At 68.0% G+C, this 56,940-nt stretch carries 55 protein-coding genes and 1 pseudogene (2 of these 56 running past the window's edge); 22 read left to right on the plus strand and 34 right to left on the minus strand.

The annotated features are described in order from the left end of the window. The 4 genes in view from IEY07_RS20265 to IEY07_RS20280 are tightly spaced (at most 9 nt apart) and all read right to left on the minus strand, a layout consistent with a single transcriptional unit that may run on beyond the window. Positions 1–518, minus strand: the 5' portion of a protein-coding gene (locus tag IEY07_RS20265; protein ID WP_188897279.1) for an aldehyde dehydrogenase family protein. It extends 367 nt beyond the left edge of the window; only the first 518 of its 885 coding nucleotides appear in the window; the start codon lies at positions 516–518; its stop codon lies off the left edge, out of view. Continuing rightward, positions 515–1,981 (minus strand): aldehyde dehydrogenase family protein, encoded by a 1,467-nt coding sequence (locus IEY07_RS20270; protein WP_229670402.1) that lies wholly within the window; start codon positions 1,979–1,981, stop codon positions 515–517. The genes IEY07_RS20265 and IEY07_RS20270 overlap by 4 nt, the downstream gene beginning before the upstream one ends. Before the next feature lie 4 nt (positions 1,982–1,985). Continuing rightward, complete coding sequence (deoC, locus tag IEY07_RS20275; RefSeq protein ID WP_188897283.1) at positions 1,986–2,963, minus strand: deoxyribose-phosphate aldolase; 978 nt, start codon at positions 2,961–2,963, stop codon at positions 1,986–1,988. A 9-nt stretch (positions 2,964–2,972) separates the two neighbouring features. Next, positions 2,973–3,956 carry an N-acetylmuramoyl-L-alanine amidase family protein gene (locus IEY07_RS20280; protein WP_188897285.1) on the minus strand — a complete coding sequence of 328 codons (984 nt, stop codon included), beginning with the start codon at positions 3,954–3,956 and terminating at the stop codon, positions 2,973–2,975. Here IEY07_RS20280 and IEY07_RS20285 point away from each other — a divergent pair. Continuing rightward, complete coding sequence (locus IEY07_RS20285) at positions 3,955–4,671, plus strand: endonuclease/exonuclease/phosphatase family protein (protein WP_188897287.1); 717 nt, start codon at positions 3,955–3,957, stop codon at positions 4,669–4,671. The two genes, IEY07_RS20280 and IEY07_RS20285, sit on opposite strands and share 2 nt — an antisense overlap. Here IEY07_RS20285 and IEY07_RS20290 read toward each other — a convergent pair. The 6 genes from IEY07_RS20290 to lat form a co-directional block, all read right to left on the minus strand. After that, positions 4,653–5,642, minus strand: coding sequence for an alpha/beta hydrolase (locus tag IEY07_RS20290; protein WP_188897289.1), 990 nt, complete (start codon positions 5,640–5,642; stop codon positions 4,653–4,655). The two genes, IEY07_RS20285 and IEY07_RS20290, sit on opposite strands and share 19 nt — an antisense overlap. A 103-nt stretch (positions 5,643–5,745) precedes the next feature. Beyond that, positions 5,746–6,756 carry an NADP-dependent oxidoreductase gene (locus IEY07_RS20295; protein WP_188897291.1) on the minus strand — a complete coding sequence of 337 codons (1,011 nt, stop codon included), beginning with the start codon at positions 6,754–6,756 and terminating at the stop codon, positions 5,746–5,748. A gap of 33 nt (positions 6,757–6,789) precedes the next feature. After that, a complete protein-coding gene (locus IEY07_RS20300; RefSeq protein ID WP_188897292.1) occupies positions 6,790–7,983 on the minus strand; it encodes an acyl-CoA dehydrogenase family protein in 1,194 nt (397 codons plus the stop codon). A gap of 29 nt (positions 7,984–8,012) precedes the next feature. Then, a complete protein-coding gene (locus IEY07_RS20305; RefSeq protein WP_188897294.1) occupies positions 8,013–10,226 on the minus strand; it encodes a thiamine pyrophosphate-dependent enzyme in 2,214 nt (737 codons plus the stop codon). A 24-nt stretch (positions 10,227–10,250) separates the two neighbouring features. Beyond that, positions 10,251–11,804, minus strand: coding sequence for an aldehyde dehydrogenase family protein (locus IEY07_RS20310; RefSeq protein WP_188897296.1), 1,554 nt, complete (start codon positions 11,802–11,804; stop codon positions 10,251–10,253). Then, complete coding sequence (gene lat / locus IEY07_RS20315; protein ID WP_188897297.1) at positions 11,801–13,144, minus strand: L-lysine 6-transaminase; 1,344 nt, start codon at positions 13,142–13,144, stop codon at positions 11,801–11,803. The genes IEY07_RS20310 and lat overlap by 4 nt, the downstream gene beginning before the upstream one ends. A gap of 206 nt (positions 13,145–13,350) precedes the next feature. Here lat and IEY07_RS20320 point away from each other — a divergent pair, with 206 nt between their 5' ends. The 5 genes from IEY07_RS20320 to IEY07_RS20340 are packed head-to-tail and all read left to right on the plus strand — an operon-like array spanning position 13,351 to position 17,913. Next, positions 13,351–14,346 (plus strand): ABC transporter substrate-binding protein, encoded by a 996-nt coding sequence (locus IEY07_RS20320; RefSeq protein WP_188897299.1) that lies wholly within the window; start codon positions 13,351–13,353, stop codon positions 14,344–14,346. Further along, positions 14,343–15,227: an ABC transporter permease gene (locus tag IEY07_RS20325; RefSeq protein ID WP_188897302.1), complete on the plus strand. Its 885-nt coding sequence runs from the start codon at positions 14,343–14,345 to the stop codon at positions 15,225–15,227. Before IEY07_RS20320 ends, IEY07_RS20325 begins: the two co-directional genes overlap by 4 nt. A gap of 3 nt (positions 15,228–15,230) precedes the next feature. After that, a complete protein-coding gene (locus tag IEY07_RS20330; RefSeq protein WP_188897304.1) occupies positions 15,231–15,965 on the plus strand; it encodes an ABC transporter ATP-binding protein in 735 nt (244 codons plus the stop codon). Next, positions 15,962–17,539, plus strand: coding sequence for an FAD-binding protein (locus IEY07_RS20335; protein ID WP_188897306.1), 1,578 nt, complete (start codon positions 15,962–15,964; stop codon positions 17,537–17,539). Before IEY07_RS20330 ends, IEY07_RS20335 begins: the two co-directional genes overlap by 4 nt. Further along, positions 17,536–17,913 carry a 4Fe-4S dicluster domain-containing protein gene (locus tag IEY07_RS20340; protein WP_188897308.1) on the plus strand — a complete coding sequence of 126 codons (378 nt, stop codon included), beginning with the start codon at positions 17,536–17,538 and terminating at the stop codon, positions 17,911–17,913. The genes IEY07_RS20335 and IEY07_RS20340 overlap by 4 nt, the downstream gene beginning before the upstream one ends. Positions 17,914–17,925: 12 nt before the next feature. Here the strand turns inward: IEY07_RS20340 and IEY07_RS20345 are convergent, their stop codons facing one another. Genes IEY07_RS20345 through IEY07_RS20360 form a run of 4 tightly spaced genes read right to left on the minus strand, consistent with a single transcriptional unit; the run spans position 17,926 to position 22,528 of the window. Further along, positions 17,926–19,584, minus strand: coding sequence for a phospho-sugar mutase (locus IEY07_RS20345; RefSeq protein WP_188897310.1), 1,659 nt, complete (start codon positions 19,582–19,584; stop codon positions 17,926–17,928). Positions 19,585–19,593: 9 nt separating this feature from the next. Next, positions 19,594–20,409 (minus strand): purine-nucleoside phosphorylase, encoded by an 816-nt coding sequence (locus IEY07_RS20350; RefSeq protein WP_188897422.1) that lies wholly within the window; start codon positions 20,407–20,409, stop codon positions 19,594–19,596. Positions 20,410–20,448: 39 nt separating this feature from the next. Beyond that, on the minus strand, positions 20,449–21,075 hold the full coding sequence (locus IEY07_RS20355) for a universal stress protein (protein ID WP_188897312.1): 627 nt from the start codon (positions 21,073–21,075) through the stop codon (positions 20,449–20,451). 7 nt (positions 21,076–21,082) lie between these two features. Then, entirely contained in the window at positions 21,083–22,528 is a 1,446-nt protein-coding gene (locus tag IEY07_RS20360) for an MFS transporter (RefSeq protein ID WP_373288899.1), read from the minus strand. A gap of 90 nt (positions 22,529–22,618) precedes the next feature. Between IEY07_RS20360 and IEY07_RS20365 the strand changes: the two genes are divergently transcribed. Further along, on the plus strand, positions 22,619–23,677 hold the full coding sequence (locus tag IEY07_RS20365; protein WP_188897314.1) for a carbohydrate kinase family protein: 1,059 nt from the start codon (positions 22,619–22,621) through the stop codon (positions 23,675–23,677). Here IEY07_RS20365 and IEY07_RS20370 read toward each other — a convergent pair. Next, positions 23,631–24,632, minus strand: coding sequence for a DUF2891 family protein (locus IEY07_RS20370; protein ID WP_188897316.1), 1,002 nt, complete (start codon positions 24,630–24,632; stop codon positions 23,631–23,633). The two genes, IEY07_RS20365 and IEY07_RS20370, sit on opposite strands and share 47 nt — an antisense overlap. A gap of 47 nt (positions 24,633–24,679) precedes the next feature. Between IEY07_RS20370 and IEY07_RS20375 the strand changes: the two genes are divergently transcribed. Further along, positions 24,680–26,071 carry an NAD(P)H-quinone dehydrogenase gene (locus tag IEY07_RS20375; protein ID WP_188897318.1) on the plus strand — a complete coding sequence of 464 codons (1,392 nt, stop codon included), beginning with the start codon at positions 24,680–24,682 and terminating at the stop codon, positions 26,069–26,071. Next, positions 26,068–26,970 carry an NAD-dependent protein deacetylase gene (locus IEY07_RS20380; RefSeq protein ID WP_229670404.1) on the plus strand — a complete coding sequence of 301 codons (903 nt, stop codon included), beginning with the start codon at positions 26,068–26,070 and terminating at the stop codon, positions 26,968–26,970. Before IEY07_RS20375 ends, IEY07_RS20380 begins: the two co-directional genes overlap by 4 nt. On the opposite strand, the pseudogene IEY07_RS24865 reads toward IEY07_RS20380, so the two are convergent. The 3 genes and pseudogenes from IEY07_RS24865 to IEY07_RS20395 all read right to left on the minus strand — a co-directional run. Next, a pseudogene (locus tag IEY07_RS24865) lies at positions 26,971–27,330 on the minus strand (nucleotidyl transferase AbiEii/AbiGii toxin family protein); the annotation flags it as partial. Positions 27,331–27,495: 165 nt separating this feature from the next. Next, positions 27,496–27,981: a type IV toxin-antitoxin system AbiEi family antitoxin gene (locus tag IEY07_RS20390; RefSeq protein WP_188897320.1), complete on the minus strand. Its 486-nt coding sequence runs from the start codon at positions 27,979–27,981 to the stop codon at positions 27,496–27,498. A 194-nt stretch (positions 27,982–28,175) separates the two neighbouring features. Then, positions 28,176–29,006, minus strand: coding sequence for a hypothetical protein (locus IEY07_RS20395; protein ID WP_188897322.1), 831 nt, complete (start codon positions 29,004–29,006; stop codon positions 28,176–28,178). A gap of 106 nt (positions 29,007–29,112) precedes the next feature. On the opposite strand from IEY07_RS20395, the gene IEY07_RS24525 reads away from it, so the two are divergent. Then, positions 29,113–29,238 (plus strand): hypothetical protein, encoded by a 126-nt coding sequence (locus IEY07_RS24525; protein ID WP_268239249.1) that lies wholly within the window; start codon positions 29,113–29,115, stop codon positions 29,236–29,238. 234 nt (positions 29,239–29,472) lie between these two features. On the opposite strand, the gene IEY07_RS20400 is transcribed toward IEY07_RS24525, so the two are convergent. From IEY07_RS20400 to IEY07_RS20425, 6 genes are all read right to left on the minus strand, one after another. Further along, positions 29,473–31,236, minus strand: a complete 1,764-nt coding sequence (locus IEY07_RS20400; RefSeq protein WP_229670406.1) for an acetyl/propionyl/methylcrotonyl-CoA carboxylase subunit alpha — start codon at positions 31,234–31,236, stop codon at positions 29,473–29,475. Positions 31,237–31,283: 47 nt separating this feature from the next. Continuing rightward, the gene (locus IEY07_RS20405; RefSeq protein WP_268239250.1) at positions 31,284–31,832 is read right to left on the minus strand and encodes a GNAT family N-acetyltransferase; all 549 of its coding nucleotides are present in this window, start codon (positions 31,830–31,832) and stop codon (positions 31,284–31,286) included. Positions 31,833–31,882: 50 nt separating this feature from the next. Next, positions 31,883–33,199, minus strand: a complete 1,317-nt coding sequence (locus tag IEY07_RS20410) for a serpin family protein (protein ID WP_188897325.1) — start codon at positions 33,197–33,199, stop codon at positions 31,883–31,885. A gap of 66 nt (positions 33,200–33,265) precedes the next feature. Beyond that, complete coding sequence (locus IEY07_RS20415) at positions 33,266–34,120, minus strand: 5-oxoprolinase subunit C family protein (RefSeq protein ID WP_188897327.1); 855 nt, start codon at positions 34,118–34,120, stop codon at positions 33,266–33,268. Continuing rightward, on the minus strand, positions 34,117–34,749 hold the full coding sequence (locus IEY07_RS20420; RefSeq protein ID WP_188897329.1) for a 5-oxoprolinase subunit B family protein: 633 nt from the start codon (positions 34,747–34,749) through the stop codon (positions 34,117–34,119). The genes IEY07_RS20415 and IEY07_RS20420 overlap by 4 nt, the downstream gene beginning before the upstream one ends. A gap of 7 nt (positions 34,750–34,756) precedes the next feature. Continuing rightward, complete coding sequence (locus tag IEY07_RS20425; RefSeq protein ID WP_188897331.1) at positions 34,757–35,479, minus strand: LamB/YcsF family protein; 723 nt, start codon at positions 35,477–35,479, stop codon at positions 34,757–34,759. 379 nt (positions 35,480–35,858) lie between these two features. Here IEY07_RS20425 and IEY07_RS20430 point away from each other — a divergent pair, with 379 nt between their 5' ends. From IEY07_RS20430 to IEY07_RS20455, 6 genes are read left to right on the plus strand one after another with little or no spacing between them, the layout of a single operon-like run. Then, positions 35,859–36,428, plus strand: coding sequence for a DinB family protein (locus IEY07_RS20430; protein ID WP_188897333.1), 570 nt, complete (start codon positions 35,859–35,861; stop codon positions 36,426–36,428). Position 36,429: 1 nt separating this feature from the next. Then, positions 36,430–37,617: an acyl-CoA dehydrogenase family protein gene (locus IEY07_RS20435; protein WP_188897334.1), complete on the plus strand. Its 1,188-nt coding sequence runs from the start codon at positions 36,430–36,432 to the stop codon at positions 37,615–37,617. Next, on the plus strand, positions 37,614–39,155 hold the full coding sequence (locus tag IEY07_RS20440) for an acyl-CoA carboxylase subunit beta (protein ID WP_188897337.1): 1,542 nt from the start codon (positions 37,614–37,616) through the stop codon (positions 39,153–39,155). Before IEY07_RS20435 ends, IEY07_RS20440 begins: the two co-directional genes overlap by 4 nt. Before the next feature lie 39 nt (positions 39,156–39,194). Then, positions 39,195–39,650 carry a hypothetical protein gene (locus IEY07_RS20445; RefSeq protein WP_188897339.1) on the plus strand — a complete coding sequence of 152 codons (456 nt, stop codon included), beginning with the start codon at positions 39,195–39,197 and terminating at the stop codon, positions 39,648–39,650. 27 nt (positions 39,651–39,677) lie between these two features. Beyond that, on the plus strand, positions 39,678–40,550 hold the full coding sequence (locus IEY07_RS20450) for an aminoglycoside phosphotransferase family protein (protein WP_188897341.1): 873 nt from the start codon (positions 39,678–39,680) through the stop codon (positions 40,548–40,550). Between the two features lie 7 nt (positions 40,551–40,557). Beyond that, positions 40,558–40,920: a VOC family protein gene (locus IEY07_RS20455; RefSeq protein ID WP_188897343.1), complete on the plus strand. Its 363-nt coding sequence runs from the start codon at positions 40,558–40,560 to the stop codon at positions 40,918–40,920. Here IEY07_RS20455 and dprE2 read toward each other — a convergent pair whose 3' ends face one another. The 3 genes from dprE2 to IEY07_RS20470 form a co-directional block, all read right to left on the minus strand. Then, positions 40,921–41,679 carry a decaprenylphospho-beta-D-erythro-pentofuranosid-2-ulose 2-reductase gene (dprE2, locus tag IEY07_RS20460; protein ID WP_188897345.1) on the minus strand — a complete coding sequence of 253 codons (759 nt, stop codon included), beginning with the start codon at positions 41,677–41,679 and terminating at the stop codon, positions 40,921–40,923. Between the two features lie 62 nt (positions 41,680–41,741). Then, positions 41,742–42,644 carry a decaprenyl-phosphate phosphoribosyltransferase gene (locus tag IEY07_RS20465; protein WP_188897347.1) on the minus strand — a complete coding sequence of 301 codons (903 nt, stop codon included), beginning with the start codon at positions 42,642–42,644 and terminating at the stop codon, positions 41,742–41,744. Positions 42,645–42,697: 53 nt separating this feature from the next. Further along, entirely contained in the window at positions 42,698–43,498 is an 801-nt protein-coding gene (locus IEY07_RS20470) for a hypothetical protein (RefSeq protein WP_188897348.1), read from the minus strand. 83 nt (positions 43,499–43,581) lie between these two features. Here IEY07_RS20470 and IEY07_RS20475 point away from each other — a divergent pair, with 83 nt between their 5' ends. Both IEY07_RS20475 and IEY07_RS20480 read left to right on the plus strand, forming a co-directional pair. Then, entirely contained in the window at positions 43,582–45,615 is a 2,034-nt protein-coding gene (locus IEY07_RS20475) for a GMC family oxidoreductase (protein WP_229670408.1), read from the plus strand. Continuing rightward, positions 45,612–46,850, plus strand: coding sequence for an Nramp family divalent metal transporter (locus IEY07_RS20480; RefSeq protein WP_188897350.1), 1,239 nt, complete (start codon positions 45,612–45,614; stop codon positions 46,848–46,850). Before IEY07_RS20475 ends, IEY07_RS20480 begins: the two co-directional genes overlap by 4 nt. Here the strand turns inward: IEY07_RS20480 and IEY07_RS20485 are convergent. After that, a complete protein-coding gene (locus tag IEY07_RS20485; protein ID WP_229670410.1) occupies positions 46,843–47,784 on the minus strand; it encodes a GNAT family N-acetyltransferase in 942 nt (313 codons plus the stop codon). The two genes, IEY07_RS20480 and IEY07_RS20485, sit on opposite strands and share 8 nt — an antisense overlap. Before the next feature lie 73 nt (positions 47,785–47,857). Here IEY07_RS20485 and IEY07_RS20490 point away from each other — a divergent pair, with 73 nt between their 5' ends. Further along, positions 47,858–49,450, plus strand: coding sequence for a 13E12 repeat family protein (locus IEY07_RS20490; RefSeq protein ID WP_188897351.1), 1,593 nt, complete (start codon positions 47,858–47,860; stop codon positions 49,448–49,450). Here IEY07_RS20490 and IEY07_RS20495 read toward each other — a convergent pair. The 5 genes from IEY07_RS20495 to IEY07_RS20515 are packed head-to-tail and all read right to left on the minus strand — an operon-like array spanning position 49,435 to position 54,771. After that, complete coding sequence (locus IEY07_RS20495) at positions 49,435–50,061, minus strand: Maf family protein (RefSeq protein ID WP_188897353.1); 627 nt, start codon at positions 50,059–50,061, stop codon at positions 49,435–49,437. The genes IEY07_RS20490 and IEY07_RS20495 overlap by 16 nt on opposite strands. Positions 50,062–50,074: 13 nt before the next feature. Then, the gene (locus IEY07_RS20500) at positions 50,075–51,754 is read right to left on the minus strand and encodes a DUF885 domain-containing protein (RefSeq protein ID WP_188897355.1); all 1,680 of its coding nucleotides are present in this window, start codon (positions 51,752–51,754) and stop codon (positions 50,075–50,077) included. Between the two features lie 10 nt (positions 51,755–51,764). Next, positions 51,765–52,958, minus strand: coding sequence for an MFS transporter (locus IEY07_RS20505; RefSeq protein ID WP_188897357.1), 1,194 nt, complete (start codon positions 52,956–52,958; stop codon positions 51,765–51,767). Positions 52,959–52,999: 41 nt separating this feature from the next. After that, positions 53,000–53,206: an acyl-CoA carboxylase subunit epsilon gene (locus IEY07_RS20510; protein WP_188897359.1), complete on the minus strand. Its 207-nt coding sequence runs from the start codon at positions 53,204–53,206 to the stop codon at positions 53,000–53,002. Next, on the minus strand, positions 53,203–54,771 hold the full coding sequence (locus tag IEY07_RS20515; RefSeq protein ID WP_229670412.1) for an acyl-CoA carboxylase subunit beta: 1,569 nt from the start codon (positions 54,769–54,771) through the stop codon (positions 53,203–53,205). Before IEY07_RS20515 ends, IEY07_RS20510 begins: the two co-directional genes overlap by 4 nt. A gap of 40 nt (positions 54,772–54,811) precedes the next feature. On the opposite strand from IEY07_RS20515, the gene IEY07_RS20520 reads away from it, so the two are divergent. Genes IEY07_RS20520 through IEY07_RS20530 form a run of 3 tightly spaced genes read left to right on the plus strand, consistent with a single transcriptional unit; the run spans position 54,812 to position 56,903 of the window. Then, positions 54,812–55,621: a biotin--[acetyl-CoA-carboxylase] ligase gene (locus IEY07_RS20520; RefSeq protein WP_229670414.1), complete on the plus strand. Its 810-nt coding sequence runs from the start codon at positions 54,812–54,814 to the stop codon at positions 55,619–55,621. Between the two features lie 21 nt (positions 55,622–55,642). After that, positions 55,643–56,158 (plus strand): PH domain-containing protein, encoded by a 516-nt coding sequence (locus IEY07_RS20525; RefSeq protein WP_188897363.1) that lies wholly within the window; start codon positions 55,643–55,645, stop codon positions 56,156–56,158. Continuing rightward, complete coding sequence (locus IEY07_RS20530) at positions 56,130–56,903, plus strand: enoyl-CoA hydratase/isomerase family protein (RefSeq protein WP_188897365.1); 774 nt, start codon at positions 56,130–56,132, stop codon at positions 56,901–56,903. The genes IEY07_RS20525 and IEY07_RS20530 overlap by 29 nt, the downstream gene beginning before the upstream one ends. A gap of 3 nt (positions 56,904–56,906) precedes the next feature. Here the strand turns inward: IEY07_RS20530 and IEY07_RS20535 are convergent, their stop codons facing one another. After that, a protein-coding gene (locus IEY07_RS20535) for a sugar phosphate isomerase/epimerase family protein (protein ID WP_188897367.1) crosses the window boundary here: on the minus strand, positions 56,907–56,940 show its 3' end. Its footprint extends 821 nt past the window's final position; 34 of the gene's 855 nt are visible here — the last part of the coding sequence; the start codon falls outside the window, past its right edge; it ends in the stop codon at positions 56,907–56,909.

Consider the following 56,940-nt stretch of genomic DNA (forward strand, 5'->3'; position numbering starts at 1 on the left):
CCGCCGGTGATCACTGGCGCCAGCACCGACACCAACCCCAACAGGGGAGCGTCGGTCGGGGCGATGATCGCCACCACGCCGGTCGGCTCGGGTGCGGAGTAGCTGAAGTACGGCGCCGAGACCGGATTCGCCGACCCGAACACCGCTGCCAGCTTGTCGGTCCAGCCGGCATAGTGCACCAGCCGGTCGATCGCCGCGTCCACCTCGGCCACCGCGGCAGCATGATCGACTCCGCGGCTGGTGATCAACAGCTCGATGAATTCCGGTGCTCGGGACTGCAGCATCTCGGCGATCCGATAGATCACCTGGCCGCGGTTGTACGGCGTCGCCTTCGACCAGCTGCTGAATCCCTTGCGCGCCGCTGCTACCGCATCGCGGGCATCCTTGCGGGAGGCCAATACGGCGTTGGCCAGGAAGCTCCCGCCGGCGTCGGCGACCTGATACGTACGCCCCGACTCGGAGCGCGGGAAGGATCCGCCGACGTACAACTTGTAGGTCTTGGCCACGGCGATGCTCATCCGATCAGTGCCTCGTCGTCGGTGTCGAGATAGGCAGCCAGGCCCGAGGGGCCGCCCTCACGGCCGAAGCCGGATTCCTGGTAGCCCCCGAACGGTGCAGCTGGATCGAATCGGTTCCAAGTGTTGTCCCAGATCACTCCGGCTCGCAGCCGCGCGGCCATCGCCATCGCCCGCGATCCCTTCTCGGTCCAGACGCCGGCGGACAGCCCGTACGGTGAGTTGTTCGCCTTCGCGAGCGCCTCGTCCGGAGTCCGGAAGGTGATCACCGACAGCACCGGACCGAAGATCTCCTCCCGAGCGATCCGCATCGTCTGGGTCGCGTCGGTGAAGATCGTCGGCGCGACGAAGAATCCCTTGTCGGGAAGGGGACAGGAAGACTGCCACAGCTCGGCGCCCTCGTCGACGCCGGCCCGGGTCAACTCGGTGATCTTGTCCCATTGGGATCGGGAGTTGATCGCCCCGACATCGGTGTTCTTGTCCAGTGGATCGCCGACTCGCAGCGTGTCGACCCGCTCCCGCAGCCGGGTGAGCAACTCCTCAGCGATCGACTCCTGAACCAGTAACCGGGATCCGGCACAACAGACCTGACCTGCGTTGAAGAAGATCGCGTTGACGATGCCCTCGACCGCCTGGTCGATCGCCGCATCACTGAAGACGATGGTCGCGCCCTTGCCGCCGAGCTCGAGGGTGAGCTTGCGACCGGTGCCGGCCAGCGTCTGCTGGATCTGTTTGCCGACCGTGGTCGACCCGGTGAAAGCGACCTTGTCCAGGCCGGGATGTCGCACCAGTGCGGCGCCCACATCACCGGCGCCGGGAACGATGTTGACCACGCCGGGCGGAAGATCGGCGTCGGCGATGATCTCGGCCAGCACCAGCGCCGACAACGGCGTCGTCTCTGCCGGCTTGATCACCACGGTGTTGCCGGCCGCCAGTGCGGGCGCGATCTTCCAGGCCGCCATCAGCAGCGGAAAATTCCATGGGACCACCTGGCCGGCAACGCCGAGCGGCTTCGGGTCGGGGCCGTGGCCGAGATGCTGCAGTTTGTCCGCCCAGCCCGCGTGGTAGAAGAAATGCTGTGCCGCGGTGGGGACATCGAAGTCCCGGGTCTCCTTGATCGGCTTCCCGTTGTCGAGGGCCTCGAGCACCGCAAGCTCGCGGGAGCGCTCGGCGATGCCACGAGCGATTCGGAAGAGATACTTGCCCCGCTCGGCGCCGGACAGCCGCGACCAGGGACCCTCGTAGGCCTGCCGGGCGGCGTGCACGGCGGTGTCGAGGTCAGCCTCGCTGACCGTCGACACGGTGCTCAGCGGCTCGTCGCGACCCGGGTTGACACTGACGAGATCATCTCCACTGCCTTCGACGAATTTGCCGTCGATGAAGGGCAGGTAGCGCTCCTTCACCCGGCCGATCGCCTCCGACTCCGGTGCCGGTGCATAGTCCCACTCGGTCGGATCGGTCGCCACGGATTCAGTCGAGCGAGACATAGTCGCCTCCCCAGTAGTGGCCCTCGAGCTGGGTCCGTCGTTGCATGATCAGATCGTTGAGCACCGATGAAGCGCCGAACCGGAACCAGTGCGGATGCAGCCATTCCGGACCCGCGACCTCGCGGACCGCAACCAGGTAACGGATCGCGTCCTTGGCCGTACGGATCCCCCCGGCCGGTTTGACCGCTCGCTGTTCGCCGGTGGCCCGCTTCCAGTCGTGGACCGCCTGCAACATCACGTGGGTGACCGGGAGCGTCGCAGCCGGGCTGACCTTGCCGGTCGAGGTCTTGATGAAGTCGCCGCCGGCCAGCAGCGCGAGCCAGGATGCTTTGCGGACGTTGTCGTAGGTGGCGAGCTCCCCGGTCTCGAGGATCACCTTGAGCCGGGCCGCTCCGGCGGCCTGTTTGACCGCGACGATCTCGTCGTAGACCTTGCCGTAGTGGCCTGCCAGGAAGGCACCGCGATCGATCACCATGTCGATCTCGTCGGCACCGGCCGCGACGGCCGACTCGACGTCGGCGATCTTGACCGGCAGCGCCGCCCTGCCGGACGGGAAGGCGGTCGCGACCGAGGCGATGTTGATCTTCGTCCCGGTATTCTCGCTGCCCGCCAGGGCACCTGCGGCGACCGGGACAAGATCGGGATAGATGCAGATCGCGGCCACCCGCGGTGTGTCCGGCCGCTCCGGGTCCGGCTGCAGGCCCTTGCGGACCAGGTTGCGCACCTTGCCGGCAGTGTCGGCGCCCTCGAGCGTTGTCAGGTCGACCATCGAGATCGCCAGATCGATCGCGGTCAGTTTGGACTGCTTCTTGATCGACCGAGTCGCCAGGGCGGTGGCCCGCTGCTCGAGCGCGACCGGGTCGACCCCCGGCAGTCCGTCGAGGAAGCGGCGCAACCGGACCTCGTCGGCGACCACGTCGGCGAACGCCGCTGGCACGACTCCGGTGGCGGTCTCAGACATACCGCGACCCTACCCGTTCCGGTGCCTCGCGATGCAGCGCCGGAGCGCGACCGTCGACTCGGGCCGGGCGCCCTTGACCGGCACCGCGGCGACGATGCCGTCCAGGATGCCCTTCGCGTACAGCGTCTCGTCGTGGGTGGTGATCCGCCGGGTGGTCGAGCCGCCGGTCCTGGCACCGGACTCGCTGTAGACCCAGGGGACCCTTGTCAGCAGCTGGACCAGCGCCAGGTTGCCCGGTTCAAGGCCGGACCTGCCGGTGAAATTCTCCTCGGTGATGGCGACCGGCCGGTGCTGGTCCCGACGGCGCGCGGCGGCGATGAGCCTGGCGTAGTGCGCGCTCTTCCTGGCCACGCCGGGATGGTTGAACACCGTCCGGTCCGCGCCGTCGCCGCGCCACATGGCGTGATAGCGACCATGATGCTTGACACCCCGCTGGCTGTAGACCGCCTGGAAACTGTCGGTCTGGGTGTGGTCGTCGTGCACGCTGATCGCCAGGTCCGCATGGACCGTGTCGGCGATCTGTGCCCGGCGGGTCAGGCTGACCGTGCTGGTCGCCTTCTTCTTGGTCAGGACCACCCGGTAACCGATCTTCCGCAGATCCGCCGCGACACACAGGCTGATGCCGAAGACCTCGGTCATCTCCGGCTCGTTCGGGTAGTCGAAATCGGTCAGTCCGGTAGCCGCATTCCGGCTGCGGATCGAGCGGCCGCTGTGGCCGGGATCGATCACGATCACCGGCGCATGGGCCGGCGTGCTCTTCGGGGTCGCGGCAGGCGTTGCGATAGGCGTTGGGGTAGGCGCCGGATCGGATGCCGAGGCCGCGGCTGTCGGCGACGGGTCGGAGCCCGGCTGCCCGGTGCCGGACGGGGACCGGCCGGCGGTCGCGCGGGGCGGCGTACGAGCGGTCGGCTGGTTCGCGCAGCCGGCGAACAGCAGCAGGCAGGAGGCTACGATCGCCCCAACCGTCCGCCGGCCGAACCGAGGTCCGCTCATGGCAGTCAACCTAGCCCCGATCCGATTGCTGACCTACAACGTTCATCGCTGGGGCGACGACCGGTCGGCGGTCACCGAGGTGATCACCCGCTGCGCCCCGGATGTCGCGCTGATCCAGGAGGCGCCGACCTGGTGGGGCACCCGATGGCGGCGTAGGGCCTTCGCCCGCAGCGTCGGGATGCACTACGTCGCCGGGGCCGCCCGGACCATCGCCCTGGTTGCCGACCCGATCCGCTGGTCGGTCGCCCGGCGGCGGATCCGGCGGCCGTTGATCCGGCGATGGAAGCGGTTCTGGACCCTGCAGCTGCCCGGCGGCGCGGTGGCGGTGCGGGGCGGCGAGCCGCCGATCACGCTGATCGGTTGTCATCTCGGCCTGGCCAACGCGGCCCGGCCGGCGGAACTGCAGCAGGCGCTCCGGCTGTCGCAGCCCGGCGAGCCGCTGATGGTCGTCGGCGACGTCAACGAACGTCCCGGCGGGCCGGTATGGCAGCTCGCGGCAACCCGCGGCCTGGCCGACGTCACCGCCGCTGACGGTCCGACCTTCCCGGCGTCGCACCCGCAGGCAAGGATCGATGCCGTCTGGGTCTCACCCGGATTGTCGGTGTCCCGGATCGACCTGGCCCCGTTGGGGCTCGGCCACGACGTTCTGGTCCGGGCCTCCGATCACCTGCCGGTTCTGGTGGGGATCAGCAGCTCTCAGGCATCGGTCCGGTAGGCCCCGCGGAGGACGTCGCGGACATGCGCCTGCCAGTCCCGGGACCGGGCTGAGGTGGCGGTCAGGACACTGGAGCCGTGCAGGTGCCCGGGCTCGCGGATCAGGTCGACCGCATTGCCCGCCTCCCGCAGCCGGTTGGCGTAGCGCTCGGTCGAATCCCGCAACGGGTCGAATTCGGAACTGATCACCAGAGTCGGCGGCAGACCAGAAAGATCCTCGATCTCCATCGGCAAGGCGTACGCGTCCCGTACCGCGGGTGGCAGGAAGCTGACGATCACCTCACCCAGAAAGGACAGGTCGGCATCCGAGGCGAAGCTCTCGCTCGGATCACCCGAGGTTTCGAAGGCGAGCATCGGCGATTCGAGGGCGACGTGTATCGGCTGGGGCCCGCCGCGGTCGCGGATCCGCACCGAGGCGACGGCCGCCACATAGCCGCCGGAGGAGATCCCGCCGATCCCCAGCCGGGAGCTGTCGACGTCGAGGTCAGGATCCTGCAATGCGGTGTCGTAGGCCAGCAAGAGATCCTCGACACTTGCCGGATAGGGATCCTCGGGGGCCAGCCGGTAGCCGACCGAGAGGATCTGCAGGCCGGTCGCCTCGGCCCGGGCGGCGCAGATCCGGTCGTTGACGATCTCATCGACGCTGCCGAGCAGGAAGCCGCCGCCGTGACACCACACCTGGGTCGGATACGGCGAGGTCAGGTCGGCGGGCAGATACCGCCGCAGCCACAGCCGGCCCTGGGTCCCATGGTCCGTCTCCGGCCGGTCGATGCACCGGTTGCTGATCAACACCGAGGACGGTGACGGGGCGGTGAATTCGACGGCCAGCCGATCGGAGAGTTCCTTGAGCGCCCTCCGACGGACCGTGGTGTCGGGGTCCCGCAGGCCAGGCAACGTGGCGCCGTGCTCGGCGATCCGGGTCAACCACACCGTCACGGGGTCGTTGAGGTCGAGCTGGATCGGTTCCGTCACAGGGCCCTTCCTCGGATATGTCCGAAATCCCTGGCACGATAGCGTGCCGGAGTCCGGCACCGAGGCCGATCCGGCGCGCAGCGTGAAAATCCTGCGCGGACGCTCAGTCGAGCTTGATGATCATCTTGCCGGTGTTGTCGCCCTTGAGCATTCCGATGAATGCCGCGGGGGTGTTCTCCAACCCGTGTACGACGGTCTCCCGCGCGACGAGTTGCCCGGAGGCGTACCAGCCGCCGACGGTGCGGGTGAACTCGTCGGCGATGTCGGAGTGGTCTCCGACCAGGAATCCGGTCATCGTCAGTCGGCTGCTGATGAACAGCCCGAGATTGCGCGGTCCCGGTTCCGGCTGCTCCTTGTTGTAGTTGGAGATCGACCCGCAGATGGCGATCCGGCCGTGCAGATTCATCCGGCCGATCGCGGCCTCGAGCTGTTCGCCGCCGACGTTGTCGAAGAACACGTCGACACCGTCCGGCGCCGCTTGCGCCAGCAGTTCCGCGGCCGGACCGTCGTGGTAGTCGAAGACGCTGTCGAAGCCGAGAACGTCTCGCAGATAGTCGATCTTGGCGGGGCTGCCGGCGCTGCCGATCACCTGCCGGGCGCCGGAAAGCTTCGCGAACTGGCCGACCATGCTGCCGACCGCTCCCGCCGCGCCGGAGACGAAGACGATGTCGCCGGGCTTGAACGAGGCGATCCGCAAGAGACCGACGTAGGCGGTCCGCCCGGTCATACCGAGAGCGCCGAGATACAGCGTGGGGGACACACCGTCCTGACGCGGCACGACGGCCGCCTGGTCGGCCGGCAGCACGGCATAGTCCCGCCAGCCGAGGTTGTGCACGACCAGGCTTCCGACCGGCACCTGATCACTGCCGGAGGCGATCACCTCGCCGACCGCGCCGCCCTGGGCAGGTTGGTCCAGCTGCCACGGTGCTGCGTACGACGCAGCGTCGCGCATCCGTCCGCGCATGTAGGGGTCGACGGAGATGGCCAGATTGCGCACGGCGATCTCACCGGGTCCCGGGTCGGGCAGGGTGCTGGTGACCAACCGGAAGTTGTCCTCGCTCGGTTCACCCTGCGGCCGGGAGACCAGGTGGAATGCGCGGGCCGTGATCGTCATGTCAACTCCTTGTCCTGATGCTCATCCGTACCGTCAGCCGAAGGCATTCTCGCCAGTCAGGGCCTGGCCGATCACCAGTTGGTGCACCTCGCTGGTGCCCTCGTAGGTGAGCACCGACTCGAGATTGTTGGCGTGCCTCATGATCGGATACTCACCGGTGATGCCGTTGGCGCCGAGGATGGTCCGGCAGGTCCGGGCGATCGTGAGCGCCTCGCGGACGTTGTTGAGCTTGCCGAGACTGACCTGGCGGGGATCCAGCTGATGATCATCTTTGAGCCGTCCGAGATGCAGCGCCAGCAGGAAACCCTTCTGCAGCTCCAATGCCATATCGGCCAGTTTGGCCTGGGTGAGTTGGAAACCGGCCAGCGGACGGTCGAAGACCTCGCGTTCGGCGGCGTAGCGGATCGCAGTGTCCAGACAATCACGGGCAGCGCCGAGGGCGCCGAAGACGATCCCGAAGCGGGCCTCGTCGAGACATGACAGCGGGCCGCGCAGACCGGTCACTTCCGGCAGGACTGCGTCGGCCGGAAGCCGTACGTCCTGCAGCACCAACTCGGAGGTGACCGAGGCGCGCAGCGACAGCTTCCTGGTGATCTTGGGAGCGCTGAAACCCGGGGCGTTCGTCGGCACCACGAAGCCGCGGACGCCCGCGCCCGGCCTGGAGGACTGCGACTCGTCCGGATCGGTCTGGGCCCAGACCACGGCGACGTCGGCGACCGAGCCGTTGGTGATCCACATCTTCGTTCCGTTCAGCACCCAGCCATCGCCGTCCCTGCGGGCGACGGTGCGCATCCCGGCCGGGTTGGAACCGAAGTCCGGTTCGGTCAGACCGAAACAGCCGATCGCCTCGCCGGCCGCCATCGCCGGCAGCCATCTCTGTTTCTGGTCTTCACTGCCGAATTTCCAGATCGCGAACATCGCCAGCGAACCCTGGACCGACACCAGGCTGCGCAGGCCGGAGTCGCCGGCCTCGAGTTCCAGACAGGCCAGCCCGTACGAGACTGCGTTCGTCCCTGCGCACCCGTAGCCGGTCAGATGCATGCCGAGCAGGCCGAGTGCACCGGCTTCCTTGATCAGGCCGAGGTCGATCTCGCCGCGTTCGTACCAGTCGGCGATGTTCGGGCGAACCCGGTCGTCGACCCAGTCCCGCACCGTAGCAGCGATGTCCTGCTCGTCGTCGGTGAGCAGGTGGTCGATCTTCAGCAGGTCCAACGGCGACGTCGGCATCTGTCTCCTTGTTGTGTCAGGTTCTTCTTTCAGCGGGCCCGTCGGGCGGCAGCCCGGTTGATGCCGACCAACTCGTGGGCGGCCTTCTCGATCTCGTCCGGGCCGAGCAGCACGTGATCACTGGCACTGCCCAGCGGGATGAAGCTGTCCTGACTGGCCACCCGCTCGATCATCTGGTCAAAACCGTGCTCGACCAGGGCGGTGATCACACCCTCACCGACGCCGCCGCTGTGCCGGGTCTCGTCCACCACCAGCACGTGCCCGGTGCGGGCTGCGGCTGCCACGATGTCGTCGATTGGCAGCGGCTTCAGCCAGCGCAGGTCGAGCACCGTCGTCTCGATCCCGTCGACCGCCAACCGGTCGGCGACCAACAGGCTCATCGGCACCCCGTTACCGAAGGTGATCATCGTCAGATCGTCGCCCTCGCGACGGACCCTCGCGGAGCCGATCGGGACCTGACCACCCTGGTCGGCACTCAGCCAGCCGTCGTCACCGGGCTCGGCCAGATCCCGCCGGTGGTAGAGCGCGATCGGCTCCAGGAACACCGAGACCGTGCCGTCGACCAACCCGGCGGCAACCAGGGTGCGCAACATGGCGGCCGCGTCGTCGCCCTGACTGGGACAACCGACCACCAGGCCGGGGATGTCCCGCAGCGACGCGATCGCGTTGTCGTTGTGGAAATGGCCGCCGAATCCCTTCTGGTAGGACAATCCCGGGAGCCGGAGCACCAGAGGGTTGCGGAACTGATCGGTGGAGAAGAACTGCTGGGTCGCTGCCTCGCCGCGGAGTTGGTCGATGGCGTTGTGCAGATAGGCCAGATACTGGATCTCGGGAATCGGCAGCAACCCGGCCAGCCCGCTCCCGAGGGCCAGCCCGAGGATCGACTGCTCGTCCAGGACCGAGTCGAAGACCCGCGCCGCACCGTGTCGGCGGGCCAGGCCGCGGGTGACGCCGTAGACGCCGCCCTTGACGCCGACATCCTCGCCGAAGACGATCGCCCGGGCCTCGTTGGTGAGGATGTCGTCCAGGGTCTTGTTGATCGACTCTGCCAGGGTCGCTCCGGTCCCCGGGCTTGCCGATGTGTTCCCTGAGCCCATCGAAGGGCGCTTCGACAATCCCAGTGCGCGATCGGCCACCTGGTCCGGATGCCGGGGCGCCAGTGGACCCATCACCTCTTCGGCCGATCCGAGCCGCGGCCGGCCGAGCAGGGTCTGCACCTGATGATCAAGATCGGCGCGCCGGGCGTCGTAGCGGTCGAGCACCTCCGCAGGCCTGACTCCGAGATCGACCAGCCCCTGGGCGGTGCCGAGCAATGGATCGCGGTCGTAGTCGGCCTCGATCTGGCGCTGGCTGCGGTAGGAGATCTCGGCGTCGCTGCCGGCGTGGGCGAGAAACCGTGCGCAGCGCAGGTGCAGGAAGGCCGGACGGCGGCGCTCCCGGACCACGCGGGCCGCTGCTGTTGCGGCGGCGTACACCGCCTCGGGATCGGTGCCGTCGCAGGCGAAGTAGTCCAGGCCAGGCCGCGAGCCGTAAGCGGTCTCGATCCAGCCCTTGGGGGTCGGTACCGAGATCCCGTAGCCGTTGTCCTCACAGATGAAGAGCACCGGCACCGGCAGACCACGGTAGGCGGTGTTCAGGGCGGTGTTGATCGCCCCGACTGCGGTCGAGTGGTTGGCCGATGCATCGCCGAAGGAGCAGACCACGACCGCATCCGCCGGCCACCGGGGCGCAGCGGTGTCCGGGGCGATGCGGTAAGCACGGGGCAGCGAGATGGCCAGACCGACCGCGCGCGGCAGATGTGAGGCGATCGTCGAGGTCTGCGGGATGATGTGCAACTCGCGGTTCCCGAAGACCTTGTGCCGCCCGCCCGCGATCGGCTCCTCGGCCAGCGTCATCAGACCTTGCAGGATGTCGCGGCTGCCGTCCGGACCGGACCTGAAGAGGTAGAAGGCGCCGGATCGGTAGTGCAGCAAGGCGGGATCGTCGGGCCGCAGTGCTGCGGCGATCACGGCATTGCTCTCGTGTCCGGCCGAGCCGATCGTGTAGAAGCCCTGGCCGCCGGCCTGCAACTCGCGCGCCACGATATCGACGTGTCGACTGCCGGCCTGGGCGTCGAAGATCAACTCCAACTCCGCCCGGCTCAGGCGGTGCTCGATGCCACGGCGCGGAATCAGGTTCTGGACCGCGCCGCGCAGGTGTGCGTCCAGAGCGCCGCCGGGTGGTGTGGGAGAGGTACCGGCCATGCCTGATTATCGCAACGATTCGATCTAGGCGAGCGTGAACCCCGGGTTACCGCTCAATTCCGCTGTGTCCATCTGGGCCTTCTGCAAGCGTCCCGAATAGTCCCAGTTGACCGACTGCCAGTGAGTGAATTGATCAAGCACCCAGATCCCCGACTGCCGGGATCCGTTCCCCGACTTGCCGTTGCCGCCGAAAGGCAGGTGCGCCTCGGCGCCGGAGGTGGAGTTGTTGACGCTCACCATGCCGGCCGAGATCTGGTCGCGGAAGGCGAATGCTTCGCGGGCATCGTTGGTGTAGATGGCCGAGGACAATCCGTAACCGGGCGCGTTGGCCAACTCGATCGCCTCGGTGAAGTCCCGGTAGCTGGTCACGCCGACCAGCGGCCCGAAGGTCTCCTCGTCGAAGATCTGATCACCGGGCCGGACGCCGTCGACGACGACCGGGTGGTAGAAGAGGCCCGCTGCCGGTTCGCCGACGAAACCCCGCCGCGGATTGTCGGCAGTGATCCGCCCCTGCTCGGCCTGCACGCGGTGATGCGGTTGCAGGAGGCCGAGGAACTCCTCGTAACGCTGGGCGAACTTGGCGTCCATCAGCGGCCCCATCACGACGGCCTGTGTCGGATCGCCGACCGACGCCGCGGCGACCGTCGCATTGAAACGGGACAGGAAATCGTCGTGCACCAACTCGTGGACGATCACGGTGCCGAGTGAGGTACACCGCTGTCCGGCGGTGCCGAAGCCCGCGAAGAGCGCACCCTCGACGGCAAGATCAAGATCGGCGGCCGGCGTGACGACCATCGGGTTCTTACCGCCGAGTTCCAGGCAGGCGGTCTGCAGGTGGCGACCGGCCAAGCCCCCGACCTCCCGGCCGACGGCCGAGGATCCGGTGAAGCCGATCTTGTCGATCAGGCCCTGGTCGAGGCTCTGCTCCAGGCCGGCGAAGGTGTCCGGTCCGCCGGCGTGCACGATGTTGAACACGCCGTCGGGCAGGCCGCCGCCGGCGACGAAGATCTCGTGGAATGCCGCGGAGGCGGCGGGGGAGTACTCGGCAGGTTTCCAGACGATGGTGTTGCCCGCCAGCAGGGCCGGCACGATGTACCAGGACGGCACCGCGACCGGGAAGTTGCCGGCGGTGATCACCGCGGCGGAGCCGACCGGGCGGCGGAAGGTGAAGAGCTGCTTGTCACCCATCTCGCTGGGCACGGTCTGGCCGTAGAGCCGTCGGCCTTCGCCGAGGAAGAAGTCGCAGGTGTCGATGATCTCCTGCACCTCGCCGAGCGCTTCGGCGTACGGCTTGCCGATCTCGGCGGTGACGAGCCGGGCCAACGCCTCCTTGTTGTGCTCGACGGCCCGGCCGATCTGGGCGATCGCCCGGCCTCGGACAGGTGCCGGGATCGCCGCCCATCCGGGCTGCGACTTCTTGGCCGATCCGGCAGCAGCCACGAACGTCGCGGCGTCGCCGAACGACACTTCGGCGATCACCTCGTCCAGCTCGCTCGGGTTGGTGCTGGTGGCCGTGGTGCCACCGGGGACCGCCCGGCCGTCGATGATCGACGAGACCTGTGCTTGACGACGGGTCACTTGCTTCCTCCTAGGACCTGATCCAGCGCCCGGTCCAGCGCATCGGTGGCTTCGTCGATCTCGGCTTCGGTCACCGAGAGTGCCGGCCGGAACCGGATCGCCCGTTCGCCGCTGGGCAGCGCCAGCACGTGCTCATGATCACGAAGCCACCCCAGCACGCTATCGCGGGTCGACGTGTCGGCAAGATCGACGGCGACCATCAGCCCGCGGCCGCGGACGTTGGACAGTACCTCTGCCGGATACTGCTCGGACACCTTGTGCAGACGATCGACGAAGTGCCGGCCCTTGGGCCCGGCCGCCTCGATCAGGCCCGCGGTCCGGATGTGCTCCAGGATCCTGGTGGAGCGAACCATGTCGACCAGCCCGCCGCCCCAGGTGGAGTTGATCCGGCCGGAGACCGAGAAGACGTTGTCGGTGACCTCGTCGACCCGGCGACCGGCCATGATGCCACCGACCTGGACCTTCTTGGAGAAGGCGACGACGTCCGGCTGCAGCCCGAGCTGCTGGTAGGCCCACGGTGTGCCGGTGGTGCCCATGCCGGTCTGGACCTCGTCCACGATGAACAGTGCATCGTGATCATGGGCCAGTCGCTGCATCGCCTGCAGGAAGTCCGGGCGCAGGTGGTTGTCGCCGCCCTCGCCCTGGATCGGCTCGCAGATGAAGGCCGCGATGTCGTGGGGATGCTGTTCGTACGCCTTCCGGGCCTGGTCGAGCGCATGCTCCTCGGCGGCGATCACCTCGGCCAGATGATCTTGGAGCGGGAAGGTGATGGCCGGGACGTCGATCCGTGGCCAGTCGAATTTCGGGAACCGTGCCACTTTGTTGGGCTCGGTGTTGGTCAACGACATGGTGTAGCCGCTGCGACCGTGGAACGCGCGGGTCAGATGCATGATCCGAGAGCCGAGCCCGGGAGAGCGGCCGGCTGCCTCATTGAGCCGGGACTTCCAGTCGAAGGCGACTTTCAGCGCATTCTCGACCGCGAGCGCTCCGCCCTCGACGAAGAACAGGTGCGGCAGCGCCGGGTCGCCGAGCACCCGGGCGAATGTCTCGACGAATTCGGCGTACTGGGGGCTGTAGATGTCGGAGTTGGCCGGCTTGTTGGCCGCGACCCGGGCCAGTCGTTCCAGGAAGGCCGCGTCGTCGGTGACGCAGGCCGGATTCAGTCCCAGCGGAGCGCTGGCGAAGAACGTGTAGAAGTCCAGATAGGTCTCACCGGTGCGGGCATCCACGAGGCGACTGCCTCGGCTCGCCTCGAGATCGGCAACCAGTTTGAAGCCGTCGGTGAGCACGTGGCGCGCCAGGACGTCGTGGACGTCCGTTGGTCGAACTTCGTGTGACATCGGTCCTCCTGCGCAAGATTGCCGTCGATCACCACAATATGCCGCAATTTATCGTGGCGACAGCGCTAACGGCACGAAAGTCTCGGGTCCCAACCAGATGGCCCGCGGGTGGCAGAGTTGTCCACGGAATGAAACCCTATTAAAAAGGGCGGGAAACCGGGTAATACTCGGTCGGGTTGTCGGTACCGATGAGGGGAATGCTGTCCATGAAGAAACTCGCGCGCGCCGTGGCGGTGCTGCTGGCCACCACGGGCATGGCGGTCCTGGCTGCCTGCAGCGGCGGCGGGTCGTCTGCCCAGTCGTCGGGGGCCGAGGGCTACACGCTGCGGATCGGTACGACTTCGACGACCGGGACCCCGGCCGGCAACATCGGCTGGGGGGACAAGAAGGGGATCCTCAAGTCCGATCTTGCGGCGGCCGGCGTGACCAACATCAAGTACTCCTACTTCCAGTCCGGCGCCGACATCGTCTCGGCCCTGCTGGCCGGCGCGGTTGACGTGGCCGCCGTGGGGGACACACCGGGTCTGTCGTCCAAGGGCAACGGCGGCGATGTGACGTTGTTGTCGCTGGACTCCTACAACGAGGACATGTGGCTGGTCGGAGCCAAGGGCGGCCCGACCACGATCCAGGGGCTGGCAGGCAAGTCGGTGGCAGCGGCGACCGGGACGCAACGGGACCGGTCGATCCGGCAGCTGCTCGATCTGGCCGGGCTGACGACGAGGGTCACCGTCAGCAATCTCGGCACGCCGCAGGCCTTGGCCGCGCTGAAGTCCGGCAAGATCGCCGGGACGGTGCTCGGCGGTGCGGACGCGTACACGCTGACCCAGCAGGGCTATCCCGTCCTGGACCGGTTGTCCAAGCACAAGGGCCTCGGTGGCGTCGGCACCGATGTCGCACTGAAATCCTTCGTCAGCAAGCATCCGGGCTTCGAGAAGGCGTGGCAGAACGCCATCGTCAGCATCAACAGAGACATCCTGGGGCATTTCGACGACTACCTGACTTGGGTCTCCCAGCTGGACGGCATCTCGGTCGCTCTCGAGCGCAAGGGCACAGACCGCAAGACCTTCAACACCGAGCCGTATCCGGCCGCCGGGATCGCCGAACTGCAGACGTCGCTGGACTTCCTGGAGAAACAGGGCGACATCAAGAAGCCCTACAAGGTCGCCGACTGGGTGGCCGAGAGCTCAGGTGATCAGTCATGACGACCGTCGCATCGGCCGGTGCCCGGACGGTCGCCGGCACCCGACCCGATCCGGCAACTCCGTCGGCAACAGCCGGTCTGGTGGAGCTCACCGCAGCGTCCAATCGCGCGCGCCGGCGGCTGGTGCCCCGGTGGCTGCGGCGGCTGGCCGGCCCGGTGATCCTGTTGCTGGCCTGGGCGGTCGCTTCGGGCAGCGGTCTGCTGGATGCGCAGCTCTTCCCGGGCCCGGTCCAGGTCGCCCGGGCTGCCTGGAACCTGATCGAGACCGGTCAGCTGCAGGCCAATGTCGGCCGGTCGTTGATCCGCGTCCTCGAAGGCACCGTGCTGGGCATCGTGATCGGGGTGATCATCGCGCTGGCCGCCGGCCTGACCCGGATCGGTGAGGACCTTCTCGATCCGGTGATGCAGTTGTTCAAGGCGGTGCCGAGCTTCGCCCTCACCCCGCTGTTGATCATCTGGATGGGTATCGACGAGGCGCCCAAGATCACCCTGATCACGATCGGTGTTGCGATCCACATCTACATCAACACCTACAGCGGAATCCGCGGCGTGGACAGCCAGCTGGTCGAGGTGGCCCGTACGCTGCGGGCCTCCCGCCGGCAGTTGATCAGCCAGGTGATCTTGCCCGGCGCGATGCCGAACTTTCTGGTCGGTCTGCGGGTCGGGCTGAGCAGTGCGTGGCTGAGCCTGATCTTCGCCGAGAGCATCAACGCCACCCAGGGCATCGGCTTCCTGATGCAGCGCGCGCAGACCATGCTGCAGTTCGACGTATCGCTGTTGATCATCTTCATCTACGCGGCCGTCGGGCTGCTCAGCTATGCGCTGGTCCGCTTCCTGGAGCGGCAGCTCCTCGGCTGGCGCAACGGATTCCAAGGAGTGTGACCGGTGCCTGACCAGGATCGCAGGACCGATCTGGCGGTCGAGATCAGCGATCTCAACCGTACCTTCGGCGATCAAGAGGTGCTGCGCGGGGTCGATCTGTCGATCGGGCGCGGCGAGTTCGTCGCCATGCTCGGCCACAGCGGCTCGGGCAAGAGCACGCTGTTGCGGGTGTTGGCCGGCCTGGACACCGAGGTCGGCGGCGTAGTGCTGGCGCCGGCCGAGCGTGCGGTGGTCTTCCAGAATCCGCGGCTGCTGCCGTGGCGAAGGACCCTGGACAACGTGGTGTTCGCGCTGCGTGGTCCGGATGCGGTCGTACGGGCCCGGGACGCGTTGGCCGAGGTCGGCCTGGCGGCCAAGGAGAAGTCCTGGCCGCTGACCTTGTCGGGCGGCGAGGCCCAGCGAGTCTCGCTGGCCCGTGCCCTGGTCCGTGAACCGCAGCTGTTGTTGCTGGACGAGCCGTTCGGTGCGCTGGACGCGCTGACCCGGATCAAGATGTATCAACTGCTGCGCGACCTGTGGGGCCGGCACCGCCCGGCAGTCCTGCACGTCACCCACGACGTGGACGAGGCGATCCTGCTGGCCGATCGGATCGTCGTGCTCTCCGACGGTGTGCTGTCACTGGAGATCGGGGTCGACATCCCGGTGCCCCGCTCGCGCAACGCCGCGGGCTTCGCAGCGTTGCGGGAGCGGCTGCTGGCCGAACTCGGAGTCACCGAGGAGATCGGGAGCGCCGCATGATGCAGACCGACGTGCTGGTGGTCGGCGGCGGCCCGGCGGCGACCTGGGCCGCCGAGTCCGCGGTCACCGCCGGAGCCCGGGTGATCCTTGTCGACAAGGGCTACTGCGGTGCCAGCGGTGCGGCGGCAGCCAGCGGCAACAATCTCTGGTACGTCCCGCCCGGGCCCAAGCGGGAAGCATCGATCCGCAAGAAGGCCGACCAGGCCCAGGGCTTGGTCGACCAGGAATGGATGGAACGGGTCGTGTCCACCACCTGGGACCGGCTGTTCGATCTTTCCGACTGGGGATATCCGTTCCCGGTCGACGACGACGGGATCCAGCGGCGCAGCAGCCTGCAGGGTCCGGAGTACCTGCGGCGGATGCGTCGGCGGATCCACCGTGCCGGGGTGCAGATCCTTGATCATCATCCGGCGCTGGAGTTGTTGATCGACGCCGACGGCGTGGTCGCCGGGGCGGCCGGCATCGCCCGCCAGGACGGCGGCCGCCGCTGGGAGATCGCGGCCGGAGCCGTGGTGCTGGCGACCGGCGGGTGCGCATTCCTGTCCGGGACCTTCGGCACCAACCCCGACACCGGGGACGGCCATCTGATGGCCGCGGAGGCAGGTGCGGAGCTGTCCGGGATGGAGTTCTCCACCCACTACGGGCCGTCGGCTGCCTGGGGCGTCCACACCAAGGGCCGGATGCTGCAGTTCGCCACCTTGTACGAGGCCGACGGGGCCAGGATCGACATTCCGCCGGGCGGCTCGGTGCGGGGGATCGCGATGGCGCGGGAGATCGCCGGCCAGCAGGTCTTCGCCAGCCTCGAAGGGGTTCCCGAGAATCTTCGGGACATGATGCGCTACAGCCAGCCGAACTACTTCGTCCCGCTGGAGAAGGCGGGCATCGACGTCTTCCGGGACCGGTATCCGCTGCGAATGGTCTACGAGGGCACCATCCGCGGTACCGGTGGTCTCCGGGTCGCCGGCCCGGAATGCCAGACGACGGTGCCGGGACTCTTCGCGGCCGGCGATGTCGCCACCCGGGAGTTGATCACCGGCGGGATCAGTGGCGGTGGCGCGTACAACGGCTCGTGGGCGATCTCGTCGGGCACCTTCGCCGGGCGCGGCGCAGCCCGCTTCGCCGCCGCGCGCGGGCTGCGGACCGCCGAACTGCGGCCGGACGGCCGGGTCGGGCTGCGGCCGGAACGATCCGGTACGGCCGAGCCTGAGCTCGCCGACGAGTTGATCACCGCCACCCAGGACCGGATCCTGCCACCCGCGCTGACCGTACGACGCACCGGTGAGGAGCTGTTGATCACCGAGAAGATCACCGACGGGTTGTGGCAGACGGCTCGAGCGGAGCTCGGCGGACGAACCGATGGCCGGGACGCGCTCCGCGACCGCCAGGCGGCGGCGATGATCGCGCACCTGCGCTGGATCACCGCCTCAGCCCTGTATCGGCGCGAATCCCGGTCGATGCACCGCAGGCTGGACTATCCCGAGCTCGGCGACCAGAACTACCGGATCGTCGTCGGCGGTCTGGACGAGATCTGGAACCGCCCGGAGACCGGGGCTGACGAACGGCTGGCTTCATGATCGAGATCGTCAGCAAGGACCGCTGCGTCAGCTGCGACGTGTGCATCAGGGTCTGCCCGATGAACGTCTTCGATCGCGGTGCCGACGGGATCCCGGTGATCAGCCGGCAGGTCGACTGCCAGAGCTGCTTCCTCTGCGAGGCGTACTGCCCGACCGATGCGCTGTACGTCGCGCCGTTCGACCATCCTGTCCCGGCCGGCAGCGACCAGGCCGATGAGCAGGCCCAGATCGCCGCCGGCGCTCTCGGCTCTTACCGGGCCGTACTGGGGTGGGGGCGCGGGCGCCGCAACGGCAGCAGGCTTGACCAGAATCACCTGTTCGGTGTCAACGGGGTCGGTGGTGCCGGCGGACCCGGCAGCGGCGTCCGACCGTGACCGGGGAGCCGGTCAGTCGACGCCCAGCGCAGCGCTCATCTGCCGGCGGAGACCCGTGAGCAGCTCGGCTGCTCTGCGGCGTGCCTCATCGAGGGACCGATCGTCGGTCGGCACCCGGGCCTCGAGATAGCACTTGAGCTTGGGTTCGGTGCCCGAGGGTCGGGCCACGACCTTGATCGACTCCCCGGTAAACAGAATGCCGTCTGTCGGTGGCAGGACGCCGTCCGGTCCAAGATCGATTCCCTGGTCCAGATCGCGGACGACGACCGGCTGCCCGACCAGCGTCATCGGTGGATCGGTACGTAGCCGGCCCATCATCCGGGTGATGACAGCGGGATCATCGACCCGGACCGTGAGTTGGTCGGTCTCGTGCACCCCGTACCGCAGAGCAAGATCATCCAGCCGGTCCGAGAGCGTACGACCGTCGGCCTTCAGTGTCGCGGCGAGTGCCAGCACTCGAAGCAGGGCAGTGATCCCGTCCTTGTCCGGGACGGTGGTCGGGTCCACGCAGTAGCCGATCGCCTCCTCGTAACCGAAGACCAGATCGGGCACCCGCCCGATCCACTTGAAACCGGTCAGGGTGGAGCGGAACGGCTGATCATGGTCGGTGGCCAGGGTGCGCAGCAGCGAGCCGGAGACGATCGAGCAGGCGTACGTTCCCGGCGCACCGCGCCGCAGCGTATCGTCGGCCAGTAGCACTCCGAGCTCATCGCCGCGCAGCATCCGCCAGCCCGCCGGACCGGGAACCGCCACCGCGCAGCGATCGGCGTCGGGATCGTTGGCGATCACCAGCTCCGCGTCGGCCCGCTCGGCGGCGGCGATCGCAAGATCAAGAGCACCGGGCTCCTCCGGATTGGGGAACGGCACGGTCCCGAAGTCGGGATCGGGCTCGGCCTGCTCCCGGACGACGATCGGCGGGCTGAAGCCGGTACGGCTGATCAACTCGTCGACGATCGGCTTGCCGACGCCATGCATGGGGGTGAAGACCCACCTCAGCTCGCGCGGCGTGTCCGGCATGATCAACCCGACTGCCCGGTCCAGGTAGCCGCCGACCAGTTCGGGACCGACCAGCTGGTAATCCCGCGCGCGGGGCACCTCCGACAGTGGCGTGGCGGCGATCTCGTCGATCCGCGCGGCGATCTCCCCATCGGTGGGCGGCACGATCTGCGAGCCGTCCCCGAGATAGACCTTGTAGCCGTTGTCCTGACCTGGATTGTGAGATGCGGTGACGACGACGCCGGCGACGCAGCCGAAATGCTTGATGCCGAAGGCGACCACCGGCGTGGGCGTCGGTCTGTCGGTGAGCAGCGGCCGGAATCCCGCCGCCGTAAGGATCTCAGCGCTGTCGGTGGCGAACAACGATGACTTGTGCCGGGCGTCGTAGCCGATGATCACCCGGCCGCCCGTCAGTCCTTGGTCGGCGAGGTAGCGGGCCAGTCCAGCTGCGGCCTGGCTGACGGTGACCCGGTTCATCCGGTTCGGCCCAGGGCCCATCGCTCCGCGTAGCCCGGCAGTGCCGAACCGCAGCCGGCCCGAGAACGCGTCGGTCAGCTCGTCCCGGGCGTCCTGGTCGCCGGCGTCAGAACGCCGTACCAGGTCGTCGAGTTCGGCGACGGTCGACGGGTCGGGATCCTGATCACGCCAGGCCCGCACCCGATCAGTGTCGATCACGCCCGACCCTCACAGCACGCCCGCGAGCCGGGACAACAGATCGCGCAGGCGGGGCCCGGCGTCGAGTCCGGCCTGCACCACCTCGGCGTGGCTGAGCGGCTGGGGGGAGATGCCGGCAGCCAGGTTGGTGATCAACGAGATGCCCAGCACCTCCAGTCCCGCCTCGCGGGCGGCGATCGTCTCCAGCGCCGTCGACATGCCGACCAGGTCCGCGCCCAGAGCGCCCGCCATCCGCACCTCGGCCGGGGTCTCGTACTGCGGTCCGCGGAACTGGGCGTAGACGCCTTCGGTGAGCTCCGGGGCGACCGAACGGGCAAGATCACGAAGCCGCTTCGGATAGGCCTGTGTCATATCGATGAAGGTGGCGCCCCGCAGCGGCGACTGGCCGGTCAGGTTGAGATGGTCGCCGATCAGCACCGGGGTGCCGGGTCCACGCGTCGGATCCAGGCCGCCGCAGCCGTTGGTCAGCACCAGCACCGTCCCGCCGAGCGCTGCAAGCGTCCGGACGCCGTGCACGACCGCCTCGACGCCGCGTCCCTCGTAGAAGTGCGTCCGGCCGGTGAACAGCAGGGCCCGTTTGCCGGCCGGAGTCCGGACCAGGCGCAACATCCCACCGTGACCGGCAACGACAGGCCGGCTGAAGCCGGGCAATTCGGCCAGCGGCGCCTCGGCGAGCGTCTCGCCGATCGCGTCCACACCGGCACTCCAGCCGGAACCGAGCACAAAGCCGAGATCGACGGCATCGGTGCCGAGCCGGTCGCGTACGGCTTCGGCGGCCTCGGCGGCGGCGCGCAACGGGTCCCTGCTGACATCGCCCGTGGTCAGGTCAGTCACGCGCCACAGACTAGATCACGTCGGGTGCCGCTACTCGTCACTGCCAGGAGCGTCACTTCGGTGCAGGTCACTGACCGGCACGTCGCGTCCCTGCGCCGGTGGCCGGATGCCCGGCCTGCCGGCGATCGCGGCCGACTCCATGATCCCGCGGGCCAGCCACTTCCCGGCGGCGACCAGCGGGCTGTCCGGCGACTGGGAGATCCGCGGCGGCATCACCACGACCGGGCAGACGGCCTGGTAGACGAGCCGGTTCGCGAGCCCCGGCGAGTTACCGAAATCGGTCCGCCGAGGCGCGTCGATCACCAGCAGATCCGCCGCCTGCGACAGTGCGATCAGCACCGCCGACGGCGTGCCTTCGCGGATCTCGCAGTGGGCCCGATGGCCGGGGCCGAGGGTCTGGCTGACATCGTCGGCCAGGGCGGCCTCTGCATGGGTGCGTTCGGCGTCCACGTCGCGGGAGACCGCCGGCGGCCGGCCGGGCGCCGCCGGTGGACGAGACGGGCGCCAGGCGCGGACGGCCAGCAGATCCGCGTCGTATCGCTCGGCGGCGTCGGCCGCCCAGCGCAGTGCCACCGGCGAATGACTGGTCCGGCTGACGCCGACCACGATCAGCCGGCGGTCCTGTTCTGCACCTTGTTCCTCTGGTTGTGACGTCATGATCGCCTCACGCAGCGTTCGGCAGTGTGACCTTGGACAACGGGTCGGCCACGTCCTCCAGTGACTGGCCTTCGGCGTTGATTCCCAGCGCCAGCGCGACCACACCGCCGATGATCATCACGGCGGCGCCGATCAGGTAGCCGATCGTCAGCGGACCGCGGCTGCTGAAGTCGCCCATCAGCGCACCGTAGATGACCGGCGCGGTGGCGCCTGCCGCCTGGCCGATGCAGAAGAAGTACGAGATCGCCTGGCCGCGTACCTCCAGCGGGAAGATCTCGCTGACGGTCAGATACGCCGACGAGGCTCCTGCTGACGCGAAGAAGAACGACACGCACCAGAAGATCGTCTGGGTGGTCGCGTTCAGGAGCCCGGCCTGGAACAGGAACGCCGATACGGCCAGCACCAAACCGGAGATCAGATAGGTGGCGAAGATCATCTTTCTTCGGCCGATGGTGTCGAACAGATGGCCCAGCACCAGTGGTCCGGCCAGGTTGCCGATCGCGAAGGGGAAGAAGAAGTAGCCGACATTGGCCTCGCTGATGCCGTAGAAGCCCTTGAGCACATTGCCCTGCGAGAAGAAGATCGCGTTGTAGAGGAAGGACTGGGTGATCATCATCGTCAGGCCCAGGATGGTACGCCGGGGATACTGGCGGACGAAGATGTGCACCAGCTGGCCCAACGGCACCCGCGGGTAATCGATGACCGCCATCGCCTTCTCCTGCGGCACTGGCGGCAGTTGGACACCTCGACTTCGGACCCGGGCCTCGATCTCGTCGACCGTCCGGTCAGCTTCAGCCGCCCGGCCGTGGGTCAGCAGCCACCGCGGGCTCTCCGGGATCGAACGCCGCAAGTAGATGATGATCAGGCCGAGCACCGGGCCGATGAAGAAGCCGATCCGCCAGGCCCAGTTGGTGCTGAAGAGATTCTGGGTGGCGATCGTCGCCACCGCGCCGATGGCGGCGCCACCCCAGTAGGTGCCGTTGACGGCGATGTCGACGCGACCGCGATAGCGCGACGGGATCAACTCGTCGATCGCGGAGTTGATCGCCGTGTACTCGCCGCCGATGCCCATTCCGGCGATGAAGCGGAAGAGCCACAACATGGTGATGTTGAACGAGAATCCGGCCAAGCCGCTGCCGGCCAGGTAGATCGCCAGGGTCAGGATGAACAGGCGCTTCCGGCCGATCGAGTCGGTCATCCGGCCGAAGATCAAGGCTCCGAGCACCTGGCCGATCAGGTAGACGGTCGCGGTGAAGCCGACCTGCGACGCGCTCATGTGGAACGTGGTCGCGAAGCCGCCGGCGGAGACCAGCTGGATCTCCAGGCCGTCGAGGATCCAGCTCACCCCGAGGCCCATCACCACCGACCAATGGAATCTGGTCCAGGGCAGCCGGTCCATGCGGGCCGGCACCAGGCTGATGACCGGCGCCTGTTCCTGCGCACTTGCTGTCACGAACTGCCTCCCTCGGGTCGAACAAACCTCCAGGGCCCGGCGGCGGGTACTCCGTCGTCGCAGCACACCTTCTGGCAGCATATAGCGACTGTGAGCGACCAGGACCCTGTGACGCCGCCGGTGATCGACCTGTTGTTCACCGGCGCGATCTTCTGCGACCTGGTCTTCGCGGGCGTCACCAATCCCGAGGCGGGCACCGAAGTGTATGCCGACGGCTTCGCGATCTCACCCGGCGGCGCCGCCAATCCTGCCGTGGCGGCCGCCCGGCTGCGGCGGCGTACGGCGCTGTTGTCCGAGCTCGGCGACGACCTGCTCGGCAGCACCATCCGTGGATCCCTTGCCCGGGAGGACAATCTCGACCTCGGCTGGATCGCCGAACGGCACGGCTACCAGACGCCGGTCACTGCTGCTATGACCGGGCCGCATGATCGCCGGTTCGTCACCTATGCCGAGGACGAGTGCAACCTCGACTGGCCGGTCGGCGCGCCGACGGTCGGCGCGGCGCACGTCAGTGTGGACGGCAACCTGCGGCCCTGGGTCCGCCGGCTGCGCGATCAGGGGACGATGATCTACGGCGGGGTCGGCTGGGACGAGTCCGGACTGTGGAGCTCGGGGATCCTTGATCGACTCGAGCAGGTCGACGTGTTCGTACCCAATGATCTCGAGGCGATGAACTACACCCGCTGCGGCACGGCGGCCGATGCCGCCCGCAAGCTGGGCGAGTACGTGGAGCTTGCTGTGGTGACCCGGGGCCGCGACGGCGTGATCGCCTACCGACGTAGCACTGATGATCTTGTCGAGGTGCCGGCCGTCCCGACCCGGGCCGCCGATCCCACCGGCGCCGGCGACGTTTTCGTTGCGGCGTTGATGGCCAGCTACGACTACAACTGGGAATTGGACCAGCGGCTGCGGCTGGCCAATCTCTGTGCCGCGCTGTCGGTGCAGTCCCTGGGCGGCGCCCGCAGCGCGCCGACCCTGGAAGACCTGCGCCGTTACCTCGGCAGCAGCACCATCGCCGACCAGGGACTATTGGCCGATGGGCTGCCCGAGGGCGACGAGTTCATCCGTGTGGATTGGACGCCCGGGCCGGAGTGGCAGCCGATCATCGAGTGGCTGGATCAGCAGATTCCGCGAGCAGGGCGAAGCTGACCAGCCAGTGGGTCGACATGAAGTCGCCGCCGGAGATCTGTGAACCGGCGGCCGCCACCAGCCGGTCGGCAGCGACCCGCATCCGGTTGCCGCGCTCCGCGTCGACGAAGCGTGACAGCGAGCGGAGCAGCCAGGCCCGGGACAGGGCCAGACCGAACAGGTGGACCGATTGCCCGTCCTCGCGGTCGAGCACGACCGGAGTGTGCAGCAGGATGTCGCGAGGTGCGCCGAGTCCGGGCAGGAATCCGGCCAACCACGGACGGAAGTCTTCGTCGGGCAGCACCCGGCTCATCAGCTCCGCCTCGCAGAGCGCCGGGGACAGGAAGTCACTGCCGCTCGGCTCCCACCGGCTCGGGTAGTCGCGGTCGGCTCCGAACCAGGTCGTCGCGCGCTCGGTGATCAGCTCGGTGACGTCGGACCGGTCCAGGATCTCGTACGCATTCAGCGCCAGGGTGAGCGCGAAGGCGGTGTTGGAATGCACGCCGTGCCGGACCGGATAACTGAGCTTCGGCAGCCAGCCGACCAGGTTGGTCGCGATCACGTCGGCGATGGCCGCGGTCGCCGGCTGCCAGCGGACGGCCTCGGGGGTCCGGGAGGTTTCTACCGCTGCGGCCAGCATCGCCACCCAGGCCCAGCCGTACGGGCGCTCGTAACCCGGTCGGCTCCGCAGGTAGGCCGCCTCGACCTCCCCGTTCTCGGGTGTCAGTCGACCGCCGAGTTCGGCGACGAGCTGCTCGCGCAGGGCGGGATCGAGATCGTCCCGGGTCAGCAGGTTCACCGCCGACCACTGCATGTGGGCCGAGGAGTGCCAGTCGAAACTGCCGTGGAAGACCGGATGCAGCCGATCCGGGCGGACGTCGACATCCTCGGCCGAGCGCGAGGCGTGGCCGGTGGCGTACGGGTAGCGGGTGCCCAGGACCTGCAGGATCGTTCGGGCCCAGGAATCTGTGGTCACCCGCGTGAGTCTGCCGCACGGCCACTGACGTGGAACAATCGAGTGACGTGACGCATGTGGTGATCATCGGCGGCGGTCCGGGCGGCTACGAGGCAGCGCTGGTCGGCGCTCAACTGGGCGGCCGGGTGACGCTGATCGACAGCGAGGGCATCGGTGGTGCCAGCGTGCTCACCGACTGCGTACCGTCCAAGACACTGATCGCCACGGCCGAGGTGATGACCGAGGTCAAGGAGTCGGCCGAGCTGGGGATCCGGTTCGGTCCGGACAAGATCAGTGCCGATCTCGGCGCGGTCAACAAGCGGGTGCTGGCGCTGGCCTGTCAGCAGTCCGCCGACATCGCCGACCGGCTCCGGACCGCGGGCGTCGACCTCGTCGTGGGCTCCGGCCGGATGGACGGGCCCGAGCGGGTGATCGCCGAGACCGCCGACGGATTCCGCAGCTTCGACGCGGATGTGGTGCTGATCTCGACCGGCGCGCATCCGCGGGTGCTGCCCGATGCCGTACCGGACGGGGAGCGGATCCTCAGCTGGACCCAGTTGTACGAGTTGCCGGAGCTGCCGCAGCGGCTGATCGTGATCGGCTCGGGTGTCACCGGTGCGGAATTCGCCAGTGCCTATCACGCCCTCGGTGCCGAGGTCGTGCTGGTGTCGTCGCGGGACCGGGTGCTGCCGGGTGAGGATCCCGACGCGGCCCGGGTGCTGGAGGAGGTGCTGACCCGGCGGGGCATGCAGGTGATGGCCAAATCCCGGGCGGCAGCGGTGACCCGCGATCAGGACCAGGTTGTCGTCACACTGACCGACGGCCGCACGGTCACCGGATCCCATTGCCTGCTCGCGGTCGGCTCGATCCCCAACACCGAGGGACTCGGGCTGGAAAAGGCCGGCGTCCAGACCGACGACCGCGGTTTCATCACCGTCGACAAGGTGTCCCGGACGACCGCCCGCGGTGTCTACGCAGCCGGCGACTGTACCGGGGTGCTGATGCTGGCGTCCGTGGCGGCCATGCAGGGCCGGATCGCGATGTGGCACTCCCTCGGCGACGCCGTCTCCCCGCTGGATCTGGCGACGGTGTCGTCCAACGTCTTCACCGCACCGGAGATCGCCACCGTCGGCGTCAGCCAGCATCGGATCGATTCGGGGGAGTTCAATGCCGTCCCGGTGCTGCTGCCGCTGGAGGGCAACGCCCGGGCCAAGATGCAGGGTCTGCACGACGGCTTCGTCAAGATCTTCTGCCTGCCGATCACCGGCATCATCGTCGGCGGTGTCGTGGTCGCACCGCGGGCCAGCGAGTTGATCTTCCCGCTGGCCGTCGCCGTCGCCCAGCGGATCACCGTTGATCAACTGGCCAAGGACTTCACGGTCTACCCGTCGCTGTCCGGCTCGATCTCCGAGGCGGCACGCCAGCTGCACAGCCACGCGACGATGCCGACGGTCCCGTGAGAGCCACGAACCTTCGCTTCGGCGCCGACTGGGCCCCGAGCCGGCCCGATCTCCTGGCCCGCTCGCTGGATGATCAACTCGACGAGCTGACGACCTTGATCACCAGCCGGACCTGGACGGCTCTGACCGGGGCCGGGCTCTCCACCGACAGCGGGATCCCGGACTACCGCGGTCCGGAGTCGGCACGCGCGATGCCGATGCTCTACGGCGAGTTCGTCGGTTCGGCGCAGGCCCGACAACGCTACTGGGCCAGGAGTTTCCTGGGCTGGCAACGGATGCGGGTCGCCGATCCCAACGCGGGCCATCGGGCGCTTGTGCAACTGGAGGCGTACGGCTGCAACGGTGTGATCACTCAGAACGTCGACGGGCTGCACCATGACGCCGGCAGCGATCCGGTGATCGATCTGCACGGCCGGATCAGCGACGTCATCTGCCTGGACTGCGGACAGGTCACTGCGAGGGCCGATTACCAGCAGCGGCTGCTCGACCTGAATCCGGGAATCGCCACCAGTGAAGAGGATCTGCGGCACGCCGAGCTGCGGCCCGACGGCGACGCGGTCGTCGACGACTGGAGCGATTTCGTCGTCGCACGCTGCATGAACTGCGGGGGAGTGCTGAAACCGGACGTGATCTTCTTCGGCGAGAGTGTGCCGAAGGAGCGGGTGCAGCGCTGCTATCACCTGATCGATCAATCCGAGCTCTTGCTGGTCGCGGGGTCCTCGCTGGCGGTGATGAGCGGGCTGCGATTCGTTCGCCACGATGCCAAGGCAGGCAAGCCGGTGATCATCATCAACCGAGGCGCCACCCGCGGCGATGATCTTGCCACTCTCAAGATCGACGCCGGCACATCGGAGATCCTGACCGGACTGCTCGACCGGTTGCGGTCACCGATCGTCTGATCAGGGAGCTGTCTGTTCCGCCGCCAGACTCGACCAGGCATCGGTCACAGACCGGAAATCCTGGTCTGCGGTCGATCTGATGCGTTCCCGCTGTCCCAAGGAGTGGGTCCAGTCGGATTCGGAAGGCGGCGGCGGGAACTCGAGCCGAGAAGGCACATGACCGGTCGGGCCACAACTGCGGTAGAGATCAGCTGCCGTCGCTGTGAGGAATCCTGCTTCCTTCAACGCCCACAGACCGTACAGGTCGCGAGGGGTGTTCCGCTCCAGCCACGCGACCGTCTTGGAGACGACGAACGCCTCGGGCGTCAGCACAGACAGCCGGGCAGGCGGAGCGTCGGAATATCGTTGATCAAGAGTGAAGCCGACGGTGGGAAGCTCGGAGAGTCTGTTGCCCGCAAGAGCTGGACCTGCACGCTCACGCCGTCGTCAGATGATCGCGGATGACTTGGGATTCGGCGACACCGAAGACCCGACGGGTGTGCTCCAGGTCGTCGTACCTGAGTCCCGAATCGAACGCTGGGTGAGTCACGGCTCGTCACCAAGGGAGGCGACGAGCCGCTGCAGCGGCGCCGCACCGCGTTGCCGAGCTGCAAGCGCCCGGACCTCGGACAGGTCAACCCGATCCAGCAGGTCACGGCTGACTTCCCGAAGATCCTGCTGTGCAAGCAATCCATCGCCCGCGCGCCGGGCGAGATCGATCAAGATCTGTTCTTCGGTAGCGATCAATCCCCGTCCGATGCGATCGATCGGGGTGAGACGTGCGTCGAGATCGCGGACCGACCGCTTGACGAACCGTATGGTGCCTCCCCCGCTCAGGTCGATGGGGCGGTGCTGCCGCGGCACCGCAACAGTCGCGATGCCGACAGCGCGGGGCAGCAGTCCGAGCACTCTGGCGGCGCTTACGCCGTCAAGGATCGGAACCCGTGCGCCAAACACCGCGGTCGCAATCGCCAGACCGGCCGCTTCGATGGTGGGTGTCCAGCCGTCCGCCGCATCGTCCGGCGGAGCCATGTAGAAGCCCGGGGCCAGTTGTCGTACGAGACCCTGGCGTTCGAGCCGTGCCAACTCGGGCCGCGGTTGAGAGTAATAGCCCGCGAGGTCCTTCGGACGGACAGTGCGCAGGGTTGCGCGAGTGATCGGGGCCGGCAATCCTCCCTGCCGTGCGGCGCGCATGGGCTGACAAACTAGAGATACCGCAGCCTGCGTCAGTTGTCGCCGAATATGTCGCCGAACATGGTGCCGATGCCGTCGAAGGCGTCGCCGATCCCGTCGCCGATGCCCTCGAGCCCCTCGCCGACGCCTTCGCCGATCGCACCGATCCCGTTGCCCAGGCCGCTGAACAGGCCGCCCATCGAATTCATCCCGCCGAAGAGCAGACCGCCGACCATCATGCCGGTCACCATGTCCGAACCGCGCCAACTGGAGTAGTAGCCCTGGGCCCACGGGGCGTAGACCGGGCCGCCCTCCCAGTACGGCACCCGGCGGGCACCCATCTGGACGGTGCGGATGTATGGGTCGGCGCCCGCGGTGACCCGCTCGGCATCGGCAGCGCAGGCGGGCACCTCGCGGACCGATCCGCCGGGTGGCGCCCAGCGCACATTCTGCGTCGACGGTCCGTGGGCGGGATTGAAGAAGCACGGGGGCCGCTTCTGCGGCAACGGCTGGTTGGCGACGCGCGCCTTCACACAGGCGATCCCGTAGCGGCCGTCCTCAAGGATCTCGGTCACGTGCCGGATCTCCTCGGGCCGCCGGACCGCGGCGAGCGAGGTTTTGGCGTCCTCGTACGCGTCCAGCGCACGCTGGTAGTCCTGCTGCATAGCTTCGTCCAGCGGACGACCGGCGACATCGACGTCCAGTCGCTGCAACTCCTCGCCGAACTTGGTCACGTCCTCGTCGGCCGCGCGCTTGGACACCGACAGCTGGCTCTCCAACTCGGCCTGCCGCGCGGCCTCGCGCCGGTTGGCCTGCTTGCGGTTGTAGAGCAGGGCACTGCCACCAACCACGATCAGGACCAGCAGCAGGACGAACGATTCCATGAATTCCAGTGTGCCAACGCAATTCGCGGGACCCCGGCGCCGGACCGAGTATTTAAGTCTTTCTTGGCGTGGCGGGACGGATCGGCCGATGTGCGATCATCCGGCCATGGCGATCCCCGTGCTCCGGCCCATCACTGTCGAAGATCTCTCCCGGCTCAGCGGCGGTGACTCGCCCTTCGACGACTTCGGTCCGCACATGGTCCACGGACCGAGGCTCCGCCGCCGAGGCTGACCGAGCAGGGCGCTCTGGCCATCTGTGACTCCGTCACCTCAAAGCTGCTCGGCGACGTCAGCTGGATCTGGCAGCACTGGGGTCCCAATGCCGGCTCCCGCAATCCGATGATCGGGATCTGGCTGCGGCCGGAGGCCCGCGGACACGGTGTCGGCTCCGCCGCCCAGCGCAGCCTGGTCGACCTTTCTTCCGGCACACGACTGTGAACCGCATCGAGGCGGCGACCGACTTGCTCTAGTCGACGATCTCGCAGATCACCGAGCCGCTGGTCACGGTTGCCCCGACCTCGGCGGACAGTCCGCTGATCCTGCCGGCCCGGTGCGCCGACAGCGGCTGCTCCATCTTCATCGCCTCGAGGACGACGATCAGGTCACCCTCGGCGACCTGATCGCCGTCGGCGACAGCGATCTTGACGATGGTGCCCTGCATCGGCGAGGTCAGCGCGTTGCCGGAGACGGCGGCAGCAGCCGTACGCTCCCGGCGCGGTTTCCTGGCCCGCGCCGGAACTGCGGCCGCGGGACCGGCGGTCGCGCCCAGACCGGCCGGCAGCGCGACCTCGAACCGCTTGCCGTTGACCTCGATCACCACGGTCGTCTTCTCCACCGCCTCGGGGGCGTCGGCGAGCGGACCGTCGTACGGCGGGATCCGGTTGTCGAACTCGGTTTCGATCCAGCGGGTGTGCACCGCGAAATTGCCGTCGGCGGCGACGAAGGCGGGATCGGTCACCACAGCGCGGTGGAAAGGCAGCACCGTCGGCATCCCGGAGATCTGCAACTCGGCCAGCGCCCGCCGGCTCCGGGCGATCGCCTCGGCGCGGTCCGCACCGGTGACGATGATCTTGGCCACCAGCGAGTCGAAGCTGCCGGGAACGGTCATGCCGGCGCGGTAGCCCTCATCGACCCGGACGCCGGGACCGGAGGGCGGCTGCCAGGTCGTCAGGGTTCCCGGTGCCGGCAGGAAGTTGCGGCCGGCATCCTCGGCGTTGATCCGGAATTCGATCGAGTGCTTGGTGATCTCGGGATCGCCGATCGCCAGTTCCTCACCGTCGGCGACCCGGAACATCAGCCGCACGAGATCGAGCCCGGTGACCTCCTCCGAGACCGGGTGTTCGACCTGCAGCCGGGTGTTCACCTCCAGGAACGAGATCGTCCCGTCGACGCCGACCAGGAATTCACAGGTCCCGGCACCGACATAGCCGGCTTCGGTGAGGATCGCCTTCGACGCGGAGTAGAGGGTGTCCAGCTGCTCGGACGAGAGGAACGGCGCCGGCGCCTCCTCGACCAGCTTCTGGTTGCGCCGCTGCAGCGAGCAGTCCCGGGTCGAGATCACGATCACGTGGCCGTGCTGGTCGGCCAGACACTGGGTCTCGACGTGCCGCGGATGATCAAGGAACCGTTCCACGAAACACTCGCCGCGGCCGAAGGCGCTGACCGCCTCACGGACCGCGGACTCGTACAGCTCCGGGATCTCTTCGAGCGTCCGGGCGACCTTGAGCCCGCGGCCGCCGCCACCGAAGGCTGCCTTGATCGCGACCGGCAGCCCGTGCTCATTCGCGAAGGCGACCACCTCGGCGGCATCCTGGACCGGATCAGCGGTCCCGGGCACCAGCGGCGCGCCGACCTTCTGAGCGATGTGGCGGGCCTGCACCTTGTCGCCGAGAGCGTCGATGGCTGACGGCGGCGGTCCGATCCAGGTCAGCCCGGCCTCGATCACCGCCGCCGCGAAGGCCGCGTTCTCGGCGAGGAAGCCGTAGCCGGGATGGACGGCGTCGGCACCGCTGCGCCGTGCGACGTCGATGATCTTCGCGATGTCCAGATAGGTGTCAGCCGGGGTGCTGCCGCCGAGGGCGTACGCCTCATCGGCCAGCTGGACGAAGAGAGAATCGGCGTCCGGTTCGGCATAGACGGCGACACTGACCAGACCGGCGTCGGCTGCGGCGCGGATCACTCGGACGGCGATCTCGCCGCGATTGGCGACCAGGACCTTACTGATTCCCACGACTGACTCCCACTTCCGCGCTACCTTCCGTCGGACCTCACCGGAGTCTAGGAGACTGCCGAGCCCGGCCCGGACTCCCACTCTGAGCGGAGCAACCCCATGCGCAGGATGTCCTCGTAGCGTCCGCGTACCCAGGCATGCTCGCGCTGGCGACCTTCGACCACGAACCCGGCCTTCTGATAGGCGCGGATCGCGCCACGGTTCGACTCGATCACCTCCAGATGCACGCGGCGCAGGTTGCAGCGTACGAAGGCGAACTCGACGATCTGGGCGATTGCGGACGTACCGATGCCCCTGCCGCGGGCCTCGGCCGCCAGCGCGATTCCGACCTCGGCATGGCGCGCAAGCTGATCGAATCCGAAGAGCGAGACCGTACCGACCACAGCGGCATCAACGTCCACTGCGAACCGGACATTCGGGCCTGAGGCCTCGGCCTCGACGTCAGCGATCCTGGCTTCGTAGGCCGCTCGGGTCAGTGGGGCCGGCGAGGACGGGCCGCGCTCCTCCCAGGTGCTCAGCTCGGCAGCGATGCTGAACAACACGTCAGCGTCGGCTGGGGTGGGCGCGCGAAGCGTGACGGAAGGTGGGCCGGACACCCTGGAGACGTTACCGATCGGGTCGGACGGGCGCCAGCCGAATCGGGCCGTCAGGAGGCGGTCGGATCGGCCAGGTAGCCGACGAACAGCGGCACCTTGGTCGCCAGATCGTGGATGACGTACCAGAATGGACGATCCAGGGTGATCTCGATCGGTCTGGCACTCGACCCGGAACTGGCATCGAGCACGACGGCGGTAGCAGCGCTCGCCTCGGTGCCTTCCTCGTCGACACCGATGGTGCACTGGTGAGCGATGTCGGTGATCTTGAGCGGCTGCGGACTCATCAAGGAGAAGTCGGCACTGTCGCTGAAGGCCAACTCCATTCCACGCGACCGGAGAACCAGTTTCACATCGATCGTCGTGCGGTAGCTGAATTTCGGCATGGTGAGTATGACCTGTGCCGGCGCCAGCTGGCCGAGCATGCCGGGCAGCTCACGGACGAGCCGGTCACGGACGGCTGCCTCCCGCCCAGGGGCCGGCAGCATCACGGTCATCGCCAGTTGGTTGCCGAGATAGGGGATCCGGACCACGGTGCCGAGCATCGTCTTTGCGGTGCCGGAGTCCATCGAGATGCGCATCATGTCGGCCGGTACAACGGAGTCGTGACGGTGGAACGGCCGTCTGCCGGCCGCCGCGAACTTCTCGAGCCACGGCGCCGCCAGGTAGAGCGCATTGACCAGGACGAGCCGGGTGTCGCCGGTGATCATCCCGTCGGGCAGCAGCTTGGTGATCTTGTCGTTGGTCTGATCGGCCACCCAGTCGTTGATGCGCCGCTGTGCGTCGGCGGGCTTGTGCTGGAAGTCGGCCAGCGCCATTCCGGTGCCGTAATATCGCGCCACTGCCGCCAGGAACGGCCGGCGCCAGGCGTTGGGGTCCTTGCTGAAGGTCTGGTCGCCGAACAGCTGGTTGGCGATGCGCAACGCGACCTTGCCCGTTCGCGAGCTCGTCTGCTGCTTGCCGGAGCGCTCGGCGAGCAGTTGGGATGTGGTGTTGAGCCCCTGGTTCAAACCGGCGAGATCGCCGAAGCGGAGCGCCTTATCCATTTCCGCGGCGGTCCTCCCTGCGGCGCCGTTGCGGGTCATGGCCAGCGCCAGCCACAGCGACAGCGGTGAACACAGGAAATTGTTGTGACTGCCGGCCTGGGCCTGGGAACTGATCTCGGCCCCGAACCGGGTCAGGGAGTCGACAGTCGCTGCAGTCGGCATGGCATCGGGTCGGTTGCGGTCCACGTTCGCCCGCACCATGTCGCTCGTGATCGGATCCCGGCCGCAGCCGGCCAGGAACGGGCTACCGACGAGCCCTCCGAGGGCCGCGGCCAGCACGACTCGGCGCGGCAGCAGTGCCGGCCTCGGAGCCGAGGTGATCACATTCACAGTGAACTCGCTGCCGAGCTCGCTGTCCGCGCACCGCCGCAGATCGAGCGAAGATCGTGATCATCGCTCGCTCCAGCGGAGCCGCAAGCCGTCACCTGGCCGCAGTTGCGCCACCCGATCGCAGTCGGCGTCCGGTACGACGCCGATCACCGGATAGCCGCCGGTCACCGGGTGATTGGAGCCGAAGACGATCGGCAGGCCGGACGGTGGCACCTGGACGGCGCCGCGGACCAGTCCCTCGCTCGGCAGTTCGTCGGTGATCCGACGCCGGAGCGGTTCACCGTCGAGCCGCACGCCGGTCCGGTCGACATCACTGCCGACCCGCCACAGCTGCGTTCCGAGCGAGTCCAGCGCGGCATCGGTGAACCAATCGGTTCGCGGTCCCGGCAGCAGCCTGACCCGTAACGGCCGCTCCGCTGGGCGCGCCGGCAGCACATCGATCCCGGGCTGCGGGAGTGTGCTGCGACCGACCGGAAGCTGGTCCCCGGGACGGAGCGCGGCCGGACCGAGGCCCGCCAGCAGGTCGGCCGACCGGCTGCCCAGGACCGCCGGTACCTCGATCCCGCCGCGCACCGCCAGATAGTTGCGCAGCCCGTTCCGAGGGGCCTGGACCTCCAACCGGTCCCCGGCCCGCAGGTAGACCGGCTGGTGCGAGGCGTCGGGCCGGTCGTTGATCGACAGAGTGGTGGGTGCGCCGGCTACAGCGATCCACATCGGCCGTCCGGCCGCGACCAGCAGGCCGCCCAGCAGGATCTCGATCGCGGCGACGTCCTCGGGATTGCCGACCAGCCGGTTCGCGGTCCGCAGGCCGCTGCGGTCGGCGGCACCGGAGGGCGAGACGCCCAGGTCCTCGTAGCCGGCCCGGCCGAGATCCTCGATCAGTGCCAGTGGTCCGGTGCGTTCGACGATGATCATGGCGTCAGTCGGCGGAACTGCACCCGGGTGCCGGGCGACAGCAGCGCCGGCGGATCGGCCGTCACGTCGAAGAGTCGTACGTCGGTGCTGCCGATCAACTGCCAGCCGCCCGGACTCGCGGTCGGATAGATCGCAGACCAGTTGTCGGCGATGGCCACCGCACCGGCGGGCACCCGGGTCCGCGGCGTTGATCTTCGGGGCACTCGGAGCTCGGGTCCGGTCGGCGCCAGATACCCGAACCCTGGTGCGAAGCCGCAGAACGCGACCACCCACTGCTGCCCGGTGTGGTGCGTGATCAACTCCTCGGTGCTGAGGCCCAGGCCATCAGCGACCTCGGCAAGATCCGCACCGTCGTAGCGGACGTCGATGGTGACAGCCTCGGCGGCGCGGGCGCGCAGCGGTTCCGGCTCGATCGTGATCATGGTTCGGGCGAGCTCGGCCGGCAGCGGGGCGGTGAGCCGGAGCAGCAGCGTACGGGCTCCGGGAACGACGCCGGCGATCTCCGGGCGCCGCTGGACCGACAGCCACTGCGCCATCCGCTGGCTGTCGTCAAGGTCCTGACACTCCAGTAGCCGGGCAGATTCGCCGTACGGGAGCAGCCTCCTGGTTACCACCTGATCATGGGGCATCAGCTGATCATGAGACGAAGGGGGCGATCTCGATGCCGGCCTCGGTGAGCGCCGTACGAACCGTGCGGGCCATGGTGACCGCGCCGGGGGAGTCGCCGTGGGTGCAGAAGGACTCCGCGACCTGGTCCCGCGCGGCCTGGATGGCACGCTCGGCGGCGACCTGCGGATCGTGGATCAACGCGTCCGGCAGCCGGCGATCGACCAAGCGGTGTTCGGGCGTGTAGTTGCGGTCGATGAAGTACTCGGTGACGGTCCGGATCCCGTTGTCCTGGGCGATCTCGAGCACCCGCGAGCCCGGCAGTCCGAGCAGCGGCAGCGGCTCCGGGTAGCCCAGGAGTGCGTCGACCACCGCTCGGGCCTGCTTCTCGTGGTCGACGATCGTGTTGTAGAGCGCGCCGTGCGGCTTGAGATAGGCGACCCGGCCGCCGACACTGCGCGCCAGCGCGTCCAGCGCGCCGATCTGATAGATGATCTCCGCGGTCAACTCGGCGGGGTCGACGTCGACGAAACGGCGCCCGAAGCCGGCCAGGTCGCGATAGCCGACCTGGGCGCCGATCACCACGTTGCGAGCCACCGCTTCACGACAGGTGGCCAGCAGGGTTGCCGGGTCACCCGCATGGAATCCGGTGGCCACATTCGCACTGGTGATCAACTCCAGCATGGCCGGGTCGTCACCGAGTTGCCAGCGGCCGAAGGATTCACCCAGATCGGCGTTGAGGTCGATGCTCACCGGATCAGGATAGGGGCCGCCATGGGGGCAGAATAGACGTGGGGCTCGTCCAAGTATGAGTTGGACGAGCCCCACTGACGGCCAGGTTGATGACGCATCCGGCCTCACCGATGCTCCTGCGATCACCCCGGCTCGTCATCACCGGGCGGCGAGCCGAAACCCGCCGGATGGATCGTGGTCTTCATCAGATCCCGCATCCCTTGCGGGGTGCGTGACTGAATTTCTACTCGCACTCCTGGCTTGAACGCAACCCCAATGGACAAAGAAAATCCGGGAAATTCTGTATGCACTGACGCGTCCACAACACCCGTCCCGTCGTCCACCGAAACGCGTTGTTTGTGCACAGGTGAAGCACTCGGCCTGGGGATACTCTGTGCCCATGGAGCAGTCTCTGCCGGAGCATCCCGTGTCCGCCCAGCCCGTGCCTGATACCAAGGACTGGACTTGGACGATCCGGATGCGCTGCCCGGACTGCGGCTTGGCGGCCGGCACGCTCGACGTTCTTGAGATCGCCGACCGGCTGGAGGCTGCAGCGGTCGAGTGGGTCCAGATCCTGACACAGAATCCGGCAGCCGATCGCCGCCCCGAACCACGGGTCTGGTCGCCGTTGGAGTACGGCGCGCATGTGCGGGATCTGATCGAGCTGTACGACGCACGGCTGGTGTTGATGCTGGTCGAGAACGATCCGGCGTTCGCGAACTGGGACCAGGACGAGACGGCGATCGCCTCCGACTACCTCAGCCTCGATCCCGACCAGGTGGCCGCCGAGATCGCCGGTTTCAGCCAGACCCTGGTGGCAAGGATCCGAGCGCTGGAGGAGTCCCAGCTGGAGCGCCGAGGATTCCGCTCCGACGGTGCCGAATTCACCGTCCGTAGTTTCCTCCAATACTTCCTGCACGATGTCATCCATCATCTGTGGGACGTCACCGGCCAGACCGCAGAGGCCTGAGATGGCCGAGGAATCCAGTGTGGCCGACAAGGAACACCAGGACTTCCGCACGGTGATGGCCGACTTCGCGGCCGCCGAGGTGGCGCCGTACGCCGCCGGCTGGGACGCCGAGCACCGATTCCCGTCCGAGGCGGTCGGCAAGCTGGGCGAGCTCGGGGTCTTCGGCCTGCACGCGCCCGAGGAATACGGCGGTGCCGGAGACTTCACCAGCCTGTGCATCGCGATCGAGGAGATCGGCCGGGTCGACCAGTCGCTGGGCATCACCGTCGAGGCCGCCGTCGGGCTGGGCATCAACCCGATCGCGACCTTCGGGACACCGGAGCAGAAACAGCGCTGGCTGCCCGATCTGGTGGCGGGCACAGCGCTGGCCGGCTTCGGGCTGACCGAACCCGAGAACGGTTCGGATGCCGGGGCGACCAGGACCAGGGCGGAGCTGGTCGGCGACCAGTGGGTGATCACCGGCGCCAAGCAGTTCATCACCAACTCCGGCACCGACCGGACCTCGCTGGTCACCGTCACCGCACGGACCGGCACCCGGCCGGACGGACGCGCGGAGATCTCGGCGATCATCGTGCCCACCGGCACACGGGGCTTCACCGTCGAGCCGGCCTACGACAAGCTCGGCTGGCATTCCTCCGATACCCACCCGCTGACCTTCACCGATGCCGCGGTGCCCGCTGATCATCTGCTCGGCGAGCGCGGCCGCGGATATGCCCAATTCCTGGCGATCCTTGACGACGGACGGGTCGCGATCGCCGCGTTGGCGCTGGGTTGCATCCGCGCCTGTCGTGATCTTGGGTTGCAGTACGCCGGTGAGCGCACGGCATTCGGTGTCCCGATCGGGAGCAAACAGGCGGTCGCCTTCCAGCTCGCTGATCTTGACGTGATGGCTCACACCGCGGATCTGCTGGTCTACTCCGCGGCCGCGATGCGCGACGCGATCGACCGGGGCACGGGCCCGGGACTGAAGGCGTACAAGCGGGCCGCGTCGATCGCCAAACTGCAGGCAACCGAGTACGCCGTCACCGCGACCCGGATCGCCGCCCAGATCTTCGGGGGCTACGGCTTCATGGAGGAGTACCCGATCACCCGCTTCTATCGGGACGCCAAGATCCTCGAGATCGGCGAGGGAACATCGGAGGTGCAGCGACTGCTGATCGCGCGCGGACTCGGGCTGGACGTCGAGTGAGCTCCGATCACGCGGCCGATCGCGCGACCGAGCTCGCCGCTGCCCGGGATGCGACCCTGGCGCCGACCGAACGGGCCGCGGCGAAGCTGAAGAGCCAGCACAAGCTCTACGTCCGGGACCGGATCAACCTGCTCTTCGACGCCGGCACCTTCGTCGAGGACGGTCAGCTCGCCAACGCCCAGGCAGCCGGACTGCCCGCCGACGGCGTGGTCACCGGCCGCGGCCTGGTCGACGGCCGCCCGGCCCTGGTGGTCGCCAACGACCCGGGTGTCAAAGCCGGCTCCTGGGGAGCCCGGACGGTGGAGAAGATCATCCGGATCACCGAGATCGCGCTGGCCGACGAGTTGCCGATCTTCTGGTTCGTCGATTCCGCCGGCGCCCGGATCACCGATCAGGTCGACCTCTTCCCCGGCCGCCGCGGCGCCGGTCGGATCTTCCACAACCAGGTCGCGCTGTCCGGCAAGGTGCCGCAGATCTGCTGCCTCTTCGGCCCCAGCGCCGCCGGTGGTGCCTACATCCCTGCCTTCTGCGATCTGGTGATCATGGTCGAAGGCAATGCGTCGATGTATCTGGGATCGCCGCGGATGGCCGAGATGGTGGTGGGGGAGAGGGTCAGCCTGGAGGAGATGGGCGGTGCTCGGATGCACGCCACCGTCTCCGGCTGCGGTGATCAACTCGCGGCCGACGACGAGGATGCGATCGAGCAGGCCAAGGACTTCTTCGGCTATCTGCCCGGTAGCTGGCGGTCGCTTCCGCCGGCCCGCGAGGCGACCGAGCCGGCGCGCGAGTTCACCGATGAGCTTGTCCCGGCCGACGAGGCCCGCGGTTACGACATCCGGCGGGTGATCGAGGCGATCATCGACGCGGACAGCTTCTTCGAGACCAAACCGCTCTTCGCACCGGAGCTGGTGACCGGATTCGCCAGCCTGGCAGGAAATCCGGTCGGGGTCGTTGCCAACCAGCCTGCCGTCAAGGGCGGAGTGCTGTTCGTCGACTCCGCCGACAAGGCCGCCCGGTTCATCTGGCTCTGCGATGCGTTCAACATGCCGCTGCTCTATCTCGCCGACGTCCCCGGCTTCATGATCGGCAGCGAGGTCGAGCGGATGGGAATCATTCGCCACGGCGCCAAGATGATCACCGCCGTGGCGGAGGCGACAGTGCCGGCAGTGTCACTGATCGTCCGCAAGGCGTACGGCGCCGGTCTCTACGCGATGGCAGGACCCGGCTTCAAACCCGATGCCTGTCTGGCGCTCCCCACCGCGAAGATCGCCGTCATGGGACCGGAGGCGGCGATCAACGCGGTGTATGCCAATCGGATCGCCGAGATCACCGACGCGGACGAACGGGCGGCGTACGTCTCCGGCCTGCAGACCGAATACGAGACCGACATCGACATCCTCCGGCTGGCTTCGGATCTGATCATCGACGGCATCATCGAGCCGCGGGACGTCCGTCGCGAACTGATCGCACGCTTCGCGGCGGCGGCGACCAAGGACCGGACCTTCTCGATCAAGAGACACGGAGTGCCGCCGGTCTGATCGACCCAAGGTGAGCTTGTGGTCGGTTAGGGTGCCAGCATGTCCAAACGTTCCGTACGTCGGGTCCTGGCCATCCCGGTCGCGCTGACGGCTGTGCTGGCACTGATCGTCAACACGTCCGCTCCCGCGCACGCGGGTACCGGTTGGACGACGCTCTACGAGACCGTCCGCCACGTCAAGGGCCAGGCCTGCCGGACCGGATACTACGACTCGTTCTCCCAATATCGCCGAGTGGTCCGGTTCCGTGGTGACCTGCGACAGGCGAGTGTCGGCGGGCGGATCCAGCCGCGTGTCTGGGAGCCGACCAACGACTACCGCTGGACCGCGCCGGTGTCCGGTCTGCACTGGGTCAGCAAAGGCACCTACGACCACAACCCGAGCGTCTACTGGACCCGGGCACCCGAACTCCGGGTCAGCCTGCGCACTCGGACCAAATTCGGGGTGAGCAACTGGTCGAGATGGGCCTGGTGGAGCGGCCTGGCCTGGTGCCCGTAACGATCCCAGACGATCTAGCCTGGCTCCATGCGGATGCCGGCAGCCGAGGTCGAGGTCACGGCCGAGTTGGTGACAGCGCTGATCCGGCAACAGCATCTCGATCTGCTCGACGAGTTGTCGCTGGTCGCCAACGGCTGGGACAACGTGATCTACCGGCTCGGCCGGACGCGTACGGTACGGCTGCCGCGCCGGCAGCTGGTGGCGGAGTTGATCATCAAGGAACAGCGCTGGCTGCCGGAGTTGGCGCCCCGGCTGCCGCTGTCGATCCCGGTTCCCGAGCGTGCCGGACGGCCCGGACCGGGATTCGACTGGCCGTGGTCGATCGGTCCCTGGTTCGACGGCGATCCGCTATCCGGCATCCCGGTCAGCGAGCGCACCCGCTATGCGGCCGACCTGGCAGCCTTCTTCGCGGCCCTGCACCGACCGGCACCGCCGGACGCACCCGTGAACCCGGTCCGGGGGATTCCGCTGGCGCAGCGTGCGGAGCTGGTGGCGCAGCAGTTCGCGATCGTGGACCCGCCCGGCCGACTGCGTACGCTGTGGGACGAGTTGGTCACGACGCGGGAACTGACCGGCCCGCCGGTCTGGGTGCACGGCGATCCGCATCCCGCCAACCTGCTGATCAAGGACGGCCGACTGGCGGCGGTGATCGACTTCGGTGATCTGACCGCTGGTGACCCGGCCACCGATCTGGCCGTCGGCTGGCTCGCCTTCGATCCCGTCGGGCGCAGCAGATTCCGTGATCACTACGTCCGGATCGCCGGCGACGATGCTGATCTCTGGCGCCGCGCCCGCGGTTGGGCGCTCAGCCTCGGCCTTTCGCTGCTGGCCAATTCGGACGACAATCCAGTCCTAGCGGCGGTCGGACGGCATGCGGTCGACCAGGTCATCCAGGAGTGAGACAGACGTGCAACCGACTCACATCATCGCGAATCTCTCGGTCCCCGACCTTGACCGGGCCAGGGACTTCTATCAGGGCTATCTGGGTCTGACCCCCGACGACATGGGTCTGGACTGGGTGACCCGGTTCCGATTGCCGGGAGGCAGTTCGGCGATCCAGCTCGTCACCCGGGACGCGACGGCTCCGGTCGATTCGGTGCTGTCCGTGGCGGTCGGTGATCAGGTGCAGGAGGCGTACGAGGAGGCGGTCCGGCGCGGCTATGAGATCGTGCATCCGCTGACGACTGAGGCGTGGGGTCCGCAGCGGTTCTTCGTCCGGGCACCCGACGGCAACGTGATCAACATCGTCGGGCACAAGGACCCGGGTTAGTCAGATCGGCAGCCGCCGGAAGAGCGGCCGCGGCACGTGCCGCAGTCCGGACATCACGACCCGCATCGGCGCCGGCACCCAGATGAGCTCCTTGCGATCGCGGACCGCCGCGATCGTCGCGTCGGCGACCTGCTCGGGCGTCACCGCCAGCGGAGCCTCGTCCATGCCGGTCGTCATCTTGGACCGGACGAATCCCGGCCGGACCACGAGCACCCGGCCGCCGAAGGCCTTGAGCGCCTCGCCGAGCCCCGAGTAGAAGCCGTCGAAACCGGCTTTGGTAGAGCCGTAGACGAAGTTGGAACGGCGCACCCGCTCGCCGGCCACACTGGACAAGGCGATGACCTGGCCGTAACCCTGGCCGCGGAGCCGTTCTGCCAGTAGGGCACCCAGATGGACCGGGGCGGTGTAGTTGATCTCCGCCATGGCAAGAGCGGCGTCCGGGTCGGTCCAGGCCGCTTCGGCGTCACCCAGGATTCCGAACGCCACCACCGTGCAGTCGATGTCGCCGGCGTCGAAGGCCTGCTCGATCACCCGCCTGCGGCTCTCGGCGTCGGTCGCCTCGAAATCCAGTTCGGTGACCGTGCAACCGGCCTGCTGCAGGTCGGCTGCCGCAGTCGTACGCCGATCGCCCGGACGGGCGGCCAACAGCACCTTCAGCCCGGGGCGGGCGGCAGCGTACCGGCGGGCGATCGCCAGCGCGATGTCGGACGTGCCGCCGAGCAGTAACAGCGACTGCGGGACACCGAGTGCGTCGATCATGGTTCTCCCTGCTGACTCGTGGTTTCGTCGGGCTACGTTTCGTCGGGCTACGTTTCGTCGGGCTACCGGGACTGGGGACCGAAGACTGCGATGCAGATCACGATCAGCCAGAGCAGTCCGAAGGCTTGCAGGACGCGATCGCGGAGCACCACGTCCTCCGGTTCACCGGCTTCACCGATGTCGATCTCCCGGGCATATTGCAGCAGTCCGAGACTGAAGGGGGCAATCGAGATCGCTGTCCAACCGACGCCCCACGGGCCGCGCTGGATGTTGTCGAAGGCCCACAGGCTGTAACTGATCAGGACCATCGCGGCGCCGAGCATCCAGGTGAAGCGCAGATAGGTGTCGGTGTAGCTGGCCAGTGACTTGCGGGTCCCCGCGTCGGCTCCCAGTGACAGCATCTCGGAGTAGCGCTTTCCGGCGACCATGAACAGCGAGCCGAAGGAGGCAACCAACAGGAACCATTGGCTGAGCGGAATGTGCCCGGCCACACCGCCGGCGATGGCCCGCAGCAGGAACCCGCTGGAGACGACTGCCAAGTCGATCACCGGCTGATGCTTCAGGAAGACCGAGTAGCCGATCTGCAGCACCAGATAGACCAGCAGTGTCGCGCCGAGCGGAGGCGAGGTCCAGAATCCGATGATCAGCCCGACGGCACCGATGATCGCCGCCTCGATCCAGGCCGTTCGGATCGACAACTGGCCGGCCGGAACCGGCCGGAACCGCTTACGCGGATGTAGCCGATCTTCCTCGACATCGCGGATGTCGTTGATCAGGTAGACGCAGCCGCTGATCAGGCAGAAAGCGATGAAGGCGAGTGCGGCCGACCGAAGGATCGCCGGCTGGAACAGCTGGCCGGCCGCCAGCGGAGCGGACAGCACCAGGACGTTCTTGATCCACTGGCGGGGGCGGACAGCACGGATCGCTGCCGGTACCCGGCTCGGCTGGCGGACCTGTTCAGACATAACGACCCGAGGGTAGCCGTACGGGCCTGTGGATAACTCTCCGACACCGTCTCTCAGGCTGGATTGGACGGTACCCGGCCCGGCTTGGTCGCCATAGCCGCCAGAATCGCCGTCACGACGGCGGCGATCGCCAGGAGCGACTCGATGACGTACACGCTGATGACCGCCGCGGGGACGTTGTAGCTCGGGTTCCTGATCGTGGACCAGACCAGGACCAGGGCGAGCACCGCGAGGACTCCGGCGCCGGCCCAGACAGCGGCCCTGGTGAGCCGCATCGCCAACCAGACACCGACCACGGTGCAGGCGGCAAGGACCAGATTCTCGGCGTCGTAGAGGAAGAGGCTCGACCCGGCCGGCACCCAGCTGTCGACGATCGCGGCCAGCTCCGCGACCAGCGCTGCGAGCGTGACAGCGCCGAGGCCCAGCAGCGGCAACGACTGGCCGGCGCTGCCGCGGGACACCAGGAAGGCGAGGACGACCGTGACGCTGGCCAGGAGCAGGGCGACCAACCGCAGCACGCTCGCTGCCAGCAGTTCGGGACGGGCACCGCCGATCGCCTGCACGATCACCATGATCAGCACGATCAGTAGTTCGATCGCGATCGCGATGGCCGCGATCGTCCGCAGCAGGTCGGCGTGTCGTCGGACGCCCAGGCCGGATGCGCCGGCGACCACCGTCAGCACCGCGGCGGTGAGCCAGTTCGCCGCAAGCCAGAAGATGTTGTCGGTGGTGAACGAGAACGGGTTGGGGTTGATGTGGCCGACCAGCGGAACGATCGCCGCCGCGACCACGACGACGAGCACTCGCGCCAGCAGGGTCAGCAACGGCCACAAGGAACTGGTGTGCGGGTTCATTGATGACTCCTCGTCGTCAACGACATCGATGGGCGGGGACCAGGGCGGCAGCGTAGCGGGTCGATGGTCTATAACCGGTAGCTGTGACCGCCAACGTGAACGCGAGTACGCCGCCGGACCTGCTGAGCACCGTGATCGATGCGATCGTTCCGGCCGACGACTACCCGTCGGCCACTGCCGCGGGCGGCCTGGACTTCCTGCAGCGGATCCGCGAGCGCGAGCGGCCGGAGTGGAGCCGGCGGATCAACGCGGTCGTCGCCAGGATCGACGCTGCGGCCTGGCAGGTCGGCGGTAACGGCTTCACCGGACTGGACGCCGCAGGTCAGCAGGCCGCGTTGGCCTCGGTCGCCGGCGACCCGGAGGTCGCGTGGTTCGCCCGGCTGGTCAACTACGGCTACTACGGTGACGGTCCGCGTCCGGCCGCCTGGCAGATGATCGACTGGCATCCCGAACCGGAGGGTGGCTGGCCCAGTGACCTGCCCGCGCTTCCGTTCGATCGCGCCGGCCTGATCACCCCGGCTGAGCTCAGGACCCGCTACGACGCGATCGTCGTCGGCTCGGGCGCGGGCGGCGGGGCTGTCGCCCAGGTCCTCGCCGAGTCGGGCCGGTCGGTATTGATCATCGAGTCCGGCACCGGCCCGGCGACCTCGGTCCTCGATCATGATCATCTGCACAACCCGCGGTTGGACGCCGGTCTCGGCACGCTGACCGGGCCGACCGCAAACAATGCCAACACCGTCGGCGGCGGCACCCGCGTCTACGGCGCGCAGGCCTGGCGGTTCACCCCGCAGGATCTGCGGATGGCCAGCACGTACGGCGTTCCGGATGGCAGTTCGCTGGCCGACTGGCCGATCAGCTACGACGACCTCGAGCCCTATTACAGCGAGGTCGAGTGGCGCTTCGGCGTCAGCGGACTGGCGTCGGGCGACCCGTGGTCCGGCGTCCGGTCGCGGGACTATCCGATGCCGGCGGTGGTGTCCGGCAGCGGCCGACGGGAGTTGTTGGCCGCCGGCGCCGCAAAGCTCGGCTGGGGAACTGTGCCGCCGCCGCTGCTGATCAACTCCACGGACTATTCCGGCCGCGCCGGCTGCGTCCACTGCGCCATGTGCGTGGGATTCGCCTGCCCCGTCGAGGCCAAGTCCGGATCGCACAACACGTCGATCCCGGCTGCGCTGGAGACCGGGAACGGTTTCCTGATCGAGTCGACGACCGTCGAGAAGTTGATCACGGACGGGGCCGGCCGGGTCACCGGCGTCGCCGTCGTGGGGGAGCAGGGCGGCACACTCTGGCGCCGCGAAATCTCCGCCGGCGAGGTGATCATCTCCGCGGGTGCGGTGGCGACCGCCCGGCTGCTGTTGTCCAGCACCTCGGACCGGGAACCCGCCGGGATCGGCAACAACACCGATCAGATCGGCCGCCATCTCCAGGGCCATCTGTATGCCGGCGCGCTCGGCCTCTTCGAGGGCGAACAGTTCGGCCTCGACGGCCCGGGCCCGTCGATCGCGACCTGCGACTTCCGGCACGGCAACGACGGGCACGTCGGTGGGGGAATGCTCGCCAACGAGTTCGTACCGATCCCGGCCAGCACCTTCGACTATCTGGTCGGATCCGGTGTCTTCCCGCCGTACGGAACGGCCGCCAAGGCGGGCATGCGGCACTGGACCCGTCGGTTGGAACGGGTGGTCGGCCCGATCCAGGAGCTGACGACCGCCGACGCCCGGGTCCGCCTCGACCCGTCCGTACGCGACCGATTCGGCAATCCGGTCGCCGTGCTGACCGGTTCGGTGCATCCCGAGGACGCCCGGACCCGCGACTACATGACGGCCAGGGCGCGGCAGTGGCTCGAGGCCAGTGGTGCGACCGCCGTCTACTCCGCAGAGCCGGGCGGCCCGGGGCCGTCCGGCCCGAGCGCCGGCCAGCACCAGGCGGGAACCTGCCGGATGGGCACCGATCCGAAGACCTCGGCGACCGACCCGTACGGAAAGGTCTGGGGACACGACAATCTCTGGGTGGCCGACGGCTCGTTGCACGTCACCAACGGCGGCGTCAATCCAGTGCTGACCATCCTCGCGAATTCGCTGCGGGTTGCTGATCATCTGGTGAACGCAGGAGGATGACCCGGACACTGCCGGAGCGCGGCCGGACGCTGCTCTACCGCTCCCGGCTGCTCGGCCCGGCCTTCGTCGCGGCCGTCGCCTATGTCGATCCAGGCAACGTCGCGACGAACACCAGCGCCGGCGCCGGTTACGGCTATCTGCTGGTTTGGGTGCTGGTCGGCGCGACCCTGATCGCCGGGTTGGTGCAGTACCTGTCCGCCAAGGTCGGGCTGGTCACCGGCCGCTCGTTGCCGGAGTTGGTCGGTTCCCGGACCCGGCACGGGAGCCGGATCGCGTACTGGATCCAGGCCGAGTTGGTCGCGGTCGCCACCGATCTGGCCGAGATCATCGGCGGTTCAGTCGCCCTGCAACTGCTGTTCCGGTTGCCGTTGATCATCGGAGCCTTGATCACGACCGCGGTCTCGACGTCGTTGTTGATCATCCAGAACCGGACCGGGCAGCGGGACTTCGAACGGGTGATCTCCGGCTTGCTCGCCGTTGTGACATTGGGATTCCTGGCCGGGCTGTTCGTCAGGCCGCCGGATGCCGGCCGGACGTTGGCAGGCCTGGTGCCGCGACTCCGCGGCACCGAGAGTGCCCGACTGGCGGTCGGCATGCTCGGCGCCACGGTGATGCCGCACGTGGTCTACCTGCACTCGGCACTGGTCAGGGACCGGCACGGACCAGTGCGTGCTGATCGTCTGCCCGGCCTGATGCGGGCGACCCGGATCGATGTCGGGCTCGCCATGGGCGTCGCCGGAGCGGTGAATCTCGGCATGTTGCTCTTGTCCGCGAGTTCGCTGTTCGGCCGGGATGTGCGTGGGCTGAATGGTGCCTACCAGGCCCTGGAATCCCAGCTCGGCACGGTGATCGCCGTGCTGTTCGCCGTTGCGCTGTTGGCATCCGGGCTGGCATCGACCTCGGTCGGCGGCTACGCCGGCTCGGTGATCATGGCCGGGCTGCTCCGCCGCCGGATCCCGATCCTGGTCCGGCGGCTGCTGACGGCGATCCCTTCCCTGATCGTGTTGGCGCTGGGCTGGGATCCGACCGAGCTGTTGATCTGGTCGCAGGTGATCTTGTCGTTCGGGATCCCGTTCGCGCTCGTCCCGCTGGTCCGGATCGCCCAGGACCGTACGCTGCTAGGCGCCGCTCCGACCCGGCCATTCACGATCATGGTCGCCTGGGTCATCGTCGGTCTGGTGATAGCACTCAACCTCCTGCTGCTTGTACTGACCGCAACCGACGCTCTCAAATGAGCGCTGCGCAGACCCAGCCGCCGATGTCGCGCCGGCCCGCGAGCTCGGCCGCCCGGCGGGCGCCGAGATTGTCGTAGTGGATGGTTCCGATGATCACATCATGTCCGGATGGGCCCCGCGTCACGAGCGCCTCGGCAAGGAGCGTGGTCAGGCAGCGGCCCAGACCGCGTCCCCTGGCTGCCTCGGTGAGAATCAGCTCCGCGACCTTGTAGCCATCCAATCCCAGCTTGTGTCCGCGCTCGGCGCCGACATAGCCACTCCATCGTCCATCCAACAGCACGTCGTAGAGAGTTCCGACCCGGCGCAACTCGTCGAGATCCTCGGCAGACTCGATCGCTGCCTGACCAGGATGCTCCGGGTGGGCATGATCAACCGCGGCATAGGCGGCGCAGGCGTCGTCGTAATGGTCAAGATCCTGGGTGACCCGGAGTCCGAGGGCGGCAGGCACGTCGGCGTCGACGAGATCACGGATCGGCGCAGCGAGGAATCTCTTGTCCTGCCGGGTCTGCGGGTAGTGGCCAGCCGGATGCCGGCTCCACCAGCGCACGTAATGCGGTCGGATCGAACCGAACCGCTGAACGGCCGCGTGCCGCAGAAGCTCGACGTCTGAGTCGCCGGTGATCTCGCGGCTGAGTGCGGAGGCATCGACGAAGGACCGGCCGGGATCGCCGCCCTTCCATCGCGCACTCAACATCGCTGACAGATCGTCACCGAGCGGTTCCCAGGTGTTGAGGAAGTACTCGGTCGGCAGCTCGGGTCCGAACCGTTCACGGCGCATCGCCGCGAACTCGAGATCGGTCGCCATCCGCACATCGAGCTCGTGTTCGCGTGCGAGCAACCGGAGTCGCAGGTTACGCGGGGTCCATCTCGCCGTCGCTGGATGTTGCTGGGCCAGCGAATACTCAGCGAGCTGCTGTGCACTGGGAATGTTCATTGCAGCAGAGGTTTCCACAGGCTCCTCATCACGTCGAGAAGGAATGTCAGAGCCTCCGTCTAGCGTGGTTGTCATGGACGAACCGGTGCTCGGTGGCTTGGGACGGCAGGAGACACTTGCCGCCCTGGAGCAGTCCGTGCTCCGGGAGATTCGCGAGGGCTGCACCCAGATCGAGCTGACGGTGCACTGGGCGGTCCAGAATCCCGGCGAAGCGGTGCAATCAGGTGTCGTCCCGGGTCTGGAAAGGCGGATCCGGTTGGGCGGAGCCGGGACACCCGAGGTGGCCGAGTTCGCTCCGGTTGAGCTCGGTGCGGTGCTGGGACTGGCGGACTGGCAGGCGCGGGACCTGGTCGCCGACAGCCTCGACCTGCGCTATCGGTTACCGCGGCTGTGGGAGTTGGTTCTCGAGGGCCGGGTGCATGCGTGGCGCGCACGCAGGATCGCGAGCCGCACCCGGGAATTGTCGGTGGATGCTGCGGCACAGGTGGACGCCGATGTGTGGGAGTCGGTGGAATCGATGCCCTGGCAGAGGTTCTCCGATTACCTGGAGTCGAGGATTCTGCTCGCAGACCCGGGGCGCGCGATCCGGTTGGCTGAGAAGGCCAAGCGTGATCGCTACGTCGAGGTGTCTCGTCGCCCGCGGCATGGCACGAAGACGATCCGGATGCGCGTCGACGCTGCGGATGCGAATCTGTTCGAGGATTCCATCGCGCGCACATCAGCCATCCTGGAGGCGGCGGACCGGGCTGGAGAGTCCATCCCCGGCGTTGGCGACCGGGAGTCGGAATCGACGCAGGAGTTCCGGGCACAGTCGGTGGGAGTACTGGCCCAGCCGTTGCTGGCGGCGCAGGTGTTGGCCGGCAGTGGTGAGATCGGAGAGCCACTTCAGGAGCTGGTCGAGTTGGACGAGGAGACTCGCCGACCGGTGGTGACGCCGCGTCCGGATGATCCTCTGGGCGGTCCGGTGCCTCGCTCGGTTTCGGAGTGGTTGCTGAAGGCCGACCTGTCCAAGCTGCTGCCGCGGGCCATCCTGCACGTGCATATCGCCGAGGAGACGCTGCGGTCGGGGCTGGGGATCTGCCGGGTCGAGGATGTCGGCCCGATGATCGCCGAGCAGGTCCGCCGCTGGTTGGGCTCGGGGGTCCAACTGCGGGTGCAGCCGATCATCGACGCCAACGATCTGACGCCGACCGATACCTACGAGGTGCCGGCCAGGATGCGGGAGTCGATCTTCGCACGGTCGCCGGCGAGCTGCTTTCCGTGGTCGACGACCGTCTCCCGTCGAACCGATCTTGATCACACGGTGCCGTACCGGTCGGCAGGTCCGCCGGGCCAGACCTGGGTAGGAAACCTTGGGCCGTTGGGCCGGCACGAGCATCGGGTGCGGACCCACGGTGGCTGGCAGGTCTGCCAGCCGGCTCCAGGCACGTATCTGTGGCGATCGCCGTACGGGTATGTCTACGTCGTTAACCAGACCGGCACGCATGCCCTGGGCTGCAACGAATTCACCCGGACGATCTGGTCGGCGACATCATCGGCCCGGTCATCGGGACCGCCACAGCGGTCTGAACCGAGTCCGGCCGAGCTGCGACTCCGCGCGTTCATCCATGATCTTGATATCGGGATCGGAGCCGACACCCGGAGTTGGCGTCACGCCCCTGGCTGACCGGGACCTGTCCACAACTCCTGCCAGGTGTGGCCGGCGTCGATGATCATCTCGCGCAACAGCGGCAGGCTGATGCCGACCACGTTGTGCGGATCGCCCTCGATACCGGTCACGAACGCGCCGCCGAGACCGTCCAGGGTGAAGCTGCCGGCGACCACCAGCGGCTCACCGGTGGCCACGTACGCATCGATCTCGGCGTCGCTCAGGTCGGCGAAATGCACCACGGTCGTCGCTCCGCGGCCCTCGGCATGCACGATCGCGTCGTTATCGATCACGATCAACTGATGGCCGGTGTGCAGCACGCCCGAACGGCCGCGCATCATCCGCCAGCGTTCGACGGCGACGTCGGCTGTCCAGGGTTTCCCGTACGCGACCCCGTCGAGTTCCAGCACCGAGTCGCAGCCGACGACGATCACCGGCCCGGGGGTGTCCAGGAGTTGATCAACCACGGCCTCGGCCTTGAGCCGGGCCAGCGTCTGCGCGAGCCCAGCCGGATCGGCCGCGGTCACGCCGGACTCGTCGACGCCGGAGACGATCACCTCCGGCTGGATCCCCGCGGACCGCAGGGTCGCCAGCCGGGCAGGGGACTGGGATGCCAGCACGAACCGCATCAGATCCGCGCCATCAGATCCGGGAAAGGGCCGACCGCAGTGGGTCGAGTCCCATCGGACCGAGGTTGAGTGCATCGGCATGGAACTTGCGCAGGTCGAAGTCCGCGCCGGACCGCCGGCGGGCCTCGTCACGGGCCTGCAGCCAGATCCGTTCGCCGACCTTGTACGAGGGTGCCTGACCCGGCCAGCCCAGGTAGCGATCCAGTTCGAAGCGCAGCGTCGGCTCGTCGGTGGCCAGATTCTGCAGGAGGAATTCGAGCCCGGCCTGTGGCGTCCACCGCTCAGCCGGCCGGAAGCCCCACGGATTCAGGTCCGGGATCTTCAACTGCAGGTGCATGCCGATGTCGATGATCACCCGGATCGCCCGGAACGCCTGCGCGTCCAGCATGCCCATCCGGTTGCCCGGATCGCTGAGATAGCCAAGATCATCCATTAGTCGCTCGGCGTAGAGCGCCCAACCCTCACCATGACCGGAAACCCAGCACAGCAGGCGTTGCCAGCGATTCAGCTGGTCCTTGGCGTATGCGTTCTGCGCCACCTGCAGGTGATGTCCCGGCACACCCTCGTGGTAGACGGTGGTGACTTCCTTCCAGGTGGAGAAGTCGTCGATGCCCTCCGGCACCGCCCACCACATCCGCCCCGGTCGGGAGAAGTCCTCGGTCGGACCGGTGTAATAGATCCCGCCGTCATGGGTGGGGGCCAGGCAGCATTCGATCCTGCGGATCGGCTCCGGGATGTCGAAATGGGTGTCGGCAAGATCAGCAAGCGCCTGATCGGCGAGACCCTGCATCCAATCCCGGAAGGCCTCGGCACCGTTGATCTTGCGGCTCGGGTCGGCATCCAGGGCCTCGTAAGCGGCCTTGATATCGCTGTGTCCGTACAGATCCCGGGCGATCTGCTTCTGCTGGTCCTGCAGCCGTTCGAGCTCGGCCCAACCCCATTCGTACGTCTCGTGCAGATCGACGGTCGCGCCGAGGAAGTAGCGGCTGTTGAGCGCATAGCGCTCCTCGCCGACGGCGTCCAGGGTCGGTGCCTTCGGGGCGAGATCGGTCTCCAGCCAGCGGGCGAAATCGGTGAACGCCCGCCGTGCGGTTCCGGCTGCCTCCTGCAGCTCACCGGCCAGTGTGTCGCCGTATTCGGCGGGCATCGACGACACCAGCTCGTCGAAGAAGTCGTGCGAGCCGGTCTCGCCGGTCCAGCTGCGGATCTGCTCCGCGGCGCCGTTGATCTGCCGCAGCGCGGAGACGTTGCCTTGCGCGGCCTCCGCGGACAGCGTCTGTCGGGTCTGCGCCAACGGCGTACCGGCCGTACGCAGCCGGGCGGCGATGTTGCGCCATGCCTCCGGGCTGTCGGTCGGCATCAGGTCGAAGGTCTCGCGGACCTCGTGGGCGGCATCGGCGATCACGCTGACCCGGCTGGTGGTGATGTGCGCCTCGTACATCTCGGTCTGCAGGCCCAGCCGTTCGATCATCGCTTCCTTGGCGGTGTTCTCGCGCTCGTCGGACGGTGTCGCGGCATGGAGCGCCGCCAAAGCCCGCCGGTCCCGATCGGCGACTGCGGCGAAACCGTCCGGGGAGAAGTCGTCCCACTGATCGTCGTAACCGGGAATTCCCAGCGCGGTGGCCAGCGTCGGATGCTGGGCGATGCTGTCCGCGACATAGGTCTCGGCAATGTCGTCGATGGGTCGGCTCATGAGGGGGACCCTACCGGGAGCGTTGCTCCTGATTCTGGGGCGGACGGACGGCCGGGGCGCTGAGCAACGAGACCACGCAGACCACCGCGACCACCAGCAGCGAATGCCGGACGCCGACGTGGTTCCCGATGAAACCGAGCACCGGCGGTCCGACCAGGAAGGCGGCATAGCCGATCGTCGAGACCGCCGGGACCCGGGCCGCGGCATGCACGGGGTCGTCGGCGCCTGCCGACATCCCGACCGGGAATCCGAGGGCAGCGCCCGCACCCCACAGAACCGCCCCGACTGCTGCGAGATACGGATTCGGGGCGAACACGAAGATGAGCAGGCCGACGATCGCCGCCGTCAGGCAGCCCCGCAGCACGGGCACCCGGCCGAAGCGGTCCAGCAGCGCACTGCCGGCATACCGGAAGATCGTCATCGAGGCCACGAAGACCGCGAACATGATCGCGCCGCCGGAGCCGCCGACGTGGAAGCTGTCCACCGTTGCCTTGGCCACCCAGTCGTTGGCCGATCCCTCGGTCAATGCCGCGGCCAGCACCACCAGGCCGATCAGCAAGGTCCGCGGTTCGGTCCACGGCTTCCACCGGGAAGTCCTCGGTGCGTCGTGGTCGACGTGCGCCGGCAGGAAGGACCGGGTGGCGATCATGATCAGGATGGCGCCGAGAGCGACGACCGCCATCAGGTGCAGCCACAAGGGAACGCCCAGGCGCGCGAGCAGCCCGCCCAGCAGAGCGCCGGCGAATGCGCCGCCACTGAACGCGGCATGAAATTTGGGCATGATCGTCTTCGTGCCCCGGCGTTCGACCTCGGCGCCCTCGATGTTCTGCGAGACGTCCCAGATGCCCATCCCGAAGCCATAGCCGAAGAGCGCGATGCCGCAGGGGATCAGCCAGCCGAAGATCAGGCTGAAGGCCACCACGAGCATCGCCGTGCCGAGCAGTGCACCGGCCATCCGGATGGCTGCTGCGGTGCCGAACCGGCCCGCCAGACCGCCCGCCAGGGGAAGTCCGACGACCGATCCGAGACCGGTCATCAGCAGCAACAGTCCGAGGCCGCCGGGGGAGAGGTGGAAGATGCCTGCGACTGCGGGGAGGCGGGCCGACCAGCTGGCGAAAAGCAGCCCGTTGAAGCCGAACACCGAGAAGGTCGCGACCCGGGCCCGATCGACCGCAAGGGCCGCAGCTGCAGAAGTCGCGGTCACTGCTGAAGTCTAGGGACAGACCTCGGCAGTCATTGCATCGGTCACCAGCCCCGTACGGCCGCCTGCCATTTGCCCGGTCCCGGTTGGATCGGGGCGCCGACACTGCGCCAGTACGCCGCCCAGCTGGACTGCTGCGGCTCTGGTTGCGCCGGCTGGGAGCCGGATCGGGCGAGCAGCGCCGTGACCACGGCCGCGATCTCCTCGACGGTCGGACTGCCGCCCAGGAACGTGATCACGGGCTCGTTCATAGCGGAATGTTCCCATGCTTCTTGGGCGGCAGCTGCTCGCGCTTGGTCCGCAGCAGCCGCAGCGACTTGGTGATCTCGACCCGGGTCTGGTGCGGCGCGACCACGGCGTCGACGAACCCCCGCTCGGCGGCCAGATACGGGTTGGCCAGCTCCTCGTCGTACTCGGTGATCAACTCCGCACGCCGGGCGTCCGGATCCTCGGCCTCGGCCAGCTCCCGGCGATACAGGATGTTGACCGCGCCCTGGGCGCCCATCACGGCGATCTGGGCGGTCGGCCAGGCCAGGTTGATGTCGGCACCCAAGTGCTTGGAACCCATCACGTCGTACGCACCCCCGTACGCCTTCCGGGTGATCACGGTGACCAGCGGAACGGTCGCCTCCGCGTAGGCGAAGAGCAGCTTCGCGCCGCGGCGGATGATCCCGTTCCACTCCTGGTCGGTGCCGGGCAGGAAGCCTGGCACGTCGACGAACGTGACCACCGGGACGTTGAAGGCATCGCAGGTCCGGACGAAGCGGGCGGCCTTCTCGGAGGCGTTGATGTCCAGGCAGCCGGCGAGCACCGACGGCTGGTTGGCGACGATGCCGACCGAGCGACCCTCGACCCGGCCGTAACCGGTGATGATGTTGGTCGCGAACAGTGGTTGGGTCTCCAGGAACTCCTCGTCGTCCAGCACACTTGTGATCACGTCGTGCATGTCGTACGGCTGGTTCGGAGAGTCCGGGACCAGCGCATCCAGCTCGCGATCATGATCGTCGATCTCGAGATCGACGTCGGCCGGCAGCACCGGCGGCTCCTCGAGATTGTTCTGCGGCAGGTAGCCCAGCAGGTCCTTGACATAGCCGATCGCATCCTCCTCGTCGGCGCCGAGATAGTGCGCGTTGCCCGAGGTGGTGTTGTGGGTCCGGCCGCCGCCGAGATCCTCCATGGTGACGTCCTCGCCGGTGACGGTCTTGATCACATCCGGACCGGTGATGAACATCTGCGACGTCTTGTCGACCATGATCGTGAAATCGGTGATCGCCGGCGAATAGACCGCGCCACCCGCGGACGGTCCCATGATCAACGAGATCTGCGGGATCACACCGGAGGCGTGGGTGTTGCGGCGGAAGATCTCGCCGTACAGGCCCAGCGAGACGACACCTTCCTGGATCCGGGCACCGCCGGAATCGTTGATGCCGATCAGCGGGCAGCCGGTCTTGAGGGCGAAGTCCATCACCTTGACGATCTTCTCCCCGTAGACCTGGCCCAGCGATCCACCGAAGACCGTGAAGTCCTGGGAGAAGACGCAGACCGGCCTTCCGTCGACGGTGCCGAAGCCGGTGATCACTCCGTCGCCGTACGGCCGCCGCTTCTCCATCCCGAAGGAGGTCGACCGGTGGCGGGCGAATTCGTCGATCTCGGTGAACGAGCCCTCGTCCAGCAACAACTCGATCCGCTCCCGGGCGGTCAGTTTTCCGCGGGCATGCTGCTTCTCGATCGCATCGGCCGACCCGGCATGGACGGCTTCGGTGAGGCGTTGCTCGAGGTCGGCCAGCTTGCCGGCTGTGGTGTGCAGGTCGGGCATGAGCATGACCCTAACGGGTGGGTCGGTAGTGTCCGACGACATGTATGACGCGGATCCGCTGGATGCAGACCGGCTGCGTGAGTTGGTCGTCGGTGAGGGCCTGTGGCGTCAGGTCGACGTGGTCGCCGAGACCGGCTCCACCAATGCCGACCTGGCGGCGCGCGCGGCGGTCGGGGACGCGGGCCATGGTTCGGTGTTGCTGACCAGCTACCAGTCCAGCGGTCGCGGACGGCTGGACCGGACCTGGTCCGCGCCGCCCGGGAGCAGTCTGGCGATGTCGATGCTGGTGGTGCCCGGCGACCTTCAGGACGGGCCTGGCTGGCAGCGCTGGACCTGGCTGCCGCTGATCTGTGGCATGGCGGTCTCCGAGGCGATCCGGCGGGCGACCGGTGTACCCACGGTGCTGAAATGGCCCAACGACGTGATGGTCGGTGACCGCAAGCTCTGCGGCATCCTGGCCGAGCAGGTCAGCACCCCGCAGGGGCTCGGCTGCGTGATCGGCGTCGGGATCAACACCGACCTGACCGAGGACCAGTTGCCGGTCCCGTGGGCGACCTCGTTACTGCTGTGCGGCGCCAGCACGCGCAACAAGACCAGCATCGCGGCGACGGTGTTGCGCGCCTTCGCGCTGCTGTACGCGAACTGGCACGACGATTTCGACGCTGACGCCCTCGGGCGGGCCTATGTCGAGCGCTGCGCCACCATCGGCCGCGAGGTCCGGGTAGTGCTGTCGGAGCGCGAATCGGTCACCGGTCAGGCGACCGCTCTGGACGCGGACGGCCGGTTGGTGGTGCGGACCGCGGACGGCACCCAGGTGTTCGGCGCCGGCGATATCACCCACCTGCGCTGAGGGGTGGGTACCGTGGCTGTCATGGGTCTGCCGCGGAAACTGCTCGGCGAGGGCGAGCATGTCGAGGTCCAGGTGCGGACCCATGCCAAGAAGCTGATCCCCGCGGCGCTGCTGTTCATCCTGCTGGCCGCGGCCGTCGGCTTCGGCTGCGCCCTGGTGCCGGCGGACATGACGCCGATCGGTCAGTACGTCGTGATCGTCGTCGGCCTGGTGCTGTGGATCTGGTGGTGCCTGGTGCCCTTCCTGCGGTGGCGGACCACGACCTACACGATCACCAACCGCAGGGTCATCACTCGGACCGGCATCGTCGCCAAGACCGGCACCGACCTGCCGTTGGTCCGGGTCAACGATGTCAGTTACGACCGGAGCCTGACCGACCGGATCCTCGGCTGCGGCACGCTGAGGATCCAGACAGCGGGGGAGAACGGCACCGTCGTCCTGGACGACGTGCCGGAGGTCCGGCGAGTGCATCTGATCATGACCGAACTGCTCTTCGGGGAGGTGGCCGATGACCATCAGAGTCGAGCGACCTGGTGATCACGTCGCCGAGATCGTGATGGATCGGCCGGAGGCGTTGAACGCGGTCGATACCGCTCAGGCCCGGGCGATCGACAGCGCTTGCGCCGGTCTCGCCGATGATCACGGTGTTCGGGTGGTGATCTTGTCGAGCGCGATCGCCAAGGCGTTCTGCGTCGGTGCGGACCTGAAGGAACGCAACGCGCTGTCCGATGACGAGCTCGCGGCTCAACGGCCGGTCTCCCGGCGGGCGTACAACTCGGTGCTCGAGCTGCCGATACCGACGATCGCTGCGGTGGAAGGCTTTGCGCTCGGCGGCGGCTGCGAGCTCGCACTGTCCTGCGACCTGATCATCGCCTCCGACACCGCGGTCTTCGCGCTGCCCGAGGTGGGCGTCGGGGTGATCCCCGGCGGTGGTGGCACCCAGCTGCTGTCCCGGCGGGTCGGACTCAACCGGGCCGCCGACCTGATCTTCACCACCCGCCGGGTCCCGGCGGACGAGGCGTACGCGATCGGGCTCGCCGACCGTCGTACGACCGCCGGCACCGCCGCGCAGGCAGCGCGAGAACTCGCCGCCGAGATCGCCCGGAAGTCGCCGGTCGGGCTGCGCAACGCCAAGCGGGCGTTGCGGGAGGGTTTCGACCTGCCGATCGCCGAAGCACTCGAGGTCGAGGACCGGGCCTGGCGGGACACCGCCTTCTCCGCGGACCGGGCCGAGGGGGTCGCCGCGTTCGTCGAGAAGCGGCAACCCCGCTGGTCGGACTGAGCGCTACGCGGCCGGGCCGTTGATCGCCCGGTCCAGC

It is taken from the genome of Microlunatus endophyticus (genome assembly GCF_014646195.1).
Classification (GTDB): Bacteria; Actinomycetota; Actinomycetes; order Propionibacteriales; family Propionibacteriaceae; genus Microlunatus; species Microlunatus endophyticus.

Excerpts from the sequence above, each read along its gene's own strand:
- IEY07_RS20300 (WP_188897292.1), bottom strand. The coding sequence starts at position 7,983 with ATGCCGACGTCGCCGTTGGACCTGCTGAAGATCGACCACCTGCTCACC.
- IEY07_RS20415 (WP_188897327.1), bottom strand. The coding sequence starts at position 34,120 with ATGATCATCGTCGAACGCACCGGACCACTGGCACTGATCGAGGATCTC.
- IEY07_RS20285 (WP_188897287.1), top strand. The coding sequence starts at position 3,955 with ATGGCAGTCAACCTAGCCCCGATCCGATTGCTGACCTACAACGTTCAT.
- IEY07_RS20305 (WP_188897294.1), bottom strand. The coding sequence starts at position 10,226 with ATGGCCGGTACCTCTCCCACACCACCCGGCGGCGCTCTGGACGCACAC.
- IEY07_RS20485 (WP_229670410.1), bottom strand. The coding sequence starts at position 47,784 with ATGAACATTCCCAGTGCACAGCAGCTCGCTGAGTATTCGCTGGCCCAG.
- IEY07_RS20450 (WP_188897341.1), top strand. The coding sequence starts at position 39,678 with ATGCGGATGCCGGCAGCCGAGGTCGAGGTCACGGCCGAGTTGGTGACA.
- IEY07_RS20445 (WP_188897339.1), top strand. The coding sequence starts at position 39,195 with ATGTCCAAACGTTCCGTACGTCGGGTCCTGGCCATCCCGGTCGCGCTG.
- IEY07_RS20495 (WP_188897353.1), bottom strand. The coding sequence starts at position 50,061 with ATGCGGTTCGTGCTGGCATCCCAGTCCCCTGCCCGGCTGGCGACCCTG.
- IEY07_RS20515 (WP_229670412.1), bottom strand. The coding sequence starts at position 54,771 with ATGCCCGACCTGCACACCACAGCCGGCAAGCTGGCCGACCTCGAGCAA.
- IEY07_RS20340 (WP_188897308.1), top strand. The coding sequence starts at position 17,536 with ATGATCGAGATCGTCAGCAAGGACCGCTGCGTCAGCTGCGACGTGTGC.
- IEY07_RS20465 (WP_188897347.1), bottom strand. The coding sequence starts at position 42,644 with ATGTCTGAACAGGTCCGCCAGCCGAGCCGGGTACCGGCAGCGATCCGT.
- IEY07_RS20320 (WP_188897299.1), top strand. The coding sequence starts at position 13,351 with ATGAAGAAACTCGCGCGCGCCGTGGCGGTGCTGCTGGCCACCACGGGC.
- IEY07_RS20280 (WP_188897285.1), bottom strand. The coding sequence starts at position 3,956 with ATGAGCGGACCTCGGTTCGGCCGGCGGACGGTTGGGGCGATCGTAGCC.
- IEY07_RS20390 (WP_188897320.1), bottom strand. The coding sequence starts at position 27,981 with ATGGCTCCGCCGGACGATGCGGCGGACGGCTGGACACCCACCATCGAA.
- IEY07_RS20395 (WP_188897322.1), bottom strand. The coding sequence starts at position 29,006 with ATGGAATCGTTCGTCCTGCTGCTGGTCCTGATCGTGGTTGGTGGCAGT.
- dprE2 (WP_188897345.1), bottom strand. The coding sequence starts at position 41,679 with ATGATCGACGCACTCGGTGTCCCGCAGTCGCTGTTACTGCTCGGCGGC.
- IEY07_RS20500 (WP_188897355.1), bottom strand. The coding sequence starts at position 51,754 with ATGAGCCGACCCATCGACGACATTGCCGAGACCTATGTCGCGGACAGC.
- IEY07_RS20420 (WP_188897329.1), bottom strand. The coding sequence starts at position 34,749 with ATGCCCCATGATCAGGTGGTAACCAGGAGGCTGCTCCCGTACGGCGAA.
- IEY07_RS20435 (WP_188897334.1), top strand. The coding sequence starts at position 36,430 with ATGGCCGAGGAATCCAGTGTGGCCGACAAGGAACACCAGGACTTCCGC.
- deoC (WP_188897283.1), bottom strand. The coding sequence starts at position 2,963 with ATGTCTGAGACCGCCACCGGAGTCGTGCCAGCGGCGTTCGCCGACGTG.
- IEY07_RS20355 (WP_188897312.1), bottom strand. The coding sequence starts at position 21,075 with ATGACGTCACAACCAGAGGAACAAGGTGCAGAACAGGACCGCCGGCTG.
- IEY07_RS20525 (WP_188897363.1), top strand. The coding sequence starts at position 55,643 with ATGGGTCTGCCGCGGAAACTGCTCGGCGAGGGCGAGCATGTCGAGGTC.
- IEY07_RS20490 (WP_188897351.1), top strand. The coding sequence starts at position 47,858 with ATGGACGAACCGGTGCTCGGTGGCTTGGGACGGCAGGAGACACTTGCC.
- IEY07_RS20295 (WP_188897291.1), bottom strand. The coding sequence starts at position 6,756 with ATGACGATCACGGCCCGCGCATTCCACCTGGTCTCCCGGCCGCAGGGT.
- IEY07_RS20520 (WP_229670414.1), top strand. The coding sequence starts at position 54,812 with ATGTATGACGCGGATCCGCTGGATGCAGACCGGCTGCGTGAGTTGGTC.
- IEY07_RS20510 (WP_188897359.1), bottom strand. The coding sequence starts at position 53,206 with ATGAACGAGCCCGTGATCACGTTCCTGGGCGGCAGTCCGACCGTCGAG.
- IEY07_RS20430 (WP_188897333.1), top strand. The coding sequence starts at position 35,859 with ATGGAGCAGTCTCTGCCGGAGCATCCCGTGTCCGCCCAGCCCGTGCCT.
- IEY07_RS20325 (WP_188897302.1), top strand. The coding sequence starts at position 14,343 with ATGACGACCGTCGCATCGGCCGGTGCCCGGACGGTCGCCGGCACCCGA.
- lat (WP_188897297.1), bottom strand. The coding sequence starts at position 13,144 with ATGTCACACGAAGTTCGACCAACGGACGTCCACGACGTCCTGGCGCGC.
- IEY07_RS20480 (WP_188897350.1), top strand. The coding sequence starts at position 45,612 with ATGACCCGGACACTGCCGGAGCGCGGCCGGACGCTGCTCTACCGCTCC.
- IEY07_RS20530 (WP_188897365.1), top strand. The coding sequence starts at position 56,130 with ATGACCATCAGAGTCGAGCGACCTGGTGATCACGTCGCCGAGATCGTG.
- IEY07_RS20335 (WP_188897306.1), top strand. The coding sequence starts at position 15,962 with ATGATGCAGACCGACGTGCTGGTGGTCGGCGGCGGCCCGGCGGCGACC.
- IEY07_RS24525 (WP_268239249.1), top strand. The coding sequence starts at position 29,113 with ATGGCGATCCCCGTGCTCCGGCCCATCACTGTCGAAGATCTCTCCCGG.
- IEY07_RS20470 (WP_188897348.1), bottom strand. The coding sequence starts at position 43,498 with ATGAACCCGCACACCAGTTCCTTGTGGCCGTTGCTGACCCTGCTGGCG.